This window comes from Streptomyces aureocirculatus (assembly GCF_000720475.1).
Taxonomy (GTDB): domain Bacteria; phylum Actinomycetota; class Actinomycetes; order Streptomycetales; family Streptomycetaceae; genus Streptomyces; species Streptomyces aureocirculatus.
The window spans coordinates 1-50585 of record NZ_JOAP01000054.1; the positions used below are offsets into that span (position 1 = coordinate 1).

Annotated in this window: 42 protein-coding genes; 18 read left to right on the forward strand and 24 right to left on the reverse strand. The window is 72.7% G+C overall.

What is annotated here, in order from left to right; all coding sequences use genetic code 11:
- Nucleotides 1-90 precede the first annotated feature (90 nt).
- The gene (gene proP, locus IG78_RS0134960) at nucleotides 91-1449 is read right to left on the reverse strand and encodes a glycine betaine/L-proline transporter ProP (RefSeq protein WP_051853225.1); all 1359 of its coding nucleotides are present in this window, start codon (nucleotides 1447-1449) and stop codon (nucleotides 91-93) included.
- Between the two features lie 631 nt (nucleotides 1450-2080).
- Here proP and IG78_RS0134965 point away from each other — a divergent pair.
- Complete coding sequence (locus tag IG78_RS0134965; RefSeq protein WP_225882427.1) at nucleotides 2081-4261, forward strand: bifunctional glycosyltransferase 87/phosphatase PAP2 family protein; 2181 nt, start codon at nucleotides 2081-2083, stop codon at nucleotides 4259-4261.
- On the opposite strand, the gene IG78_RS0134970 is transcribed toward IG78_RS0134965, so the two are convergent.
- Both IG78_RS0134970 and IG78_RS0134975 read right to left on the reverse strand, forming a co-directional pair.
- Nucleotides 4218-5846, reverse strand: coding sequence for a hypothetical protein (locus IG78_RS0134970; RefSeq protein WP_030571537.1), 1629 nt, complete (start codon nucleotides 5844-5846; stop codon nucleotides 4218-4220). The genes IG78_RS0134965 and IG78_RS0134970 overlap by 44 nt on opposite strands.
- A 117-nt stretch (nucleotides 5847-5963) precedes the next feature.
- On the reverse strand, nucleotides 5964-7208 hold the full coding sequence (locus IG78_RS0134975; RefSeq protein ID WP_030571540.1) for a cytochrome P450: 1245 nt from the start codon (nucleotides 7206-7208) through the stop codon (nucleotides 5964-5966).
- Nucleotides 7209-7467: 259 nt separating this feature from the next.
- On the opposite strand from IG78_RS0134975, the gene IG78_RS0134980 reads away from it, so the two are divergent.
- Entirely contained in the window at nucleotides 7468-8637 is a 1170-nt protein-coding gene (locus tag IG78_RS0134980) for a steroid 3-ketoacyl-CoA thiolase (RefSeq protein ID WP_030571543.1), read from the forward strand.
- Between the two features lie 279 nt (nucleotides 8638-8916).
- Here IG78_RS0134980 and IG78_RS0134985 read toward each other — a convergent pair whose 3' ends face one another.
- From IG78_RS0134985 to IG78_RS0135015, 7 genes are all read right to left on the reverse strand, one after another.
- On the reverse strand, nucleotides 8917-9336 hold the full coding sequence (locus tag IG78_RS0134985) for an aggregation-promoting factor C-terminal-like domain-containing protein (RefSeq protein WP_030571546.1): 420 nt from the start codon (nucleotides 9334-9336) through the stop codon (nucleotides 8917-8919).
- A 346-nt stretch (nucleotides 9337-9682) separates the two neighbouring features.
- Complete coding sequence (locus IG78_RS0134990) at nucleotides 9683-10519, reverse strand: ECF transporter S component (RefSeq protein ID WP_037687313.1); 837 nt, start codon at nucleotides 10517-10519, stop codon at nucleotides 9683-9685.
- Between the two features lie 335 nt (nucleotides 10520-10854).
- Nucleotides 10855-12525, reverse strand: a complete 1671-nt coding sequence (locus IG78_RS0134995; RefSeq protein ID WP_030571552.1) for an ABC transporter ATP-binding protein — start codon at nucleotides 12523-12525, stop codon at nucleotides 10855-10857.
- Between the two features lie 2 nt (nucleotides 12526-12527).
- Nucleotides 12528-13775: an energy-coupling factor transporter transmembrane component T gene (locus IG78_RS0135000; protein ID WP_030571554.1), complete on the reverse strand. Its 1248-nt coding sequence runs from the start codon at nucleotides 13773-13775 to the stop codon at nucleotides 12528-12530.
- Complete coding sequence (locus IG78_RS0135005; protein WP_051853228.1) at nucleotides 13768-14478, reverse strand: SCO2322 family protein; 711 nt, start codon at nucleotides 14476-14478, stop codon at nucleotides 13768-13770. The genes IG78_RS0135000 and IG78_RS0135005 overlap by 8 nt, the downstream gene beginning before the upstream one ends.
- Nucleotides 14475-15728 carry an SCO2321 family membrane protein gene (locus IG78_RS0135010; RefSeq protein ID WP_030571560.1) on the reverse strand — a complete coding sequence of 418 codons (1254 nt, stop codon included), beginning with the start codon at nucleotides 15726-15728 and terminating at the stop codon, nucleotides 14475-14477. The genes IG78_RS0135005 and IG78_RS0135010 overlap by 4 nt, the downstream gene beginning before the upstream one ends.
- A gap of 322 nt (nucleotides 15729-16050) precedes the next feature.
- Nucleotides 16051-17109: a Strvi_7410 family MBL fold metallo-hydrolase gene (locus tag IG78_RS0135015; protein ID WP_030571563.1), complete on the reverse strand. Its 1059-nt coding sequence runs from the start codon at nucleotides 17107-17109 to the stop codon at nucleotides 16051-16053.
- Between the two features lie 133 nt (nucleotides 17110-17242).
- Between IG78_RS0135015 and IG78_RS0135020 the strand changes: the two genes are divergently transcribed.
- Together IG78_RS0135020 and IG78_RS0135025 are read left to right on the forward strand one after the other, a co-directional pair.
- Complete coding sequence (locus IG78_RS0135020; RefSeq protein WP_030571566.1) at nucleotides 17243-18709, forward strand: aldehyde dehydrogenase; 1467 nt, start codon at nucleotides 17243-17245, stop codon at nucleotides 18707-18709.
- Complete coding sequence (locus tag IG78_RS0135025) at nucleotides 18709-18942, forward strand: ferredoxin (RefSeq protein WP_030571569.1); 234 nt, start codon at nucleotides 18709-18711, stop codon at nucleotides 18940-18942. Before IG78_RS0135020 ends, IG78_RS0135025 begins: the two co-directional genes overlap by 1 nt.
- A gap of 194 nt (nucleotides 18943-19136) precedes the next feature.
- Here the strand turns inward: IG78_RS0135025 and IG78_RS0135030 are convergent, their stop codons facing one another.
- Nucleotides 19137-19772, reverse strand: coding sequence for a TetR family transcriptional regulator (locus IG78_RS0135030; RefSeq protein WP_030571570.1), 636 nt, complete (start codon nucleotides 19770-19772; stop codon nucleotides 19137-19139).
- Nucleotides 19773-20091: 319 nt separating this feature from the next.
- Between IG78_RS0135030 and IG78_RS0135035 the strand changes: the two genes are divergently transcribed.
- The 3 genes from IG78_RS0135035 to IG78_RS0135045 are packed head-to-tail and all read left to right on the forward strand — an operon-like array spanning nucleotide 20092 to nucleotide 23431.
- Nucleotides 20092-21612: a glycosyltransferase family 4 protein gene (locus IG78_RS0135035; RefSeq protein ID WP_030571573.1), complete on the forward strand. Its 1521-nt coding sequence runs from the start codon at nucleotides 20092-20094 to the stop codon at nucleotides 21610-21612.
- Nucleotides 21606-22361 carry a class I SAM-dependent methyltransferase gene (locus IG78_RS0135040; protein ID WP_030571574.1) on the forward strand — a complete coding sequence of 252 codons (756 nt, stop codon included), beginning with the start codon at nucleotides 21606-21608 and terminating at the stop codon, nucleotides 22359-22361. The genes IG78_RS0135035 and IG78_RS0135040 overlap by 7 nt, the downstream gene beginning before the upstream one ends.
- On the forward strand, nucleotides 22358-23431 hold the full coding sequence (locus IG78_RS0135045) for a prenyltransferase/squalene oxidase repeat-containing protein (RefSeq protein ID WP_030571577.1): 1074 nt from the start codon (nucleotides 22358-22360) through the stop codon (nucleotides 23429-23431). The genes IG78_RS0135040 and IG78_RS0135045 overlap by 4 nt, the downstream gene beginning before the upstream one ends.
- 28 nt (nucleotides 23432-23459) lie before the next feature.
- On the opposite strand, the gene IG78_RS43155 is transcribed toward IG78_RS0135045, so the two are convergent.
- Nucleotides 23460-23774, reverse strand: a complete 315-nt coding sequence (locus tag IG78_RS43155) for a hypothetical protein (protein WP_030571579.1) — start codon at nucleotides 23772-23774, stop codon at nucleotides 23460-23462.
- Between the two features lie 296 nt (nucleotides 23775-24070).
- Here IG78_RS43155 and IG78_RS0135055 point away from each other — a divergent pair, with 296 nt between their 5' ends.
- From IG78_RS0135055 to IG78_RS0135065, 3 genes are read left to right on the forward strand one after another with little or no spacing between them, the layout of a single operon-like run.
- Entirely contained in the window at nucleotides 24071-25327 is a 1257-nt protein-coding gene (locus IG78_RS0135055) for a hypothetical protein (protein WP_030571582.1), read from the forward strand.
- Nucleotides 25324-26892, forward strand: a complete 1569-nt coding sequence (locus tag IG78_RS0135060) for a vWA domain-containing protein (protein ID WP_030571586.1) — start codon at nucleotides 25324-25326, stop codon at nucleotides 26890-26892. Before IG78_RS0135055 ends, IG78_RS0135060 begins: the two co-directional genes overlap by 4 nt.
- Nucleotides 26879-27670 (forward strand): hypothetical protein, encoded by a 792-nt coding sequence (locus tag IG78_RS0135065; protein ID WP_030571589.1) that lies wholly within the window; start codon nucleotides 26879-26881, stop codon nucleotides 27668-27670. The genes IG78_RS0135060 and IG78_RS0135065 overlap by 14 nt, the downstream gene beginning before the upstream one ends.
- Nucleotides 27671-27761: 91 nt before the next feature.
- Here IG78_RS0135065 and IG78_RS0135070 read toward each other — a convergent pair whose 3' ends face one another.
- The 5 genes from IG78_RS0135070 to IG78_RS0135090 form a co-directional block, all read right to left on the reverse strand.
- Complete coding sequence (locus IG78_RS0135070; protein ID WP_030571592.1) at nucleotides 27762-28775, reverse strand: LLM class F420-dependent oxidoreductase; 1014 nt, start codon at nucleotides 28773-28775, stop codon at nucleotides 27762-27764.
- Nucleotides 28776-28898: 123 nt separating this feature from the next.
- The gene (locus IG78_RS0135075; RefSeq protein ID WP_030571595.1) at nucleotides 28899-29780 is read right to left on the reverse strand and encodes a membrane protein; all 882 of its coding nucleotides are present in this window, start codon (nucleotides 29778-29780) and stop codon (nucleotides 28899-28901) included.
- Between the two features lie 263 nt (nucleotides 29781-30043).
- Nucleotides 30044-31090 (reverse strand): N-acetylmuramoyl-L-alanine amidase, encoded by a 1047-nt coding sequence (locus IG78_RS0135080; RefSeq protein WP_030571598.1) that lies wholly within the window; start codon nucleotides 31088-31090, stop codon nucleotides 30044-30046.
- A 9-nt stretch (nucleotides 31091-31099) separates the two neighbouring features.
- Nucleotides 31100-31765 (reverse strand): class I SAM-dependent methyltransferase, encoded by a 666-nt coding sequence (locus tag IG78_RS0135085; RefSeq protein WP_030571601.1) that lies wholly within the window; start codon nucleotides 31763-31765, stop codon nucleotides 31100-31102.
- 413 nt (nucleotides 31766-32178) lie between these two features.
- Nucleotides 32179-33957 (reverse strand): MFS transporter, encoded by a 1779-nt coding sequence (locus IG78_RS0135090; protein WP_030571604.1) that lies wholly within the window; start codon nucleotides 33955-33957, stop codon nucleotides 32179-32181.
- A gap of 291 nt (nucleotides 33958-34248) precedes the next feature.
- Between IG78_RS0135090 and IG78_RS0135095 the strand changes: the two genes are divergently transcribed.
- Nucleotides 34249-35478, forward strand: coding sequence for a thiolase C-terminal domain-containing protein (locus tag IG78_RS0135095; protein ID WP_051853230.1), 1230 nt, complete (start codon nucleotides 34249-34251; stop codon nucleotides 35476-35478).
- Nucleotides 35479-35549: 71 nt separating this feature from the next.
- Nucleotides 35550-36995, forward strand: a complete 1446-nt coding sequence (locus tag IG78_RS0135100) for an MFS transporter (protein WP_037687307.1) — start codon at nucleotides 35550-35552, stop codon at nucleotides 36993-36995.
- Between the two features lie 121 nt (nucleotides 36996-37116).
- Here IG78_RS0135100 and IG78_RS0135105 read toward each other — a convergent pair whose 3' ends face one another.
- Together IG78_RS0135105 and IG78_RS0135110 are read right to left on the reverse strand one after the other, a co-directional pair.
- On the reverse strand, nucleotides 37117-37722 hold the full coding sequence (locus IG78_RS0135105) for a response regulator transcription factor (protein ID WP_030571612.1): 606 nt from the start codon (nucleotides 37720-37722) through the stop codon (nucleotides 37117-37119).
- Nucleotides 37719-39020, reverse strand: coding sequence for a sensor histidine kinase (locus tag IG78_RS0135110; protein WP_078965856.1), 1302 nt, complete (start codon nucleotides 39018-39020; stop codon nucleotides 37719-37721). Before IG78_RS0135110 ends, IG78_RS0135105 begins: the two co-directional genes overlap by 4 nt.
- Nucleotides 39021-39465: 445 nt before the next feature.
- On the opposite strand from IG78_RS0135110, the gene IG78_RS0135115 reads away from it, so the two are divergent.
- From IG78_RS0135115 to IG78_RS0135125, 3 genes are all read left to right on the forward strand, one after another.
- Entirely contained in the window at nucleotides 39466-40338 is an 873-nt protein-coding gene (locus tag IG78_RS0135115; RefSeq protein WP_030571618.1) for a MaoC/PaaZ C-terminal domain-containing protein, read from the forward strand.
- A 21-nt stretch (nucleotides 40339-40359) separates the two neighbouring features.
- Entirely contained in the window at nucleotides 40360-41442 is a 1083-nt protein-coding gene (locus IG78_RS0135120) for a Zn-dependent alcohol dehydrogenase (protein WP_030571622.1), read from the forward strand.
- Between the two features lie 64 nt (nucleotides 41443-41506).
- Nucleotides 41507-42466 carry a 3-oxoacyl-ACP reductase gene (locus tag IG78_RS0135125; protein ID WP_030571624.1) on the forward strand — a complete coding sequence of 320 codons (960 nt, stop codon included), beginning with the start codon at nucleotides 41507-41509 and terminating at the stop codon, nucleotides 42464-42466.
- Nucleotides 42467-42551: 85 nt separating this feature from the next.
- On the opposite strand, the gene IG78_RS43160 is transcribed toward IG78_RS0135125, so the two are convergent.
- The 4 genes from IG78_RS43160 to IG78_RS0135145 form a co-directional block, all read right to left on the reverse strand.
- Nucleotides 42552-44270, reverse strand: a complete 1719-nt coding sequence (locus IG78_RS43160; protein WP_037687310.1) for a caspase, EACC1-associated type — start codon at nucleotides 44268-44270, stop codon at nucleotides 42552-42554.
- A complete protein-coding gene (locus IG78_RS43165) occupies nucleotides 44267-44653 on the reverse strand; it encodes an effector-associated constant component EACC1 (protein WP_157855987.1) in 387 nt (128 codons plus the stop codon). Before IG78_RS43165 ends, IG78_RS43160 begins: the two co-directional genes overlap by 4 nt.
- Nucleotides 44654-44784: 131 nt before the next feature.
- The gene (locus IG78_RS0135140; RefSeq protein ID WP_030571629.1) at nucleotides 44785-44964 is read right to left on the reverse strand and encodes a hypothetical protein; all 180 of its coding nucleotides are present in this window, start codon (nucleotides 44962-44964) and stop codon (nucleotides 44785-44787) included.
- A 47-nt stretch (nucleotides 44965-45011) separates the two neighbouring features.
- Nucleotides 45012-46286, reverse strand: coding sequence for a hypothetical protein (locus IG78_RS0135145; protein ID WP_030571631.1), 1275 nt, complete (start codon nucleotides 46284-46286; stop codon nucleotides 45012-45014).
- 327 nt (nucleotides 46287-46613) lie between these two features.
- On the opposite strand from IG78_RS0135145, the gene IG78_RS0135150 reads away from it, so the two are divergent.
- The 3 genes from IG78_RS0135150 to IG78_RS0135160 are packed head-to-tail and all read left to right on the forward strand — an operon-like array spanning nucleotide 46614 to nucleotide 49822.
- Complete coding sequence (locus IG78_RS0135150; protein ID WP_030571633.1) at nucleotides 46614-47519, forward strand: Nif3-like dinuclear metal center hexameric protein; 906 nt, start codon at nucleotides 46614-46616, stop codon at nucleotides 47517-47519.
- Complete coding sequence (locus IG78_RS0135155; RefSeq protein WP_030571635.1) at nucleotides 47516-48259, forward strand: zinc ribbon domain-containing protein; 744 nt, start codon at nucleotides 47516-47518, stop codon at nucleotides 48257-48259. Before IG78_RS0135150 ends, IG78_RS0135155 begins: the two co-directional genes overlap by 4 nt.
- Nucleotides 48260-48271: 12 nt before the next feature.
- Nucleotides 48272-49822 (forward strand): bifunctional RNase H/acid phosphatase, encoded by a 1551-nt coding sequence (locus IG78_RS0135160; RefSeq protein WP_030571637.1) that lies wholly within the window; start codon nucleotides 48272-48274, stop codon nucleotides 49820-49822.
- Here IG78_RS0135160 and eda read toward each other — a convergent pair.
- Nucleotides 49797-50450 (reverse strand): bifunctional 4-hydroxy-2-oxoglutarate aldolase/2-dehydro-3-deoxy-phosphogluconate aldolase, encoded by a 654-nt coding sequence (gene eda / locus IG78_RS0135165; RefSeq protein ID WP_030571639.1) that lies wholly within the window; start codon nucleotides 50448-50450, stop codon nucleotides 49797-49799. The genes IG78_RS0135160 and eda overlap by 26 nt on opposite strands.
- Nucleotides 50451-50585: the final 135 nt, after the last annotated feature.

The window sequence follows — 50585 nt, forward strand, 5'->3', positions numbered from 1 at the left end:
GGGATGAGCGCGTCAGTGTGGTGGAAGGGCGGGCGGGTGGGGGAAAAGAGCCCGTCCGGCGGTGAGGACGGGCCAGGCCGCAGGCCGCGATCAGGGACGGCCAGAAGAGAGCGCGCGGGCCTCGGCCCGAGTCTCCACCGCCGGCGCAGACCCAGGCAACGGCCGCCCCGCCGACTCCGTCATGTACCAGACGGCGACCCCGCCGACGACCGCCGCCGCCATCATGTAATAGGCGGGCATCATCACATCCCCGGTGACCCCGATCAACGCGGTGACCACCAGCGGAGTCGTCCCGCCGAAGATCGAGACGGAGATGTTGAAGCCGATGGAGAGGGAGCCGTAGCGCACGGGAGTGGGGAAGAGGGCGGGCAGCGCGGAGGGCATGGACGCCGTGAAGCAGACCAGGAGGAGGCCGAGCGCGGCCATGCCGAGGCCGATGGCCCACAGCGCCCCGTCGCGGATCAGGAGCAGGGCGGGGACGGACAGGAGCAGGAAGCCCGCGCAGCCCGCGGCGATGACGGGGCGGCGGCCGACGCGGTCGGTGAGGGCGCCCACGAACGGCTGGACGCACATCATCAGGGCCATCACGACGAGCACCACGAGCAGTCCGTGCGTCTCGTCGTACTTCAGCTCGCTGGTGAGATAGCTCGGCATGTACGACAGGAGCATGTAGTCCGTGACGTTGAAGACCAGGACGAGGCCCATGCACAGGAGCAGGGCGCGCCACTGGCCCGTCACCATGTCCCGCACCCGCACCTTGGGCCGGGTCTGCTCGTCCTTGTGCGCCTTGTCCAGCTCGGCTGCGAACGCGGGGGTCTCCTCCAGGCGCATCCGCAAGTAGAGGCCGATCAGGCCCATCGGGCCCGCGATCAGGAACGGGATGCGCCAGCCCCAGGACTCCAGGTCGGAAGCGGACAGCAGGGCCGTCATCAGCGTCACGAGGCCCGCGCCGCCGATGTACCCGGCCAGCGTGCCGAACTCCAGCCAGCTTCCGAGGAAGCCGCGCTTCTTGTCGGGCGCGTACTCGGCGATGAACGTCGAGGCGCCCGCGTACTCGCCGCCGGTGGAGAAGCCCTGCACCAGGCGGGCGAGGAGGAGCAGGACCGGGGCCCAGACGCCGATCGAGGCGTACGACGGGATCAGGCCGATCGCGAAGGTGCCGGCCGCCATCATGATCATGGTGAGGGCGAGCACCTTCTGGCGGCCCACGCGGTCGCCGAGCGGTCCGAAGACCATGCCGCCGAGCGGGCGGATCAGAAAGGCGGCGGCGAAGGCTCCGAACGTGGAGAGGAGCTGCGCCGTGGGATTGCCGGAGGGGAAGAAGACCTTGCCGAGGGTCACCGCGATGTAGCTGTAGACGCCGAAGTCGAACCACTCCATCGCGTTGCCGAGCGCGGCCGCCTTCACGGCCCGCCTGACGAGCACGGGGTCGGTGACGGTGACTTCCATGGCGGCCGGTCCTCCGGGGGGCGGACCCGCCGAAGCGTTCTCGGCCGAGGCCGAGGCCGAGGCTGACACGGGGGTCGAGGCGGAGGCGAGAGCCGGGCCGGTGGGGGAGGAGGCCCCGGAGGTGCGGGATCCGACGTGTTGCGCGGTCGGCAAGAGCTCGCTCGCCTGCCTTTCGTGGACGACTTGGACCCCGCGACTTTAGGTGCAGCAAGCATCATTACGGGGGGTCGCGGGTTGATCGCACACAGTGGGCAATAGCGCTGTATTCAGGCTAAACAGGATCACTTCCGGCAGTGGCGGCATGAGCCTCATGTGATCTATGTCGCCTCCGGGCGGTGCAGTCGCACAGGGGGACAGCCGCAGTCCTCGCACGAATGAGCCTCGTACGAGCCTCGTACGAGCGCCGAAGGGGGCCGTGCAGGCGCCGTCGCGGCTCGCGTCCGCCGGGGTCCGGTTGGGCACCGGACCCGAAAAGCCGGTAAAAAGCGGTGTGGCTGCCAGGTGACGTGGGGGTTGCGCGCGTCTCTCCCAAAGGCATGCGAGCCTTTTTGGGTGAGATCAGGGATCTCCTGGCACTGTGAACAGAGAATTTGAACAAGGGTGACGGATGGGGCGGGAGGGCCGACAGGGCGTGGCGAATGTTGAGCACAGGCGACCGGGGGATGCCTTGGGTACGGGGGCATCCGGGACGCCCGATCCAAGGATCGGGGCCGTCCGCGTCGCCCTCTGGCTGATCGCCGCCGTCCTCGCCGTACGGCAGGTGGCCGTCGTCCTGCGCACCCCCAAGGGCGAACGCCTGACCGACCTGGAGACCTGGATCGGGCCGAACGGCGTGCTGCACGTGGCCGGCTCGCTCTACGACGCGGACAAGTTCACCGGCACCCCCTTCGCGGGCCTCGCCCTCAAGCCGTTCGCCAACTCCGCGGAGAACGCCCTCGGCTGGGCCTGGACCTTCGGCACCCTCGGGCTCGTCGTGGTCCTCGGTCTCGTCGCCGCCCGCGCGCTGCCGCAGCCCGTCTCGCGCCGCGTCTCGCTGCTCGCGGCCCCCGTCGCGATCTGCCTCCTCATGCTGTCCCTGCCGGTGCGCAACACCCTGCACCTGGGCCAGACCAGCATCATCCCCGTGCTCCTCGTGCTGTTCGGCTGCTTCGCCGTGCGCGGGGAGCGGGCCTGCGGTGTCCTCATCGGCTTCGCCGCGGCCCTACAGCCCACCGTCCTGCTTTTCGCGCCGCTGCTGTGGTTCACCGGCCGCAAGAAGGCCGCCGGGACCGCGGGCGCCACCTTCGCCGCCGCCACCGCCGTCGCCTGGGCGGCCATGCCGCACGACTCGACGACGTACTGGGTGCACCACCTGGCGGGCGCGGGGCTCGGCGCCAACCCGGACGCCAACGCCAACCAGTCGCTGCACGGCGCCCTGCTCCGCCTCGGCATCGAGGGGCCGCTAGAGATAGGGCTCTTCCTGGCCCTCGGCGCCGCCGTCGCCGTCATCGGGCTGCGCCGCGCGGTGACGTACGCACGCGACGGCCAGTTGCTGCTCGCCGTCGCGCTCACCGGCTGTGTGGCCATCGCGGTGTCCCCGACGAGCTGGCAGCACCAGCTCCTGTGGCTGCTGCTCGCCGTGGTCGGCCGCGTCGGCAGGCGCGCGTCCGACCGGTACGTGTGGCCCATCGCCATCGTCCTGGTGATGACGCTGCCGTCGAAGATGATGCTGCCGAACATGTCGGTCCTCGATCCGCTGCGCGACAACGTCGTCCTGCTCGCCGCGCTCGCCTCGGCCCTGATCGTGCCGTTCCTGTCCCGCACGGCCCCCGAGTACCAGAAGCCGATTCCCACCTCGTACGCCGATCCCGTACCGGCACGCTGGAAGTGGGTGCCGCTGTTCCCGTTCTGGCGGCGCGTCCTGACCCGCCCGAACCTGCTGCTCGAACTGCTTCTGATCCGCGTCGGCTACTCCGCGTACCAGCAGACCCGGCTGGCGGCGACCGGCGGCACCATCTCCGGCGGCCGGGAGCGGGCCGAGACGCACGGCGAGCAGATCCACTCCATCGAGCAGTTCCTGCACATCGACATCGAGCACTGGTTCAACCATCTGACGGCGCGCACCCCCTGGATGGAGAGCTTCTTCAACTTCTACTACACGTCGTTCCACTTCGTGGTGCCGCTGAGCGTCCTCGCGATCCTCTATCTGCGCCGCCCCGCCCAGTACCGCTGGGCGCGCTCCGCCCTCGGCTTCGCCACGGTCCTCGCGCTCGTCGGCTTCTGGGGCTACCCGCTGGCGCCGCCGCGGCTGATGGAGAACCTCAACTTCATCGACACCATCCACGGCCCGCAGGACTTCTCGCAGCCGGACTACGGCACGCTGACGAAGCTCACCAACCAGTACGCGGCGATGCCCTCGCTGCACTTCGGCTGGTCCCTGTGGTGCGGTCTGACCATCGCGATCCTCGCGCCCAAGTGGTGGATGAAGGCCCTCGGCCTGCTGCACCCGTTCTTCACGGTGTGCGCCATCGTCGGCACCGGCAACCACTGGATCCTCGACGCGGTGGGCGGCGCGGCCGTCGTCGGCGCCGGGTTCGGCCTGACGTACCTGCTCCAGGGACCGCGCGTGAAGGAGGTCATCCGGATCGGTACGGGGAAGCAGCCCGCGGTGGCCGGGGCGGTACCGGAGGAGGCGCCCCCCGCCCCGTCGCCGGGGAAGGCGGCGCCGAACAAGGCCAGGGACCCGGCGGCGGAGGTGCCGGACGCGCCGGACGCGCCGGACGCGCCCCTCAGCAAGCCGCAGGGCGCGGCGGGCGACCGTACCCCGAGCTGATCCGGTAGGTGCCGGGCGTCCGGACCGTGAGCCGGGTGAACTCGCCGTGCCGCTCGATGCACGCGCCCCCGGCCCTGAGCCACGGCGAGTACGCGATCCGCACGGTCACCGCGCCCCGCTCCGGCACCCGTACGACCACGTCCGTGCTGGTGGAGCGGACCACGGAGGCGGGCGCCGACACCATCGGCACCGCGTTGCGCACCCGGAGGATCCGCCAGTGCTCGTCCTGCCACACCGGCTCCAGCCACTTCGGCCCGCTGCGCACCAGGGCGGCCTCGGCGAGCGCGGGCCCGTCCGGGCGTCCGGAGGGCAGGACGACGAAGCCGACGGCCCAGCGGTCGAGCCAGGCCCGGTACGTCGCCGCCGAGAACGAACCGTCGTAGAAGAGGCGGCCACGCTCGATGTCGAGCTGGCGGTTCCAGCCGCGCGCCATGTTCACGTACGGCGCGAGCGCGGTGGCCTCGCGGTGGTTGCGGGCGGGCACCACCTCGACCCGGCCCCGGTCGGCGCCGAGCCGCTTCAGCTCCGTCAGGACGCCATGGGTCTCCGTGGCCCAGGCGGGGACGGCCGTGGACACCTGAAGGTCGTCGACGGTCTTCTGCGCCACCCACACCGTCGACAGGACGAGCGCGGTCACGAGCGCGAGGCGGCGGAGCACGGACAGCGCGGGGGTGAGCAGGGCGGCGAGCAGCAGCGCGGGCGCGACGAGTTCGGCGAGGCGCTCGACGTTGGTGCCGATCGGGGAGGGGATCAGATACGTCAGGACGGTCCCCGCCGCGTACACGCCCGCGCCCCAGCGAAGCACCCGCCACTCCCGCGGCCCCGCCACCACGAGGACCAGGCTGAAGAGGGCGGGCGGGTAGATCCGGTGTGCCCACATCAGGTGCTCGCCCTTGAAGGGGAAGAGCAGCGTCGTGAGGCCGACGACCACGACGGGCGGCACGAGCAGGGCCAGGGCGCGCCCCCAGTCCCGTACGAAGAAGTAGCCCGCCCCCGCCACCAGGAGGAACAGGCCCGCCACCGGTGATGCCATGGTGGCGAGCACCGAGCAGACCACCGCGACCGTCAGGCGCTTCTCGCGCAGCAGGGCGAGCACGGCGCCGAGGCCGAAGGCGAGTCCCAGTGCGAACGTGGTGCGTCCGGAGGCGACGTTGCACCACACGGCGAGGGAGGCGAGGACCGCGGGCCACAGCGGGTGGCGCACGCCGGAGCGCTCGATGAGGACGGCGACGAGCCAGGCCCCCGCGACGCCGGAGAGTACCGTGACGGTCTTCACGCCGATCGCCGCCATCAGGTACGGGGATATCAGGCTGTAGTTGGCGGTGTGCATGCCGCCGTACCAGAAGAGGCCGTACGCGGCGGAGCCGTGGTCGTCCGCGAACCTGGCCCAGGCCTCCTGTGCGGCGAGGTCACCGCCGCCGGTGGCGAGGAACGCCGCCCACAGCGCGTACAGGGGCAGGGTGGGCGCGGTCGCGAGGACGGCGACGCGGTGGCGCCGGTAGAAGGAGCGGGCCGCGCGGAAGGGGCTCTTCCGTTCTGTGGGCGAACTGCCGGTCGGGACGATCGAGAGGTCGGCAGAGGCCACGGCCACCGTTTCCGTTCGAAGTCTTGGAGGGGCAAGGGTCACCCCACTAGACGCTCGATGCATCGAAAACGTTGGCGATTGCCGCCGAGTACATGAACATTTGGCGGATTCACCCGCTCAACTGACGCTGACCTGGAGTTCTTTGACCCCGTTGAGCCAGGCCGAGCGCAGTCGGCGGGGTGCGCCGGTCAGGCGCAGGTCGGGCATGGCCTCGGCGAGGGCGTGGAAGATGAGGTCGATCTCGAGCACGGCGAGGGACTTGCCGAGGCAGAAGTGCGGGCCTCCGCCGCCGAAGCCGAGGTGCGGATTCGGGTCGCGGGTGATGTCGAACTCGTCGGGGCGGTCGAAGACCTCGGGGTCGTGATTGGCGGAGGAGTAGAAGATTCCGACCCGGTCCCCCTTCTTGATCCGCGCGTCGCCGAGTGCGGTGTCCTGGGTCGCGGTGCGCTGGAAGGACACCACGGGCGTGGCCCAGCGCACGATCTCCTCGGCGGTCGTCGCCGGGCGCTCACGCTTGTACAGGTCCCACTGGCCGGGGTGGGTGAGGAAGGCGTGCATGCCGTGGGTGATGGCGTTGCGGGTGGTCTCGTTGCCCGCGACGGCGAGGAGGATGACGAAGAACCCGAACTCGTCGGAGTTGAGGTTCCCCTCGTCCTCGGCCGCGACGAGCCGGCTGACGATGTCCTTGGCCGGGCACTCCTTGCGGGCGGCGGCCAGGTTCATCGCATAGCTCACGATCTCCATCGCGGCCTCGGCGCCGACCTCCTCGGTGATCGCGTACTCCGGGTCGTCGTACGCCGCCATCTTGTTGGACCAGTCGAAGATCTTGGTGCGGTCCCCCTGGGGTACGCCGATCAGCTCGGCGATGGCCTGGAGGGGGAGTTCGACGGCGACCTGGGTCACGAAGTCGAAGGAGCCGTCGGCGGCGGCGTTCGCGAGGGCGGCCTCGGTGATCCGGCGGGCGCGGTCGCGCAGGGCGTCCTCCAGGGACCGGATGGCGCGCGGGGTGAACCCGCGCTGCACGATCTGGCGGACCCGGGTGTGCTCGGGCGGGTCCATGTTGAGCATGATCATTCTCTGGACGTCTATCTTGTCGCGGCTGATCGACTCGTTGAAGCGGATGACCGCGGTGTTCAGCGATGAGGAGAACAACTCCGGGTGGGTGGACACGTACTTGACGTCGGCGTGCCGGGTCACCGCCCAGTAGCCCGCGTCGTCGAAGCCGGCGATGCCGGGCCGCTGGGCGATCCAGCGCACCGGCTCCGACTGCCGCAGCCGAGCGAACTCCGGGAAGGGCACGCGGTCGTGCAGGACGTCGGGGTCGGTGAAGTCGAAGCCGTCGGGCAGGGCGGGACAGGACATCGCAGCCAGCTCCAGACGTTCATCTGACGGGCCATCAGGAGGTGGGTACGCAACGTAATAACGGGTTCTACAAGTCGCAAGGCCCATGACGTGATCGATGCGGCCGCTTCGAGTGCGGAGTTGTGCGGGCGTTGCGTGCACGACCCTTGCGGGAGCGGGGTCGGGCTCAGCAGACTGCTGAACAGAACTAGAACGCGTACTAGTTCTCACGCGCGGGCTGCCGGGACGCCCCGCGGGCCGTGGAGGAGAGGACGATCCTGTGGTTGCTGAACCTGTCATCGTCGAAGCCGTACGCACTCCGATCGGCAGGCGCGGGGGCGCGCTCGCCAATCTCCATCCCGCCTATCTCCTGGGCGAGACCTACCGCGAACTCCTCGGCCGCACCGGCATCCACGCCGACTGCGTGGAGCAGATCGTTGGCGGCGCGGTGACCCAGGCCGGCGAGCAGTCCGCCAATCCGGCGCGCACCGCGTGGCTCGCGATGGGGCTGCCGTACGAGACCGCGGCGACCACGGTCAACTGCCAGTGCGGCTCGTCCCAGCAGGCCGCGCACATGGTCGCCGCCATGGTGGCGGCGGGCGTCATCGACGTCGGGATCAGCTCCGGGGTCGAGTCGATGTCACGGGTGCCGCTCGGGTCCGCCTCCAAGCACGGGCCCGGCAAGCCGTTCCCCGACGAGTGGAACGTCGACCTGCCCAACCAGTTCGAGGCGGCCGAGCGGATCGCCCGCAAGCGGGGGCTCACCCGCGAGGACGTGGACTCCCTCGGGCTGATCTCGCAGGAGCGGGCGCGGGTCGCCTGGGGCGAGGAGCGCTTCAAGCGCGAGACGTTCGCCGTGCAGGTGCCCACGAACGAGGCGGAGCAGGCCGCGGGGCAGGGCATGTGGCGGCTCGTGGACCGCGACGAGGGGCTGCGCGACACGTCCATGGAGGCTTTGGGCGGTCTCAAGCCCGTCATGCCCACGGCCGTGCACACCGCGGGCAACTCCTCCCAGATCTCCGACGGGGCCGCCGCGCTCCTGTGGACCTCCAAGCGGACGGCCCGCGCCCTGCGGCTGCGGCCGCGCGCCCGGATCGTCGCCCAGGCCCTTGTCGGGGCCGACCCGCACTTCCACCTCGACGGGCCGATCGACGCGACACGGGCCGTGCTCGGCAAGGCGGGCATGTCCCTGCGGGACATCGATCTGGTCGAGATCAACGAGGCGTTCGCGTCGGTCGTACTGAGCTGGGCCCAGGTCTTCGAGCAGGACCTGGAGAAGGTGAACGTCAACGGCGGCGCGATCGCCCTCGGGCATCCCGTGGGCGCGACCGGGGCGCGGTTGCTCACCACCGCCCTCCATGAGCTGGAGCGGGCGGACAAGGAGTTCGCGCTGGTGTGCATGTGCGCGGGGGGTGCGGTCGCTACCGCGACGCTTCTTCAGCGGCTCTAGCCCTCCCGGGCCGGGGGTGGGTGCGTGTGCGCGGGGCGCGGGGGCTGGGGCCTATCGGCGCTCCGCGCCTCGTCCTCAATCGCCGGACGGGCTTGATCTTGCCGGGGTCGGCTGTCTCTCATCGGTTCGCGGTCGGCAGCGAGGGCGCGGTGGGCGATGAGGGTGGGTGGGTGGGGGACAGCCCGTCCGGCGATTGAGGACGAGCGCGCAGCGCGAAAAGGGCGGCACCCCCGAACCGGGGGTACCGCCCACGCGCTGCTCAAGGCCCAGGGGCCAGGCTCAGTAGTGACCGTTGGCCTGCCAGAAGCTCCACGCGTCGCAGGGGCTGCCGTAGCGGTCCTTCATGTACTTGACGCCCCACTCGATCTGGGTCTCGGGGTTGGTCTGCCAGTCGGCACCCGCGGAGGCCATCTTCGAGCCGGGCAGGGCCTGGACCAGGCCGTACGCGCCGGAGGAGGCGTTCTTGGCGTTGACGTCCCAGCCGCTCTCGTGGGCGACGATGCGGTCGAAGCACTTGAACTGCGCGTCGTCCGAGATCATCCGCTGAGCCACGGCCTTGGCCGAGTCGGACGTCGCGGCCGCCGGAGCGGCCTGGGCGGGGGCCGCAGCGAAGACCATGCCGGTGGCGGCCGCAGCGACGGCGCCGGTGGCGAGAGCCTTCTTCGGGGAAGCGATGCGGCGGAGGAGCGAGACGGACACAGAGGACCTTCCGGTGGGGGACTGGATCGTCGCGGGCATGCCGTGGTCACGCGGACCGTGGGGGGAATGCCTCGGCGCCGAGGCCCTCAGGGGCACGTCGGCGCCGTGCGACTCATCCAGAGAAACAGGGCTGACGCGGCGTGGCAATGCCCCCTCTTACTAGTGGCACTCGCACGAAGACCGGAGGTCCCCCGTGTGATCTGGCTCTCAATGGCCAGGTCAGACCGCCTTTTGGTGCGTACGCGTCAATGGGGCGTGGCTACGGGCCCGGGTAGTAGAGGACCAAAGGCCTGTGGGCCGCTTCACGGACGAGCCGCCCTTTTCCTCACGGAGCGCGCAAACCCGCTCACCGTTCGGACGGCTCGAATGTGACCGGCGTCTCGAACGCGGCCCGCCGGGTGGCCCGGCGCAGTGCCTTCAGGACGGCGGGGCCGAGCGTCAGACTCAGAACCACCGTGACGACGGCGCGCGGCAGGTCCCAGCCGAGCGAGGTGGCCAGGCAGTACGCGAGGAAGCGGCCCAGGTTCTCGCCGACCGGGTCGCCCGGCACGAAGGAGACGCCCGTGGCGAGTCCGCCGATGTAGGGCCAGCCCTGGAGGTTCATCACGACGCCGTAGAGCACGGACGAGACCGCCCCGTACGCCCCGAGGAGGTACAGCTCGGGGCGGCCACGGAGGGGGCCCGCGCCGTTCGGGCGGAGCCGGGAGCGCGAGACGGTGTCGGCGCCCGGCAGCAGGCCCGCCCCCATGCACACCCATCCCATGGCCAGCATCTGGAACGGCATCCAGGGCCCCACCCCGCCCGTCAGCAGCGCGGACGCGAACATTGACACCGCGCCGAGCACGAACCCGAAGCCCGGCCCGAGCACCCGCCCGCTCAGCACCATCAGGAAGAACATCGGCTCGATCCCGGCCGTCCCCGCGCCCAGCGGCCGCAGCGCCGCGCCCGCGGCGGCGAGCACCCCCAGCATCGCGATGGCCTTCGCGTCCAGGCCGACGTCGGAGATGGTCGCCACCACGACCCCGAGCAGCAGCGGAAGCAGCGCCGCGAACAGCCACGGAGCGTCCTGCGCGTGCGCGCTGAGCGACGAGTCGCTGCCCGCGAACAGGGGCCACCCGAAGGCGACCACCCCGACCGCGCTGACGAGCCCCAGGGCGGCCACGGACCGGGGCCCGAGCCGCACGGGGCGGACCTGCCGGTGGGAGTGGTCGCCTTCGGGTGGCGTGCCGGGCGTGCCGGGCGTGCCGGGCGTGGGGGACGGGGACGACGGGGACGACGGGGACCGCGGGGGCTTCGGGGCGTCCGGGGCGTCCGGGGCGTTCGGGGCCTCCGGGGACTTCGGGGCGTCCGGGGACTTCGGGGCGTCCGGGGACTTCGGGGCGTCCGGGGACTTCGGGGACTTCGGGGACTTCGGGGACCTCGGCGGCTTCGGCGGCTTCGGGGCATCTGGGGCATCCGGAGCCTCCGGGGGCTTCGAGGGCTCCGGGGACTCCGGGGACCTCGGGGGCTTCGGGCCGGTCACGGTGTTTCTCCCTCCGCCGCCCGCAGGGCACCCCGCACCTGGGTCGCCGTCAGCCACGGCTGCGGTGCGAGCACCTTGGTCACCTGTGGGGCGAACGACGGTGAGGCCACCACGACGTCCGCCGTCGGGCCGTCCGCCACCACCTCGCCGTCGGCGAGGATCACCACCCGGTGGGCGAGCTCCGCCGCCAGTTCCACGTCGTGCGTGGCCAGGACGATGGCGTGCCCCCGCGCGGCGAGCCCGCGCAGGACCGTGACCAGGCGGGCCTTGGCCCCGTAGTCCAGGCCGCGGGTCGGCTCGTCGAGCAGGAGCAGCGGCGGGCGCGCGGTGAGCACGATCGCGAGGGCGAGGGCGAGGCGCTGGCCCTCGGACAGGTCGCGGGGGTGGGTGTCGTCCGCGATGCCGGGGAGCAGCTCGGCGACCAGCGCCCGGCAACTGCCGGGCGCGGCGTCCGCGTCCCCGTCGGCCGCCGCGCACTCCGCTGCGACCGTGTCCGCGTACAGCAGATCGCGCGGCTCCTGCGGTACGAGGCCGACGTGCCGGATCAGCTCACGCGGCGGCATGCGGTGCGGCACCGCGCTCCCGACCCGCGCCGACCCGGAGGCGGGCGCGAGCAGCCCGACCAGGGTGGAGAGAAGAGTGGACTTGCCCGCGCCGTTGCGCCCCATCAGGGCGACGGTCTCACCGGGGGCGACGGTAAGGTCGACGTGCCGCAGCGCCTCGACACGCCCCCGCCGCACAGCGAGCCGCTCGACCCGCACGGCCGGACCCGCGCCGTCGGCACCGGCTGGCGCGCCCGCGCCCACCCCGCCGCTCCCCGGGGGCACTCCTGCCCCCGCGGGCACCTCCACCCTCGCAAGCCGCTCCCGGAGCCCCGCCGTCCTGCGCCGTGCGTCCCGCACCGTCAGCGGCAGCGGGTCCGCGCCCGCCAGGCGGCCGAGGTCCACGACCGGGGGGTAGACCGGGGAGACGGCCATGAGGGCGGCGGGGTCGCCGAGGACGGGGGGTTCGCCGGGGGCGGCGATGAGCAGGACCTGGTCGGCGTACTGCACGACGCGTTCCAGGCGGTGCTCGGCCATGAGGACGGTGGTGCCGAGGTCGTGGACCAGGCGCTGGAGGACGGCGAGCACCTCCTCCGCGGCGGCCGGGTCGAGGGCCGACGTCGGCTCGTCGAGGACCAGGACGCGGGGGTGCGGGGTGAGGACGGAGCCGATGGCCACGCGCTGCTGCTGGCCGCCGGACAGTGTGCTGATGGGGCGGTCCCGCAGGTCGGCGAGGCCGAGCAGGTCAAGGGTCTCCTCGACGCGGCGGCGCATCACGTCCGGCGCGAGGCCGAGCGACTCCATGCCGTACGCCAGCTCGTCCTCGACGGTGTCGGTCACGAAGTGGGCGAGCGGGTCCTGGCCCACCGTGCCCACCACGTCGGCCAGCTCGCGCGGCTTGTGGGTACGGGTGTCGCGCCCCGCGACGGTCACGCGGCCGCGCAGGGTGCCGCCCGTGAAGTGCGGGACGAGCCCGCTGACCGTACCGAGCAGCGTCGATTTGCCGACCCCGGACGGGCCGACGAGCAGCACCAGCTCCCCCTCGGGGACGCTGAGGTCGACGCCCCGCACGGTGGGCCCCGCGGTCCCCTCGTACCGCACGGAGACGTCCTCGAACCGGATCATGGTCATGAGGGGTTCTCCTCGGTACGGGATGTGCGGGACGTACGGGATGTGCGGGACGTACGCGGTACGCGGGGTGTGCATGGCGTACGGGGTGTGCGGGGACGGTGGCGTTCGCGCACCGGCGCCTCCGCGGGCGGCGGTACCGGTGCCACGAACGCAGGAAGCAGCCCGATCAGGACCGCGGCGGCGGGCAGCAGCGGCAGCTCGGGGGCGATCAGCGGGACGACCCCGGGGTGCAGGGCCCCCGCGTCGCCCGAGTTCGCCGCGATCATCAGGGCGGCCACGGCGGCGCCCGACCCGGCGACGAGCCAGGCGCGCCACCCCCACCGGTCCGGCCGGTAGCGGGTGCGCACCGAGCGGCGGCCGCCGAGCCACAGGCCGCCGAGCGCGGCGGCGGTGCCGATGCCGAGCACCGGCAGGCCGTACGTCGTGCCGTCCGCGGTGAGCAGTCCGTACGTCCCCGCACAGACCCCCATCAGGCCGCCGAGCGTCAGTACCGCCGTCGTCCTGCGCACCCGGGCGGGCACCGCGGCGGTGCGGCCGAAGCCGCGCGCGTCCATCGCGGCGGCCAGCGCGACGGAGCGCTCCAGGGCGCCCTCCAGGACGGGCAGGCCCACCTGGAGCAGCCCCCGCACCCCGCGGTCGGGGCGCCCGCGAAGGCGCCGGGCGGACCGCAGCCGCTGCACGTCGGCGATCAGGTTCGGCGCGAACGTCATCGCCACGACGACGGCGACCCCGACCTCGTACAGCGCACCCGGCAGCGACTTGAGCAGCCGGGCCGGGCTGGCCAGGGCGTTGGCGGCGCCGAGGCAGATCAGCAGGCCCGCCAGGCGCACCCCGTCGTACAGCGCGAACACCACGCCCTCCGCGGTCACCCGGCCGCCGATGCGCACCCCCTGCGCCCAGTCCGGCAGCGGTACCTCCGGCAGCGTGACGATGAGGTGCGTACCGGGGATCGGCGAGCCGAGGACGATCGCGAAGACCAGGCGGATGCCGATGACGACGAGGGCGAGCTTCACGAACGCGCCGTAGGAGCGGGCCCACGGCGCGGACGTGCGGCGGGCGGCGACGACATAGCCGGCAACGCCGATGAGCAGCCCGATCAGGAGCGGATTGGTGGTGCGGGACGCGGCCGTGGCGAGGCCGAGCGCCCACAGCCACCAGGCTCCCGGGTGCAGGGCGTTCGACCGGTGCGCCTGCGGGGCGACGCGGCGCCGCCGGACGCGCGGGAGGGGGGCCGCGTCAGCCACGGCGGCGGCGGGCCTGCCAGACGGCGGCGGCACCGAGCACGACGACGGCCGCGATCCCGGCGAGCAGGCCGACGGAGGGCCCGCCGTCGCCCTCGGAGCTGTCCGCCGCGGAGCTGCCCGCCGCGGTGCTGTCCCGCTCGCCCGCGGACTCCTCGCCCGCCGACTCCTTGCCGGAGACCTGCTCGCCGCAGCCTTTCCTCGGGTAGCCGGAGATGGCGCACAGCAGCGCGTCGCTGTTGTAGCGCAGCGGCTTGGCGACGGCGGCGAGGGCGTCGGCGGTGGTGCCGTCGGAGCCGATCCGCGCGCACGCCGTACGCGTCTTCGGGGGCGTCTCGCCCCCGGGCGCGTCGCCCGGCGTGCCGAAGTCGACGACGACCGCGATCCGCTTGCGGCCGTCGCGATCGGCCGTGTCCGCGCAGATCGCGTCGAAGTCGGCGGCGCCGCGCGGCTTCATGGCGCTGCCCGAGTCGGCTGACACCGCGAACCGGAAGCCCTCCACGTCGCCGTCGTCGGGCCGCGCGACGGAGGGACCCTGCGTGGCGTACACCCACGCGCCGCCCTTGTCCTGCTGCCAGAACGACCAGTAGCGGTAGTCGGCGGCCTGCGCGGGGCTCGCGGCCAGGAGGGCGACGAGCACCGTCAGGAAAGTGGCGAGCGCGGCGGCCGCCGTGCGCGGGCCGCGCCCGGGGCGGCGCGGGCTCACAGCGTGTTCTTCTTCTTGCGGCCGCTGAACAGGATGCCGATGCCGATGCCCGCGACCAGACCGATGCCGACGATCCACCAGACGTTGACGCCGGAGGAGTCGTCCTTCTCGTCCTTGTTCCCCGCCTCGTCACCCGCGTCCACGGCCTGGGGCTTCGGGCCCTGCGCGGTGAGCTGCTCGACGAGGTTCGCGCCGCCGAAGTCGCGGGCGTCCATGCCCGCGGCACGGGCGGCGAAGATGAGCTGCGCGTACGCGGCGGGGCCGCTGTCCTTGGCCCACGCGGCGGAGTTCTCCGCCAGCCACTCGGCCGACTTCTTCGCCTGGTCCTGCTGACCGGCGGCGGCGAGCGCTACGACGGCGTCCGCGGTGTTGCCCACGTCCGGCTTGTCGTCGGCGCCGGGCAGCGAGGAGGTGAGGTGGCCGGACTCGGCGAGGGTCTTGAGGAGGTACCCGGTGCCGTTCCGCGCGGCCTGCGCCGCGTCGTCCGGCTTCGCGCACTTGGGCGCGGCGTCCGCCTTCTCGTCCGCCTTCTCGCCGGCCTTCTTGTCGAGGAGCAGGCCCTTGCCGAGGCCGCCGAGCACACCGGCCGCGGTGGCGTCGGCGTTCGGGGTGAGCTTGCCGGACTTGGCGTCGGCGAGGCCGAAGGCACCGCCGTCCTTGCCGCAGTCCATGGCGAGCTTCGCGAGGGCGTCCAGGGGCGACTTGCCCTTCTGGGACTTCACGGCGGCCGGCTTCTCACCGGCGGCGGCGAAGGCGCCGACGACGATGCCGGTGGAGTTGGCGTCGCTGGGCAGACCCGGGTTGTAGCCCCAGCCGCCGTCCTGGTTCTGCACGGACTTCAGCCAGCCGATGCTCTTCTTCACGGTCTGCGCGGACTTGCCCTGGTCGCCGAGCGCGGCGAGGGCCTGCACGGCGGCGGCGGTGGAGTTCGAGTCGACCTGCGTCTTGGAGCCGCACGGCTCGCTCGCGTCGGCGCGGTACGCGGCGAAGCCGCCGCTCGCGCACTGCTGGCCGGTGAGCCAGTCGACGGCCTTCGCCGCCGGGGTGACGCCCGTGGTCTTCTGCGCGAGGAGGGCGTACGACTGCCGGAACACGCCGTCGAACTGCGGGTCCTTCTTGCCGTAGAGGCCGGACGGCAGCGGGCCCGCGGGCGACGGTGAGGCGTCGTCGGCGAGAGCGGCCGGGGCGGCGGCGGTGCCGAGGGCGGCGACGGCCACGGCCAGGGCGACTGCGCTGCGGCGAACGTTCATGATGCGGCGGGTGCCTCTCCCTGCGGGGAGCCGGGCGGCACGGCACGGGTGGGCACCGGGCGGCTCCGGCTCCGTATACCTCGACGGTGCCGGCCATCGGCGGTCCCGATGACACGAGCCGGTCATGCGGCGGACGAGGCATTCCGGCTTCCCGTGCCGGGCGCCTCTCGGCTCCCGTGCCGGGACACGGCTGCGGGTCAGCGCCGGATTCGCACCGGCTTTCCCTCGTTCACGCATGATGACGACCCGCCCACTCTACCGGCCCGTACGCGGCCACCCCGGGCCCGGCACAGGGCCCGCGCTCGCGCCGGCGGCGGCCCGGCTACTCCGTCGCCGTGTACGCGACGGGCCCGGGGCCGAGCACGGCCTCCGCCCGGCCGAGCTTCACCAGGCGCCGGACATGGGCCTCGGCCTCCGACACGGCGATGTTGCGCGACGCGTACGGGATGTCGGCCCAGGGCCTGTTCCACTCCATGCGCTCGGCGAGCTGCCACGGCGTGCGGGGTTCGGTGAGCAGGGCGCACAGGCCGTCGAGGCGCTGCTCGTGGTGGGTGAGGAGTTCCCGTACGCGGGCACGGGCGCCGGGGAACGCGTACTGATGGGCGGGCAGCACCTCCGCCACACCGAGCCGCCCCAGTTGTTCGAGCGAGTCGAGGTAGTCGCCGAGGGGATCGGTGACGGTGGTGACGGTGGTGTCGTCGGGGTCCTCGTACAGGCCGATGTGCGGGGTGATGCCGGGGAGCACATGGTCGCCGGAGAAGAGCCGCCCGCTGCCCCGGAGCCCGGCCGGGTGGTCCTCTTCCAGGTGCAGGCAGACGTGGCCCGGTGTGTGGCCGGGCGTCCAGATGGCACGCAGCCTGCGTCCTGGCAGGTCGAGGAGTTCACCGGGGGTGATCGTGCGGTCAGGCAGGGCGAGGGAGGGAAGATTCGGGGTGCGGCCCGCGTCCCGCGCGGCGAGCAGGGGGGCGACGTGCGCCGCGGGGGCGCCGGCGGCGGTGAGCTTGTCCGCCATGTAGTCGTACCAGCGCGCGGGCGGATACTCCCGGGTCCGCCTGACCACGTGCGCGTCCGCCTCGTGCAGGGCGATCCAGGCCCCGGAGGCGTCCCGGACCCGCGCGGAGAGGCCGTGGTGGTCCGGGTGGTGGTGCGTGATCAGGACACCCCGCACGTCCGCGACGGCGGCACCGCACTCGGCGAGGCCCGCGACCAGGGTGTCCCAGGACGCCGGGTCGTCCCAGCCGGTGTCGACCAGGACGGGCCCGCTGTCGGTGTCGAGCAGATACACGAGGGTGTGGCCGAGCGGGTTGTCCGGGATGGGCACGCGAATGCTCCACACCCCGCCCCCGTGCGCACTCACCAGCGCGCCGATCGCCTGCGCCATCCGCTTCCCCGCTTTCCTGGTCGGCTCAACTGGGTGCTGCGGCAAGGCCATTGCCCACTATAACTAGAACTGATATCAGTTCTGAAACAACGTCAGAAAGTGCGGCGGGCGTCCCACAGGAGGGCAGTCGGTCATGACCGAGCTCGTGGAACACGGACAGTTGTTCATCGGCGGGAAGTTGACGGACCCGCTCGGCAAGGACGTCATCGAGGTGGTCTCGCCGCACACCGGTGAGGTGTTCGCGCGGGTGCCGCACGCCGCGGCGGCGGACGTCGACCGGGCCGTCGCCGCCGCGCGCCGGGCCTTCGACGAGGGGCCCTGGCCGCGTATGACGCTCGACGAGCGGATCGAGGTCGTGGCGAAGATCAAGGACGGGCTCGCGGTGCGGCACGAGGAGGTCGCCCGCGTCATCAGCTCCCAGAACGGCACCCCGTTCACCTCGTCCGTGATGGTGCAGGCCCTGTCCGCGATGATGGTGTGGGACGCGGCGATCACGACGGCACGCGGGTTCGTGTACGAGGAGGCGCGGGCCGGGGTGCTCGGGCCGATCCTCGTGCGGCGTGAGCCCGTCGGCGTCGTCGCGGCCGTGGTCCCGTGGAACGTCCCGCAGTTCACCGCCGCGGCCAAGCTGGCGCCCGCCCTCCTCGCCGGCTGCCCGGTGGTCCTGAAGACCTCGCCGGAGGCGCCGCTCGACGCCTACATCCTCGCCGAGATCGTCGCGGCGGCGGGGCTGCCGGAGGGGGTGCTCTCGATCGTCTGCGCCGACCGGGAGGTCAGTGAGTACCTGGTCGGGCACCCGGGTGTCGACAAGGTCTCCTTCACCGGTTCCGTCGCCGCGGGCAAGCGCGTCATGGAGGTCTGCGCCCGCAACCTCACCCGCGTCACCCTGGAGCTCGGCGGCAAGTCGGCCGCGGTGATCCTGCCGGACGCCGACGCCGCGGGTGCCGTGGCCGGGATCGTGCCCTTCGCGTGGATGATCAACGGGCAGGCGTGCGTGGCCCAGACCCGCATCCTCGTCCCGCGCACCCGCTACGACGAGTTCGCCGAGGGCTTCGCAGCCGCCGCGAACGCCCTGAAGGTCGGCGACCCCCTGGACCCCGCCACCGAACTCGGGCCCCTCGTCGCCGAGCGGCAGCAGCGCCGCTCCCTCGACTACATCCGGATCGGACAGGAGGAGGGCGCCAAGATCCTGGCCGGGGGCGGGCGTCCGGCCGGGTTCGACCGGGGCTGGTACGTGGAGCCGACGCTGTTCGGCGGCGTCGACAACTCCATGCGCGTCGCCCGCGAGGAGATCTTCGGGCCCGTCATCTGTCTGCTCCCGTACGGCGACGAGGACGAGGCCGTGCGGATCGCGAACGACTCGGACTACGGGCTCAGCGGCAGCGTGTGGACCGCCGACGTCGAGCGCGGCATCGACGTGGCCCGCCGGGTGCGGACCGGCACGTACTCCGTGAACACCTTCAGCCTCGACATGCTGGGGCCCTTCGGCGGCTACAAGAACTCCGGCCTCGGGCGGGAGTTCGGGCCCGAGGGGTACGGCGAGTACTTCGAGCACAAGATGATCCATCTGCCCGCCGGGTACGAGCCGGGCGGTGCCTGATGGGCGACCGCTGGCACGTCGAGGTCGACCGGTCGGTGTGCATCGGCTCCGGGATGTGCGTGAGCACCGCACCGGCCGGCTTCACCCTCGACTCCGCCCGCCAGTCGCACCCCGCGCGGCCCGAGGCCGACGCCGCCGAGGAGATCCTGGAGGCGGCCGAGGGGTGCCCGGTGGAGGCCATCACCATCTCGCTGGTCGGCAGCGGGGAAGTGGTGTTCCCGCCGGAGGAGTGAGGCCCTCCGGGGGGTGCCTTGGCCCCGCCAGGGGCGCGGGGAACTGCGCGAGCAAGCAGCGATAAGTCGCAGGCGCGTCTGCTGGGTCAGTGGGCAGATGCGTCTGCGGCTTTTCTTGGGCTGGGCGCGCAGTTCCTCGCGCCCCTTTCGGGGCGCCCGGGGGCGGGTCTTTTGAGGGGCCCGGGCCCGGCCTGCTACGGCGTCTCGGGCGCCGTCAGGTCGATCAGCCTGCACACCGTCTCGATGTCGATCTTGACCTGGGCGATCGAGGCGCGCCCGGACAGCCAGGTGATCAGGGCGGAGTGCCAGGTGTGCTCGATGACCCGCACGGCGGAGAGTTGCGCGGGCGTCGGCTGCCCTGCCAGGCCCATGGCGTCCAGGATGATCGTGGTGGTGAGCCGCGAGACGGTGTCCACCTCGGGGCTCACCGACCGGTCGGCGAACGTCAGGGCGCGCACCATCGCGTCCGCGAGGTGCGGCTCGCGCTGCAGCGCCCGGAAGGCCCGCATCAGCGTCTCCGCCACCCGCTCGGCGGGGCGCTCACCGGCCGGGGGGCGCTTGCGCAGGGTGGTGTGCATGTGCTGCAACTGGTCCTGCATCGTCGCGACGAGCAGATGCACCTTCGACGGGAAGTAGCGGTAGAGCGTGCCGAGGGCGACGCCCGCGGCCTCGGCGACCTCCCGCATCTGGACGGCGTCGAAGCCGCCGCGGCTGGCCAGTTGGGCGCTCGCGTGCAGGATGCGGCGGCGCCGGGCCTCCTGGCGTTCGGTGAGGGGCGGCGAGGCCGGATCTGTCGCGCTCGCTCCGGCCGTTCTCGCGTCAGCAGTCATAGTTCCGTCGCCCCGTCGGTCCCGTTCGCCCCGTCAGTCCTGTCGCCCCGCAGGGCCGCCCGCATGCTCCGCCCCGCAGGGCCCGCCCCGCAGGGCCCGCCCACCGTACGGGCCCGCCCGCGGGACCGCACAGCATGGCAGCACGGCCGCCGTGGCGCGAATCACCTGTTCCGGGGCCTTCCCGCCCGGCTACCTGCCGGTAGATTCGAGCGGGTCCGGCGATCAAGGGCGATCATGAACAGGAACAAGTCTGAAACTTGTTCTACATTACCGTCCCGGCGTAATCTCGCGGACAACTGAAGGCAGAAGGGGGCCGAGAGTGACCGCTGAGGCCATGGAGGCGGGTCCCCTTCCGGGGGCGGTGCCGGGCACGTCGCCGCGGGTACCGGCCGGAACGGCCGCCGACGGCGGGACCGCGCTGCGCATCGCGCTCCTCACGTACAAGGGGAACCCGTTCTGCGGCGGCCAGGGCGTCTACGTACGGCACCTCTCGCGCGAGCTCGTCCGGCTCGGCCACCGCGTCGAGGTCATCGGCGCACAGCCCTACCCCGTGCTCGACGAGGGCGAGGACCTCGCCGGACTCGGCCTCACCGAGCTGCCGAGCCTGGACCTCTACCGCTCACCTGACCCCTTCCGCACCCCCAAGCGCGATGAGTACCGCGACTGGATCGACGCCCTCGAAGTGGCGACGATGTGGACCGGCGGCTTCCCCGAGCCCGTCACCTTCAGCCTGCGGGCCCGCCGCCATCTGCGCGCCCGGCGCGGTGAGTTCGACGTCGTGCACGACAACCAGACGCTCGGGTACGGCCTCCTCGGCGACCTGGGCGCCCCGCTGGTGACGACCATCCACCACCCCATCACCGTCGACCGCCGCCTGGACCTCGACGCCGCCCCCGACTGGAAGCGCCGCGTCTCCGTGCGCCGGTGGTACGCGTTCACACGGATGCAGAAGCGGGTCGCGCGCAGACTGTCCTCGGTCCTCACGGTCTCCGGTACGTCACGTCAGGAGATCGTCGACCACCTCGGCGTACGGCCCGACCGGATCGACGTCGTGCACATCGGCGCCGACACCGACCTCTTCTCGCCGGACCCCTCGGTCGCCGAGGTGCCGGGGCGGATCGTGACGACGTCGAGCGCCGACGTCCCGCTGAAGGGCCTCGTCCACCTCGTCGAGGCCCTCGCGAAGGTCCGTACCGAGAACCCGGCCGCGCACCTCGTCGTCGTCGGCAAGCGCGCCGAGGACGGCCCCGTCGCCGCCGCCATCGACCGCTACGGCCTCGGTGACGCCGTCGACTTCGTCAAGGGCATCACCGACGAGGAACTCGTCGACCTGGTCCGCTCCGCGCAGATCGCCTGTGTGCCTTCCCTGTACGAGGGGTTCTCGCTGCCCGCCGCGGAGGCGATGGCGACGGGCACGCCGCTGCTCGCCACGACCGGCGGCGCCATCCCCGAGGTGGCGGGCACCGACGGCGAGACCTGCGTAGCCGTGCCCCCCGGCGACGCGGAGGCCCTGGCCGCGGGCCTGAACCGCCTCCTCGGCGACCCCGCGCTGCGGGCCCGCCTCGGCGCGGCGGGCCGGGAGCGGGTCCTCAGGAAGTTCACCTGGGCCCGGGCCGCACAGGGCACGGTGGAACGCTACCGCGAGGCGATCGCCCGCGAAGCGGCAACCGCCCGCGCGGCGGGCAGCGGCCCGGCCCGTCCGACGGGCACCGGCCCCGCCCGCCCCGCAGGCGCCGCGGCCACGGAAGACCCCGGCCCCGCGCCCGGCGGCCCCGGGCACCCCACCTCCAAGTCCCCCGCCCTGGCGCCCACGCCCGAAGGAAGCAGGACCCCGTGCTGACCGTCGACTTCACCCGCTTCCCGCTGGCACCGGGGGACCGGGTCCTGGATCTGGGGTGCGGGGCAGGGCGGCACGCCTTCGAGTGCTACCGGCGCGGCGCCCGGGTCGTCGCGCTCGACCAGAACGGCGAGGAGATCCGCGAGGTCGCCAAGTGGTTCGCGGCGATGAAGGAGGCCGGTGAGGCGCCGGCGGGCGCGACGGCCACCGCGATGGAGGGCGACGCGCTGAACCTGCCCTTCCCCGACGAGTCCTTCGACGTCGTGATCATCTCCGAGGTGATGGAGCACATCCCCGACGACAAGGGCGTGCTCGTGGAGATGGTGCGGGTGCTCAAGCCGGGTGGCCGGATAGCGGTCACCGTGCCGCGCTACGGCCCGGAGAAGGTGTGCTGGGCGCTCAGCGACGCCTACCACGAGGTCGAGGGCGGCCACATCCGGATCTACAAGGCGGACGAACTCCTCACCAGGATGCGGGAGTCGGGCCTCAAGCCGTACGGCACCCACCACGCGCACGCGCTGCACTCACCGTACTGGTGGCTCAAGTGCGCCTTCGGCGTCGACAACGACAAAGCGCTGCCGGTGCGGGCGTACCACAAGCTGCTCGTCTGGGACATCATGAAGAAGCCGCTGGCGACGAAGGTCGCCGAGCAGGCCCTGAACCCGCTGATCGGCAAGAGCTTCGTGGCGTACGCGACGAAGCCGCACCTGCCCAGTGGGGCGGCGCCCGCCGACGCGAAGGCCGGGGCGTGACGAGTCCCGAGCGCACCGAACACCTGGTCCTGCCGGGCGTTCTGACGGCCGATCAGGCGATGGCGACGGTCCGCGGCATCCTCGCCGTGCAGCGCGAGGACGGCGCCATCCCCTGGTTCCGCGGCCACCACCTCGACCCCTGGGACCACACCGAGGCCGCCATGGCCCTGGACGCGGCCGGCGAGCACGCGGCGGCCGCCCGCGCCTACGAGTGGCTTGCCCGGCACCAGAACACGGACGGCTCCTGGTACGCGGCGTACGCCGACGGCGAAGCGGACGCCGTCACCGACCACGGCCGCGAGACCAACTTCTGCGCGTACGTGGCCGTCGGCGTCTGGCACCACTACCTGAGCACCGGCGACGAGGCGTTCGTCGACCGCATGTGGCCGGTGGTCGTGGCGGCCGTGGAGTTCGTCCTCGCGCTCCAGCAGCCCGGCGGCCAGATCGGCTGGAAGCGTGAACCCGACGGCACCGCCGTCACGGACGCGCTCCTCACCGGCTCCTCGTCCGTGTACCAGGCGCTGCGCTGCGCCCTCGCCCTCGCGGAGCTGCGCGACGACCCGCAGTTGGACTGGGAACTGGCCACGGGCGCCCTCGCCCACGCCGTCCGCAGGCACCCCGAGCGCTTCCTCGACAAGGACCGCTACTCGATGGACTGGTACTACCCGGTCCTCGGCGGCGCCCTCACCGGCGCCGAGGCCAAGTCCCGCATCGAGGAGGGCTGGGACCGCTTCGTGGTGCCAGGACTCGGCGTGCGCTGCGTGCACCCCAACCCGTGGGTGACCGGCGGCGAGAGCGCCGAACTCGCCATCGCCCTGTGGGTCCTCGGCGAGTCCGACCGGGCCCTGGACATCCTCAAGTCCATCCAGCACCTGCGGGACGCGGAGTCCGGTCTGTACTGGACGGGCTACGTCTTCGAGGACGCGGCGATCTGGCCGGTCGAACTCACCACGTGGACGGCGGGTTCACTGCTGCTCGCGGTGGCCGCGCTCGGCGGCGACGACGCCACCTGCGCGGTGTTCTCGGGCGAGGAGCTGCCCGCCGGACTGGACCCGGACTGCTGCGCCTAGCCGCCGGGCGCGGCGCCCGGCGCCCGGCTCAGTACCGGCGCAGCTTGCCCGCGACGGCGTGCCCCACGACGGCGTACACCACCGCCGCCAGGCCGTACCCGCACACGACCCGAGCCCATCGCTCGTCGAAGGTGAACAGGTCGTGCGACCAGCCCGCCAGCCAGCGGGCCACGTCGTGCACGAACTGCACCAGGTCGTTGCCGCGGTTCGCGTCCAGGAGGTCCATCAGGATCCACAGGACGAGGATGGCGGCCATCACGTCGGCGACGAGGACGATGATCCGCGCCGCTCCGTCGCTGCCGTTGGTCGAACGCCGGGTGGTGCCTCGTGTCAGGGGAGACATGGGTACCGGGTACCTGGCCCGGCGCCGTTGAAACCCGGACGGGGGCGCCCGGCCGGCGGGGTGGCGGGCCCCGGGCGAGGCTGCTGCGGGGAAAGCCGTCCCCGTCCCCTCCGGGAGGTCTCCGTGTTCTCCTCCGCACCGGCCGCCGCGGCCCGCCAAGGGCTGACTCCCGAAGCGGCCAGACCCGGCTGACGGCCTGTCATTTCACTTGTGTTCACCCGGAGTTGGTGATTCCTGGGGAGAGAAGTCGCCGTCGTCGCCGATGATCCTGCCCTCGTCACAGGCAGGAGAGCCCGGTGTCCGACGACCCGCGACCGCCCACCGAAGAGCCCCGCCTGACCACACGCCTGCCCACCCGGCGCCGCCCCCGCTACCCGCTGCACGTCGTCGCCGCGATGCCCCTCGCCCTCGCGGGCCTGATCGCCCTGCTGGTCTCGGGCAACACCCTGCGCCCCTTCGACCGCATCACCACCGTCGACGGCAAGATGGCCTCCAAGTCCGACTACTTCAAGGACCCCGAGGTCCGGCGGCTGCTCCTGAAGCACGGGATACGCGTCGACATCCACCGTCTCGGCTCGCGCGGCATCGCCACCCAGTCGCTGCGCGGCATGGACGTGGTGTTCCCCTCAGGACAGCCCGCCGCGAGGCTGATCAGGCAGCGGCAGCAGCGGTCGGTGAAGGCGGCCCGGCCGTTCGTCACCCCGCTGGTGCTCGGTACGTTCAGGGACTACGCGCGCACGCTGGTCGCGGCGGGCGTGGCGCGCCCGCAGCGGCCCCCGGGCGGCGGCGAGACGCTGTACTACGACCTCGACATGCGGGGGTTCATGCGGCTGATCGAGGACGAGGAGACCTGGAACGGCATCGACTTCACCGCCCACTCCCGGCGCAGCAACGACGGCCGCGTCCTCGTCCGCACCTCCAGCGTCTGCGAGTCCAACGCCGCGGGAACGTATCTGAGCATCCTCGCCTTCGTGAAGAACGACAACCAGGCGCCCGGCACGGAGCGCCGCAACCGGCCCGCACGGCGGACCGCGGGCGACCCGGTCCTCGATGTCGCCGCCCAGGTCAAGCCGTTGATCAACCTTCAGGGCATGGCCGCGGACGAGCAGGCCGACAGCTACTTCTCCGACGAGGGCGAGGCCATCGCGCCGGTCTCGCTCATCTATGAGCACCAGTTCCTGAAGCACCAGGTGGACCACCAGAAGAAGCACGGCGAGCAGGACCGCAGGCGCGTCCTGCTCTACCCGTCCCCGCACGCCCTCACCGAGCCCGAGCTGATCTCCCTCAACGACGACGGCGACCGGCTCACCACCCTGATGGAGACCGACGCGGACCTGCGCCGCCGCGCCATCGAACTCGGCTTCCGGGTCCGCTTCTCCGGCGAGGACGGCACCAGCGAGCAGCTCAACGCGTATCTGCGCGAGCACGAGGTGCAGGTGCCGACGCCCAACCCGGACCAGACGAAGGTGGACGCCCCGGACCTGGCCGCCCTGGAGCGGATCATCAACCACGTGGGCAACTGCCCGCCGCCCGGCCAGGACGGGCCGAGGTGACCGCGCGCCTGCGGCAGCCGGCGCTCGCCCTCGCCCTGCTGCTGCTCGCCGCGCTGCTCAGCGGCTGCACGAAGGACTCCGAGCCGCACACCCTGCGGGTCCTCGCCAGCCCCGAACTCGTCGACATGGAGCCACTCCTCGACGAGTTGAAGGACGACACCGGCGTCGAACTGAAGCTGGACTACAAGGCCACCCCCGATCTGTCCGGGCCGCTCGACGGCTACGACCTCGCCTGGCCCGCCACCGACCGCTCGTATCTGCTGCGGCTCGGCGCGTCCGGCGAGCCTGCGGCCAGGCCCGAGTCCACGGCGGTCATGCGGTCCCCGGTGGTCGTCGGCCTGACCCGGGACACCGCGGACCGGCTGCGCCGGGGCGTGCCCGGCGGGCGGCTCACCTGGGCGGACATCGCGGACGCCGCCGCCGAGGGGTCTCTGCGCTTCGGCATGGCCGACCCGCGGCGCAGCGACACCGGGCGGGCCGCGCTCGTGGGCGTCGCCACGGCCGCCGCGGGCACCGGCCGGGCGCTGCGCACCCAGGACGTGTCCTGTGACCAACTGCGCGGCTTCCGCTCCGGCCAGACACTCACCGGCGCAAGCTCCCGCGAACTGATCGACACCTACGTACGCCGCCCGGACGCCGCCGACGCGCTCATCGCGCACGAGTCGGAGCTGCTCACCCTGAACGCGGCCGGGAAGCTGGCGCGGCCCCTGGAGATCGTCCACCCCGAGGACGGCATGGTCCTGTCCGACTTCCCGCTGCTGCTCCTGAACGCCGGTGAGCACCGGGCCTACCGCGAGGTCGTCGACTGGCTGCGCCGCGACGACGTGCAGCGCGACCTCGTGCGGCGGACCTGGCGGCGGCCCGTGGGCCAGGACGTGCCGCGCCCCGCCGCGCTGCGCGGGGACATCGGCAACGCCCTTTCGTACCCGGACCGGCCGGAGGTCGTCCGGCGCCTCATGGACTACTACGGCACCCCGGGACGCGACACCGGTGACCACGTAGTGTTCCTGCTCGACTTCTCGACGTCGATGCGCGGGCCCCGGATGGCCGCGCTGCGTGCCGCGTTCGCCGACCTCAGTGGCGCGGACCCGTCCGCGGCGGGGAAGTTCGCCCGCTTCTACCGGGGCGAGCGGCTCACCGTGGTGCGGTTCGCGGGCCGCGTCCTGGGCGAGCGCACGGTGACCGTACGCGGCGACAAGGACCTGCGGGCGCTCAAGTCCTTCGTCGCCGGGGGAAAGTTCGGCGACGACACGGCCGTCTGGTCGGCGCTCGCGCACGGCTACAGGAACGCGTCCGACGCGCTGCGCGAGCACCCCGGCCGCCCCCTGTCGATCGTCCTGATGACGGACGGCGAGAGCAACGCGGGTCTTTCGTACGCGGAGTTCACCCGTCGGCACGCCCGGCTCGCGCCCGCCGCGCGGTCGGTACCGACCTTCCCCGTCCACTTCGGCGAGGCCGACGCGAAGGCGCTGCGCCGCGCCGCCGACGCGACCGGCGGACGCATGGTGGACGCCAACTCCTCTTCTCTCTCCCAGGCGTTCAAGGAGATACGTGGCTGTCGTTGACGGCAAGTGGTGGGACGTGTGGTGGCCGTGGCTGACGGTCTGGCTGGCGACCGCGGTGTGCGTGGCGGTCCTCGTGCGGTACGCCGTGGCGCGCTGGGCCTTCGGGCGGACGGGGCGGCGGCGTGCCGCGCGGCGCCGCCGCACCTTCCACGGCATGTGCTTCTACCTGCACGAACAGCGCGTCATGGACCTCTACCAGACCGGAGGCTTCTCGGCCGCCCTGGAACAGGAGGTGGCCGATCGCACCAATGTGACGTCCGGGTACGGCCTGTGGGCGAAGGTCACCGGGGCGGCGGGTGCGAAGGCACGCCGTGACGTGACGAAGGAACGCTTCACCACCTACGTCCAGCAGAACACCCCCATCACCGTCATCGGGCTGCTCCTGGACACGATGCGGCGCGAGGACGCCGTCGTGCACGCCGACCTCACCACCGGCCGTCTCGTGCCCAACCGGTCCCTCGCCGACACGCTGCGCCACAGCGGTGACGACGAGCGGGTACCGCTGAGCGCCGTCATGTCGGAGTTCGTCTCCGTGACCGGTCGCTTCACGGCCCGCCGCGTCGGCGGTGACGCGGTCGTGCTGCGGGCGCGCTACGGCGACGGCGATCCGCCCGCGCACGTGCGCATAAGCTGCGCCGCGGACGGCATCCGCGCGGAGTTCCTGCACGAGGACGACTACTTCAGCGGGGAGTTCCAGGCCCGCTGCCTGGGCAAGGTGCGCACCTGGAACCGGGCGGCGGGGGAGCTGACCCTGGACGCGGTGGCGATCTTCCGCTGAGCGGTGGGGGCTGGGTGCTGAGCGGTGGGTGCTTGGTGTTGGGTACTGGGTCCTGAGCCGGGGCGTACGGCAGCTACGCGTCCGACTCGCGCTACGCGTTCAGCTCGGCCAGCACCCGCAGCGTCCCCGGGTCCCGCGCGAGGACCAGCAGATCCGTGACCGGACCCTTGCGCCACGCGTCGAGCCGTTCGGCGATGCGCTCGCGCGGCCCCACGAGGGAGATGTCGTCCGCGAACGCGTCCGGCACGGCGAGCACGGCCTCCTCGCGCCGCCCGGCCAGAAACAGCTCCTGAATGTGCCGAGCTTCCTCCTCGTACCCCATCCGTCCCATCAGATCGGCGTGGAAGTTGCGCGCGGAGTGTCCCATGCCGCCGATGTAGAAGCCGAGCATGGCCTTGACCGGAAGGAGCCCCTCGGCCACGTCGACGCAGAGCGTGGCGCGCACGAGCGGCGCGACCATGAACCCCGGCCGCAGTCCCGCGCCGAGCGCCGCCTCGTACACGTCCGTGCGGGTCGGCGACCAGTACAGGGGCAGCCAGCCGTCCGCGATCCGGGCGGTCTGGGCGATGTTCCTGGGGCCCTCGGCGCCGAGCAGGACGGGCACCCGGGTGCGCAGCGGATGCGTGATGGACTTCAGCGGCTTGCCGAGCCCGGTGCCGTCGTCACCCCCGTACGGCAACGGGTGGAACCGTCCGTCGAGGGCCACGGGCCCCTGCCGCGCGATGACCTGCCGTACGACGTCCACGTACTCGCGCGTCGCGGTGAGCGGCGACTTCGGGAACGGCCTGCCGTACCAGCCCTCCACCACCTGCGGCCCCGAGAGCCCGAGCCCGAGGAGCACCCGGCCACCGGAGAGGTGGTCGAGGGTGAGGGCGTGCATCGCGGTGGTGGTGGGGGAGCGGGACGCCATCTGCGCGACGGCCGTGCCGAGCCGGATGCGCGAGGTGTGCGCGGCGATCCAGGTCAGTGGCGTGAAGGCATCCGACCCCCAGGCCTCGGCCGTCCACACCGAGTCGTACCCGAGCCGCTCGGCCTCCCGCACGAGCGCCAACTGCCCGGGGTCGGGGCCGCGCCCCCAGTAGCCGAGCGCGAGACCGAGCCGCATACGCCCTCCCCGGTACGAGAACTGACGTGCCGTCAGATCCAGTGTCGCCGCCGCGGGCCCGTACGGCAACGGCCCCCCGCCCGGAAGGGCGGGGGGCCGTTGCCGCGTGCGGGGTGCGTGGGCTCAGCCGCGCTGGATCCCCGTGGTGTCCTGAAGGACGCCACGACGGCCGTCCTGCGTCTGCGCCACCAGGCTCTGGCCGCGCTGCTCCACGGCCAGGTACCAGGTACCGGGCGCCAGTTCCGCGATCGGGGTCGGCGAGCCGTCCTCCGGGTACAGCGGACGCGGGACCGGAACGGCGAACCAGAACGGCGAGAAGTCGCCCGCCGGAGCGGCCGCCTGCTGCGCCTGCGCGGGCGGCGGCGTCTGGCCACCACCCTGCGGCTGGCCGCCGTACGGCTGCGCGGCCGCGGGCGGCTGAGCGCCGTAGGGCTGACCGGGCTGGCCGCCCTGCGCGCCCGGGTAGCCGTAGCCACCGGAGGGCTGGCCGCCGTAGGGCTGCGCGGGGGCGGCGGGGCCGCCTGCGCCCATGAGGGGGGCCTTGAGGGCGGGGACGAGCTGCGTGGCGATCGCGGCGGCCACCAGGATCAGGGCGCCGATCAGTCCGAGGATGAGGCCGACACCGGCGTCGGGGCTGTCGGCGCCGCCGCCGCCACCGCCACCGAACCTGCTGTTGAGGAGTTCGATGAACTTGTCGTAGGACTGACCGGTGTCGAAGATCGCACCGAGCGAGCTCCAGGCGGCGGCGAAGGCGAGACCGATGCCGAAGGTGCTGAGGTCAAGACCTGCGACCTTGCGCTGCGAGCCCATGGCGCGGCCGACGACGATGAGTACGGCGCCGATGATGCCGGCGAGGTACACGCTCATCAGCAGGTTGCCGTTGTCCCAGGCGGTCGGCGCTTCGTCGCCACCGCCGTCAAAGGTGTCGAGGAACGAGGCGATGAAGAGCAACACCGCTGCTCCGATCACCACGCCGTCGCCTCGAGTGAGGGAGCGGAAATTCACTTCAGGTCCTTCGTCAGTCGTCTCGTTGTTGGAGGCGTCGCTGTCGCCGTAGTCGCGGTCGTGTCGCGGTGCGCGAAGCGCGGGGGTGGCCCCTCATCGTAGGGAGGACACTATCGTTCGGTCAGCCCGGATGTCTGCTCGGGATAAAGATCGTCACTCAGTGAAGATCTCGCGGTTGCCGTCCCGTGACGAGACGGCGTCGAACAGGTCACGACATGGGGTGATAGCCCGCGAAGTGCCCGGAGGGCGGTTGGCGACAGGCCCTAGGCGCGCAGGAAGTCCGAGATGCCGTTCGCGATGCCGAGGGATGCCTTCTGGCGCCAGCGGCCGCTCGTGAGGAGTGCCTCGTCCTTCGGGTCGCGCATGTTGCCGCACTCGATGAAGACCTTCGGGACCTTGGACAGGTTGAGGCCGCCGAGGTCGCCGCGGGTGTCCAGGCCGGTGCCGCCGCCGACGTAGTTGGAGGGGGCGCTCCCGGTGGCGCTCAGGAACCTGCCCGCGACGCGCTCGCCGAGGTCCCGGGACGGCGCGACGATGGCCGTGGTGTCCGCGGCGCCGCCCCGTACCGTCGCGGGCAGGATGACGTGGAAGCCGCGGTTGCCGACGGCGGAGCCGTCCGCGTGCAGGGAGACCACCGCGTCGGCGCGGGCGCTGTTGCCGATGCGGGCGCGCTCGTCCACGCAGGGGCCCCAGGGCCGGTCGGCGTCGTGCGTGAGGCGTACGGTCGCGCCCTCGCGGTGCAGTTGGTCGCGCAGGCGGTGGGCCAGGTCCAGGGTGAACCGGGCTTCCGTGTAACCCCTGTTGGTGGAGGTGCCCGTGGTGTCGCACTCCTTGGAGTTCGTCCCGATGTTCACCTGGCGGTTGATCTCGGCGGTGTGCCGGAAGTTGCCCGGGTTGTGGCCCGGGTCGATCACGACGACCTTGCCCTTGAGGGGGCCGGACGCGGCGGGACGGCCCGCGTCGGGGCGGCCGGACGGCTTCGCGTCGCCGCCGCCGGGCTTCCCGCTGTCGTCCGGTTCCGAGTCCTCGGTCGGCTTCGGGGCCGCGGTCGGCTGACCGGACCCGGCCGGTTTGCCGGACCCGTCCGGGTCCGCTCCGCCCGGCTTCGACGGGGAACCCTGCTCGGAGCGGCCGGCGGACGGCAGCGATCCGGCCGGCTTGCCGCCGTCCGGGTCACCGGCGGAGTCCCAGAGGAGATAGCCCGCGAGGGAGCCCGGCACCAGGACGGCGAGGGCTAGCACGAGCGGGCGGCCGCCGGGGAAGCGGCGGGGCGGGCGTGGGGGCTGACTGTCCGGGCCTACGTACGACACGGAGCGAGCCTATCCGCGCCGCCCGGCGGCCACACCGGTTCGGCGCAGGACGCGCAGCGAGTCCGTGGCCGAGATCTCCGTGAATGTGCCGGATTCCAGGGCACGGAGGTAGATCCGGTACGGGGCCTGCCCGGTCCACTCGTCCACCGGGTCGGGGAACACGTCGTGGATGACGAGCAGCCCGCCGTCGGCGACGTGCGGCGCCCACCCCTCGTAGTCCGCGCCCGCGTGCTCGTCCGTGTGCCCGCCGTCGATGAAGACCAGGCCGAGTGGGGTGTTCCACAGGGCGGCGACCTGCGGGGACCGGCCGACGACCGCGATGACGTGGTCTTCGAGGCCGGCGCGGTGCAGGGTCCTGCGGAACGTCGGCAGGGTGTCCATCCGGCCGATCTCCGGGTCCACCGTCCCCGGGTCGTGGTAGTCCCAGCCGGGCTGCTGCTCCTCGCTGCCCCGGTGGTGGTCGACCGTGATCACGCTCACTCCCGCCGCGCGCGCCGCGTCCGCGAGCAGGATCGTGGAGCGGCCGCAGTACGTGCCGACCTCCAGGAGCGGCAGCCCGAGCGCCGCGGCCTCGGCCGCCGCCGCGTACAGGGCGAGCCCTTCCTTGACGGGCATGAAGCCCTTGGCGGCCTCGAAGGCGTCGAGAACGTCAGGACCGGGCTCGGCGACGGCCATGGGCTCCTCCTCGGGGCGGGCGGGCGCCCGCGGATGCGTGTTGCGCGGGCGCCCCATGGTGCACCACACCCCCCGTCATGGTGGCCCCGGGGGGTGCGGTGGTCTTCGGCCCTCACCCCCCGGGGGCCCCGTTAGGGGCGCGGGGAACGGCGCGCGCAACCGGTGAAAGGCCGCAGACGCGTGTGCCGAGGGTTCCGCAGATGTGTCTGCGGTTGTTTCGTGGCTGGTCGCGCAGTTCCCCGCGCCCCTTCGGGGCCCCGTGAGGGGCGCGGGGAACGGCGCGCGCAACCGGTGAAAGGCCGCAGACGCCTCTGCCGAGGGTTCCGCAGATGCGTCTGCGGCTGTTTCGTGGCTGGCCGCGCAGTTCCCCGCGCCCCCTACGGGGGGCACCCGGCGCGCGGCGGTTGAGGGCCTCAGGCCAGTACTTCGCTGGGGCCCGGCAGGGACAGGTCGACCTCCACCGGAGATCCCTCGCCCCGGTGCGTCGCCGATGCCGCGTGCGGCGCGTGCCCCGCGGCCGTCGCGGCCAGGACGTAGGCGCCGCCCGCGGGGACCGCGAGGGCGTACCGTCCCTCGCCGTCGGTGAGCGCGGCGCCCGCCTGGCGCCCGCGGTGGTCGATGAGCGTGACCTTGGCCCGCTCGACCGGCGTCCCCGAAGGACCGAGCACCCGCCCCCGGAAGCCGCCGAGGGCCCGCTCGGCCGCCTCCAGGTGGGCGTCCTCCTCGCTGCTTGCCCGCAGTTGCGGCTTCTGCTCCGCCACGGCCCGGCTGCGGCCCGGCAGGAACAGGGCGAGCAGCAGGCCGAGCGCGACCGCGCCGGTGGCGATGAGGAAGGAGATGCGGAAGCCCGACATCGTCGGTACGTCGACGCTCCCCACATGGTCCGCCGTGTTGGCGAGCACCATGCCGATCACGGCGCTCGACACCGACGTACCGATGGACCGCATCAGCGTGTTCAGGCCGTTGGCCGCGCCCGTCTCGGAGGCGTCGACGGCGCCGATGATCAGGGCGGGCAGCGAGGAGTAGGCGAGGCCGATGCCCGCGCCCACGATCACCGAGATGACGATGGTCTGCCAGGGGGCGCTCATCAGGCCGAGGCCCGCCCCGTAGCCGATCATGATGATCAGCAGGCCCAGGATCAGGGTGCTCTTCGGCCCGTACGTCGCCGAGAGGCGCGCGTACACCGGCGCCGTGAACATCATCGTCAGGCCGAGCGGCGCCACGCACAGCCCCGCGACGACCATGGACTGGCCGAGGCCGTAGCCGGTGGACGCGGGCAGTTGGAGAAGCTGCGGCAGGACCAGCGAGATGGCGTACAAGGCGACCCCGACCATGATCGAGGCCAGGTTGGTGAGGAGCACCTCGCGGCGCGCGGTGGTGCGCAGGTCCACGAGCGGCGCCGTCAGGCGCAGTTCCATCACGCCCCACAGGACCAGGACCACGGCCGCCGCGGCGAAGAGCCCGAGGGTCAGCCCCGACCCCCAGCCCCAGTCGCTGCCCTTGGTGATGGGCAGCAGGAACAGGACGAGTCCCGCGGACAGACCGAGGGCCCCGAGCACGTCGAAGGTGCCCTGGGCGCGCAGCGGGCTCTCCGGTACGAAGAAGACGATGAGCGCCATGGCGAGTACGCCGAGGCCCGCCGCCCCGAAGAACAGCGCGTGCCAGTCGGTGTGCTGGGCGACGAGCGCGGCGGCCGGAAGGGCGAGACCGCCGCCGACGCCGATGGACGAGCTCATCAGGGCCATCGCGGAGCCGAGCTTCTCGCGCGGCAGCTCGTCCCGCATCAGACCGATGCCGAGAGGTATCGCACCCATCGCGAAGCCCTGGAGCGCGCGACCCACGATCATCACGAGCAGATCGTCGGTGAACGCGCACACCAGGGAGCCGACGACCATCACGGCGAGGCTGGTGAGCAGCATCCTCCGCTTGCCGAAGAGATCACCGAGACGGCCCATGATCGGGGTGGACACGGCGCCCGCGAGCAGCGTCGACGTCATGACCCAGGTGGCGTTGGAGGGCTCGGTGCCGAGCAGGGCGGGCAGGTCCTTGATGACGGGGACGAGCAGCGTCTGCATGACGGCGACGACGATGCCCGCGAAGGCGAGGACGGGGACGACGCCGCGGGTGCCGCGCGCTGCGCGGGCCGCGGCGTCCGCGGCGTCCTCAGGGGAATGGGTCGTCGCTCGGGACATGGGCGTGCGGCCTCCGGGGCGAAGGTGTGGCGCGGGGCCGCGGGCGCGCGGCGGGCGGGGCCCCGCAGGTACATGCAGCATGAACCTGTCTCCCCGGGCGACTATTCCTACGCATGTCGAACCAGAGGAACTCTTGACTCTCCATTGACTCGGCCGTTGACTCGTCCGCCATGCCCCTGACCTTCCGTCAGATTGGAACGTGTTCTAGTCTGGCGCCCGCCCCGGCAGCGGCTACGGCACCTCGGCCCGCCGAGGGACTGAGATCCCCCGCACCCCCCAAGGAGCCCAGCGGTGAAGAGCTACCTCGTCGGTGTCGGCATGACGAAGTTCGAGAAGCCCGAGAGCCGGGACTGGCAGTACTGGGACATGGCCAAGGAGGCGGGCACCGCAGCCCTCGCCGACGCCGGGGTGCCGTACGCGCGGGTGCGGCAGGTCGTGGCGGGCTACTGCTTCCAGGCCTCGACGGCGGGGCAGCGGGCGGCATACGAACTGGGCCTGACCGGGGTGCCGGTCTACAACGTCAACAACAACTGCGCCACCGGTTCGACGGCCCTGATGCTGGCGCGGCAGTTGGCCGAGGGCGGCACGAGCGACTGCGTACTCGCCCTGGGCTTCGAGAAGATGCGCCGCGGCGCACTCGGCGCGGGGGGCGGGGACGGCGACTTCGCGACGTCCCCCGTGGCCCGGCACTACGGCGTCATGGCCGCCCGCCACGGCTTCGAGGCCGCACCGCCCACGGCCCAGATCTTCGGCAACGCGGCCCGCGAGCACATGGAGCGGTACGGCACCACGCCCGCGCAGCTCGCGGCGGTGGCGGCGAAGAACCACCGCCACTCCACGCACAATCCGCTCGCCCAGTTCCAGGACGCGTACACCGTCGACGACATCCTCGCCGCCAAGCCGATCCACGCCCCCCTCACCAAGCTCCAGTGCTCCCCGACGTCGGACGGCGCGGCGGCGGCCCTGGTCGCCTCCGAGGCGTTCGTGGAGCGGCACGGCCTCGCGGAGCGCGCCGTCGAGATCACCGCGCAGGCCATGACGACGGACACCGAGGAGTCCTTCGCGTCGGGCAGTTGCGTCGACGCCGTGGGCCGCCCCATGTCCAGGGCGGCGGCACGCCAGGCCTACGACGCGGCGGGCCTCGGTATCGACGACGTCGACGTCATCGAGCTGCACGACTGCTTCTCCGTCAACGAACTCCTCACCTACGAGGCGCTGGGCCTGTGCGAGGAGGGCGATTCGGGCAAGCTCGTCGAGTCCGGCGCGACGACGTACGGCGGCCGCTGGGTGGTGAACCCCTCCGGCGGCCTCATCTCCAAGGGCCACCCCCTGGGCGCCACCGGCCTCGCCCAGGCCGCCGAACTCACCTGGCAGTTGCGGGGCGAGGCGGGACCGCGCCAGGTCCAGGGCGCACGCGTGGGCCTCGCCCACAACATCGGCCTCGGCGGCGCGGCGGTGGTGACGTTGCTCACGCGGCCGGGGGCGCAGGCCGACAGGAGGGGCCAGGCCGACAGGACCTAGGTCCCGCGCCCCAGGACCCTGCCGCTTTTTTCCGATGTACGGGACATGTTTGCGCTGCCACCATGGGGCGCATGCTGCAGACCCCCGCCGACACCCCGACCTCCCGGATATCCGGCCGTTCCGCCCCGCCGACGTGGCTCGTCGTGGCCGTGGCCTGCGCCGGCCAGTTCCTCGTCGTCCTCGACGTCTCCGTCGTGAACGTGGCCCTGCCGTCGATGCGGACCGATCTCGGGCTGAGCGCCACGGGGCTGCAGTGGGTCGTCAACGCGTACTCCATCGCCTTCGCGGGATTCATGCTGCTCGGCGGCAGAGCGGGAGACCTGTTCGGCCGGAAGCGGATGTTCCTGGTGGGCCTCGGCCTGTTCACGCTGGCCTCGCTCGCCGGCGGGCTCGCGCAGGAGGGCTGGCAACTCCTCCTGGCCCGGGCGGTGCAGGGCCTCGGGGCGGCCGTGCTCGCGCCGTCGACCCTGACGATCCTCACGTCCGCCGTGCCGGAGGGCGCCGCCCGGGTGCGGGCCATCGCCACCTGGTCCGCGGTCGGAGCGGGCGGCGGCGCCGCGGGCGGCCTCGTCGGCGGCCTGCTCACCGACGGCCTCAACTGGCGCTGGGTGCTGCTCGTCAACGTCCCCGTCGGCGTCCTCGTCCTCGGCGCCGCGCTGCGCTGGATCGCCGAGAGCCGCGCGTCGGCGGCGCGCCGCCTCGACCTGCCCGGTGCCGTCCTCGTGACCGGCGGCATCGCCACCCTCGCGTACGGCATCGTGCAGACGGAGTCGGCAGGCTGGACGGCCGTCGGGACACTGGTGCCGCTGGCCGCCGGACTCGCCCTGATCGCCGCCTTCCTCGCCGTCGAGGCCCGCGCCAAGGCACCGCTGATGCCGCTCGGCCTGTTCCGCGTGCGGTCGGTGTCCGCGGCCAACGCCACCATGTTCGTCTGCGGCATGGGCATGTTCGCCATGTGGTTCTTCATGACCCTGTACGCGCAGAACGTCCTCGGCTACAGCCCCCTGGAGGCCGGACTCGCCCTGATCCCGAGCTCCGTCAGCGTGGTCGTCGGCTCCAAGGTCGCACCCCGCCTCATGCGGATCATGGGGGCGCGCAGCGTCACGGTCATCGGCGTCCTCGTCGCCGCCGTCGGGTTCGTGTGGCAGTGGCAGGTCCTCGACGCGGGCGGCGCGTACGTCACCTCGATCATGCTGCCCGGCATCCTGATGATGCTCGGCGCCGGACTCGCGGGCACCCCCCTCGCCTCCCTCGCCACCAGCGGCGCGGCCCCCGGCGACGCGGGCCTGGTCGCCGGCCTCATCAACACCTCCCGCACCATGGGCGGTTCCCTCGGCCTCGCCGTCCTGTCCACGATCGCCGCGGCGCGCACGGGCACCCGCGAAACCGCCCACGCCCTCGCGGAGGGCTACGCGCAGGCGTTCCTGTGGGGCGCGGTGTTCCTCACGGGGGCGGTGGCGGTGGTGCTCGTCGCGATGCCGCGCGCCGAACGGGCTGAAAGCCCGTCCGGCACTTGAGGCCGAGCCGGGGTGGTGGTTCTCAGCCCGTCCGGCGTTTGAGGACGAGCCGTTCAGGCGATGGCGGGGGTCCGGGGGCGGCAGCCCCCGGGCGGCACCCCGGCGCCGGGCACGGCACGGACTACAGCCACCCCTGGTGACGTGCCTCCCGCACGGCCTCCATGCGGTTCCGCGTCCCCGTCTTCCCGATGGCAGCGGAAAGATAGTTCCGCACAGTCGACTCCGAAAGATGGAGCGCCGAGGCGATATCGGCGACCGTCGCCCCGTCGACGGCCGCCGCAAGCACATCGGCCTCCCGCCCCGTGAGCGGATTGGGCCCCGCCCCGAGCGCCGCCGCGGCAAGCGCGGGATCGACCACCGTCTCCCCGCGCAGCACGGCACGGATCGCCTCGGCGAGCTCCTCCACGGGCCCGTCCTTGACGAGGAACCCCGCCGCCCCGGCCTCCATCGCGCGCCGCAGATAACCGGGCCTGCCGAAGGTGGTGAGGATGAGGACCCGGCACTCGGGACACTCCGCACGCAGGTCGGCCGCCGCCTCCAGGCCGCTGCGGCCGGGCAGCTCGATGTCGAGCAGCGCCACGTCGGGCCGCGCGGTCAGCGCGGTGGGCACGATCTCGTCGCCCGTCCCGACCTGAGCGACGACCTCGATGTCCGTCTCCATGCCGAGCAGCAGCGCGAGCGCGCCGCGCATCATGCCCTGGTCCTCGGCGAGCAGGACTCTGATCATGGACTGTGCTCCTCCTGGGCGCCCGCCCGCACGGGTGCGGCGGTTCCGTCCTCCGCCCGCACGGGCCGGGGCTCGGTGTTGTCGGTGACCGGCAGCACGGCCGTGACCCGGAAGCCACCGCGCGGCCCCGGCCCCGACGTGAGCGAGCCGCCCGCCGCCGCGAGGCGCTCGGCGAGGCCCTTGAGCCCGCTGCCGGGCGTGGTCGAGCCTACGCCGCGTCCGTCGTCCGTGATCAGCAGACGGGTCTGTTCGGAGGTGCCGACGACCTCGATCTCGCACCGGGCGGCCCGCGCGTGCCGTACGACATTGGTGGCCGCCTCCCGCACCACCCAGTTGAGCAGCGCCTCCGACTGCGGGTCGAGCGGCGGCCCCGACTGCCGGACGGCCACCTCCACCCCGGCGGCGTCGAGCAGGTCCCCGACGCGGTCGAGCTCGGTGGCGAGCGTCCCGTCGCGGTAGCCCGTGACGGCCTCGCGGATCTCGGTGAGCGCCTGCCGGCCGACGGACTCGATGTCCGAGATCTGGGTCAGTGCCGCGTCCATGTTCCGCGGCGCGAGCCGCCGCGCCGCCTCCGACTTCACGACGATCAGCGAAAGGGTGTGGCCGAGCAGGTCGTGCAGGTCCCGGGAGAAGCGCAGCCGCTCCTCGGCCACCGCGCGCCGGGCCAGCTCCTCGCGGGCGGCGCGCAGATCCCGTACCGCCTCCGAGAGGGACAGGATCGCGGCCGTGACCATCGTGGACAGGAAGGTGCCGTACGCGATGTTGATGCCGTCCCAGCCCGCCCTGAACCCGGCGACCGCGCCCGCGAGGGTGCTCAGACCGAGACTCACAGGGCCCAGACGGCGCCCCCGGACGACCGCGCCCACGGCAAGGCCGAACAGCGGGAAGTACATCAGCCAGCCGCCGCCGTACCCGGCCCCGAGGCCGACGGTGAGCACGCCCATCGCGACCAGCGCGGCCATCGTCGCGCGCGACTCCCGCGCCTGCTTGTCGAAGGCGCGGAAGGCCACGGCGACGTAGAGGGAGTTGAAGGCGAACAGGCCGATGCCGCCGATCCACGGGTTCGGCGTCCTGCCCTGGAGCAGGTGCGAGAGCGCGCCGAGGCCCATGAGCAGCCAGGGCAGCAGCGCGAAGCCGTTGGGCGGCCCCGACTGCGTGAGGGCGTCCGCCTCGCCCGTGCGTTTCAGCTCCCGCCATTCGGCCTTCTGCTTCCGCCAGGCGTTCCGCTGCTCCCGCCAGGCGGCGCGGTGGGCGCGCAGGCCGTGCAACCAGCAGCTCACCCCGGTCTTCCAGGACATGTCTCGTTCTCCGTTCCGGTGGGCCCGCGTCCCCCGCGGTCCCGTGCGGGCGCCCCGCGCGTCACGCGGTTTCCGCCTGCCCTGCCGACGGTACGGAGGCACGCCGCCGCGCGACACGTCGGTCCGTACCGAGTCGGCCGGTACAAATGTCACCGCGGGGCCCGCGGGGCGGCCGGACCCGACCGTATCTGACGAGACGTCAGCGCTCTTCCCAAGCATGGGGCGCTGGGCTATACATGGGCCATCGGCCTAGAACGCGTTCTAGAACGTACGAGAGAGGTGCCGGAACGGACGCCGGGCCGCCGCAGACGACCTCGGTGCGGCCGACGGTGCGGACGGACGCACCGAGGTCTTCCCCCCGCACCCACACCCCGCACCTCGCACCCCGCAGTCCGCACCCCGCACCCGCACCCGATGTCCGCAGCCCGCGAGGAGCCGCCTCCCCATGCCCATCGATGCCGCGAAGGCCCTGGCCGCCGAACCCCGCAGCGCCGGGATCACCTGGGACCACAAGGACGTCCAGCTCTACCACCTGGGCCTCGGCGCCGGTGCCAACCCCGATCTGCCGAACCCCGCCACCGACCCCGACGAACTGCGCTACACGCTGGAGTCCCGGCTGCACGTCCTGCCCAGCTTCGCCACCGTCGCGGGCGCCGGAATGGGCATGATGGGCGGCCTCTCCGCACCCGGCATCGACGTGAACCTCGCGGCCGTCCTGCACGGCGGTCAGCGCGTCGAGCTGCACCGCCCGATCCCCGCCGAGGGCCGCGCCGCCACCACGTCGAAGGTCGCGGCCGTGTACGACAAGGGCAAGGCCGCCGTCATCGTGCTGCGCTCCGAGGCGGCCGACGACGAAGGACCGCTGTGGACGAGCGACGCCCAGATCTTCGTGCGCGGCGAGGGCGGCTTCGGCGGCGAGCGCGGTCCCTCCGCCCGCCTCGATGTGCCGCAACGCCCCTTCGACCGGACCGTGGAGCGCCCCGTACGGGCGGACCAGGCCCTGCTGTACCGCCTCTCCGGCGACTGGAACCCGCTGCACGCCGACCCCGAGTTCGCGAAGCTCGGCGGCTTCGACCGGCCGATCCTGCACGGCCTGTGCACGTACGGCATGACGCTCAAGGCCGTCGTCGACACCGTCCTCGGCGGCGACGTGACCCGGGTGCGCGCCTACACCACGCGGTTCACCGGCGTCGTCTTCCCCGGCGAGACGCTGCGCATCGGCATGTGGGAGTCGCAAGGGCGGGTCCAGGTGGTGGTCACGGCCGTCGAGCGCGGCGACGCGCCCGTCCTCGCGGACACGGCCGTGGAACTCGACTGACGACGAGAGGAGTCGCACGCCATGCGCGCAGCCCTACTGCACGAGACAGGCCAGGACAAGCTCGACGTGCTCGACGACGTGGAAGCGGTGGGCTTCGGCCCCGGCAAGGCCAGGATCCGGGTACGGGCCACCGGCCTGTGCCACTCCGACGTGTCCGCGATGAACGGCGTCCTTCCGCAGCCCGCGCCGTTCGTGCCGGGCCACGAGGGCGCGGGCGAGATCCTCGACGTCGGCGACGGCGTCACCCACGTCGAGCAGGGCGACCGGGTCCTGGTGTGCTGGCTCCCGGCGTGCGGGCGGTGCCCGGCGTGCCGGCGCGGTCAGACCCAGTTGTGCCTGGCCGGTTTCATGACCGCGGGCACGCCAAACTTCCGGCGCACGGGCGACGGTTCGGAGGTCTTCGGGTTCGCGGGCACCGGCACCTTCACGGAGGAGGTCGTCGTCGACGCGTCCTGCGCGGTGCCGATACCGGACGACGTGCCGTTCGACATAGCGGCGCTGATCGGCTGCGGCGTGACGACCGGACTCGGCGCCGCGATCAACACGGCGGACGTCGCCGCGGGTTCGTCGGTCGCCGTCATCGGCTGTGGTGGCGTCGGTGTCTCGGCGATCCAGGGCGCGCGGGTCAAGGGCGCCGCGGAGATCGTCGCCGTCGACCCGGTCGCCTCCCGGCGCGAGGCCGCCCTCAAGTTCGGCGCCACCCGGGCCGTCGCCCCCGAGGACCTGGCCGACGCCCGCCGCGGCGTGACGGCGGACGAGGGCTTCGACTACGTCTTCGAGGTCGTCGGCAAGTCGTCGACCGCGCGTACGGCGTACGAGACGACGCGGCGCGGCGGCACGCTGTGCGTGGTCGGGGCGGGCGCCATGGACGACCAGGTGCAGTTCAACATGTTCGAGCTGTTCTTCGACGAGAAGCGCATCCTGCCGTCGCTGTACGGGGGCGGGGACGTGCTCCGGTCGTACGAGCGGGCCATCGCGCTGTGGCGGGCGGGCCGGATCGACCTGGAGGGCATGATCACCCACCGGGTGCGGCTCACCGAGATCAACGAGGCCCTCGAACAGATGCGGTCCGGTGTCGCCCTGCGCACCTGCATCGAACTCTGAACCGCACGGTCCCCTCGGGACCTCTCACCCCCCGGGCCCCTTCGGGAGAGGAGCACGCCCCCGTATGTCACTGCCACACGAAGTGTCTCTGCCGCTCGAAGGTCTGGCGGCCGTCGTCACCGGAGCGGGCCGCGGGCTCGGCAGGGCCGAGGCCATCGAACTCGCGCGGCTCGGCGCGGGCGTCGTCGTCAACGACTTCGGACAGTTGGGCCGCGACGGCTCCGGCGACTCATCGGCGGGCCCCGCCGAGGAGGTCGCCGCCGAGATCCGCGAGGCGGGCGGCAAGGCCGTCGCGCACACCGGCGACGTGGCCGACCACCAACAGGCGCGCGATCTCGTCCAACTGGCCGTCGAGACATACGGAAAGCTCGACGTCCTGGTCAACAACGCGGGCATCCTGCGGGATCGCATGGTCTTCTCGATGTCGGAGGACGAGTGGGACTCGGTCGTACGGGTCCACCTCAAGGGCCACTTCAACACCATCCGCTTCGCGTCCGCCCACTGGCGCGAACGCTCCAAGGAAGCGGGCGGCCCGGTGTACGGGAGGATCGTGAACACCTCGTCCGAGGCGTTCATCGCCGGGTCGGCCGGGCAGCCCAACTACGCCGCGGCCAAGGGCGGGATCGTGGGCCTCACCACGTCCACCGCCCTGGCGCTCGCCAAGTACGGCGTCACGGCCAACGCGATCTGCCCGCGGGCCAGGACCCGGATGACCTCGGACGTGTTCGCCGGATTCGCCGAGCCCGCCGAGGGGGAGCTGGACCCGCTGGCTCCGGAGCACGTGGCGCCCCTGGTCGGCTATCTGGCCTCGCCCGCGGCGCGGCGGGTCAACGGGCAGGTGCTCGTGGTGCACGGCGGGATGGTGGCGGTGGTGGAGCGGCCGCGGGTGGCGGTCAAGTTCGACTCCGCGGCCGGGGTCTTCGACTTCCGAGAGCTGGACGAGGCGATGTCGCCGTACTTCGCGGGGCGGCCGGAGGGGGAGACGTTCGCGGCGCCGGAGGTACTTGGCCTGCGGCGCGGTTGAGCGGGGTTGCCTCGCGGGGCGTTCCGTGCGGGTCGGACTCCCGGTGGCGGACCCGAACGCCTGGCAGGACTGCGGCTGTCCCGTCTCACAGAGTTCGGCGGCAGGACAGCGCCTTGATTTTTTGCGCTGTGGGGCGGGTCTCGTCCATGCCGCGCTCGTATGCGGTGGGGAGGCGATTCTGGAACTTGCGTAGCCAGGTATCGCTGCTCACGTACTTCACCATGGCGTCACGGAGGCGTTCGCAGTCCTTGGAGTGGCCCTTGGGCAGGGCGACGCCATAGTCGACGGGCGCACCGAAACTGATGTCCGGGACGACAACGAGCTGATCTCCGTGCTCCTCCGCCAACGCGGAGAGCGCCAGACTGTCTGCGGCGAGCGCATGGACCTCCATATTCCGCACGCTGTCGATGCAGGAACTGAAGTCCGGCTCCACTCGCAGTGCGATCTCCCTGTAAGCGCTCTTCTTCAGAGCGTCTGCCGATGTCGAACCCCTCTGGACGCAGACGTGCTTGCCGTTGAGGTCGCCGATCTTCTGGATGCTCTGCATGTTCGTGGCCCGGACCAGGACACCTTGAGCACTGGATGCGAAGGGCCCCACGAAGTCGACCTCCCGCATACGGCTCGGCGTGATGGTGAGCGCGGCGTCCAGGTCCACCGCACGTTTCGCCAACTCGGATATCTGGCGGTCCCACGGGACATTGACGTAGATCGGTTCCGATTTGATCCGCGCCTCTTTGAGCAGATCCAAGAGCACATCCACGCTGTAGGCAGAGAATCCGCCCTCAGGGGGCCGGTAGTGACCGGTCTCGAGCCTGTCGACCCTCATTCCGACCTGCACCGTGTCGTCGTCGAAAAGACTTGAACCCCTCCCTGACGAATCACCACGTGAGCCCGCATCCGAGTCGCTCGTCAGCGGATTCCCCCACAGTGAGGAGAGCAGCGCCACGGCGGACAACGCGATGGCGGCCAGAACGGTTCGTGACCTCCTGCGGCGGGGCGTGGCTGGAGCTGTCGCCGAGCCGGTATCCGCGTCCGGCGGTGCCTGCGTGCCCGCTGCGGACGGCGTCTCCGTATCTCTGACCGGCCCCCGGACCAGGGAGAGTTCGCCGACCGCGCCGACGGAACGCCGCTGCGGACGAGGGAGACCGAGCCCGGCCAGCTCTCTGTCGATGTGGAGGTGCACCTCGTCCAGGGTGAGTGGACCGGGAACGGTCAGCGCGTGCAGCATCGCTCCGGTGAACGCCGTATGGGCGGCGCCGGGCGGGGCATGGGAGGGAGCGGTGGCCGTGGTGGACGTCAGGGTGTAGGTACCCGTCAGATTCAACTGTCCCAGGGCAAGCCCGCTCGGTCCGGCCATGGCGGAGACCGCCTGGCCGGAGAAACAGCAATCCAGCACGAGCACCCGGGCCTTGGCGCGGGCCCCGCCGACCATCCGCTTCACCAAGTCGAGGTGGACAGCGGAGAAACCGACGTTCTCGGTGTCGGTTCCGGTGAGGGCGAAGTGCAGCAGCCCGGCGTCGTCGAGCAGGCCGTGCCCGCAGTAATAGACCAGCAGCAGGTCCTCGGACTCACGGACCGCTCGGGACAGCGCCGCGCCGACGGAGTTCTGGTCCTTGGGGTCGTCCACCACCACGCAGTGCTCGGGCGCGAGCACACCATGAACCGGGTGGGTGAGGGTCCGCCGTAACGCGTCCAGGTTCGCCTGCACGGCAGGGATATCCGGCAACGCGGGATCGTGGAACGTACCTGTCCCGATCAGCACCGCCCAACTGGCCGCACCCTCCGGGAAGCGTGTGCCACTCATCCGGACCGCTCATCTGGTGCCGGAAACCGCTCTGCCACCTCCCGCAGGAGCGCCTGAGGATCGGCTGCGCGCCGTACGTCCAGCTCGATCCGCCGCCCGTCCTCCGTACTGACCGTGATCTTGATGTCGGTGCCGCGGGAGGTGAGCCAGGTGCACACCGACTGGATGAGCACTGCCAGGACGCCGCCCGAGCCGAGAGCCACCGTCAGCAGCTCCACGGTGGAGCCCATGTGTCCCGCAAGGGGAGGCTGCCGTCGGAGCCGCACCCGGCCGCGCAGGGCATCCTCGGAGACCAGCCAGTCGCGCAGCGCGATCATGTGCGCCTCGGCCTCCGGCGTCCCCGGGTCCTCGACGGCCACCCTCAGTTCCGTTCCGGCGTACATCCCCCGCACAACACCCCCATGGCGCAACGGACTTGATCTCATCATCATGGCACGGCTGCATCTCCCCGGTACGAAAAGTCCCCGCCCGCCCGCCCCGGGAAAGGGGCGGGCGGGCGGGGAATGAAGGAGGCTCAGGCCTGGGCCGGTTCGCGGCGGTGGCGGCCCCGGGGAGCCGTCTCCTCGTCGTGCTCCGCCACCGGACCCCGGTGCCGCCCACCCCCGGCGCGGTCCGCACTCCCGGCGAAGGCGTGGCCCTCCCGGGGGTCCCTCACACCCGGTTCGCGCGGCTCGGCAGCCACATTCTCGATCATCAAGAAACTCACCCCGTAGCAAAGATCGTTCGTACAGCCGGGCGAGTCTAACCGGCCGTACCACGTCCGCCGAGGGGTGCCTGCTGCAACGGCACGGGGCGCCTCGCCCGTACCGCGCTCGCTGCCGCCGCCACCTCGGCGGATGGATCCGGCGCGCCCCCCGCGTCCGGCGTGTCGCGCTCCGCGCCCGCGGGGCCGGCACCCCGCCCCGGAGCGGGCACCTCGACCCTGGCCATCCCGCAGGGCACGCTCCCGGTGACGTACGGCAACTCCAGGACCCCCTCCGGCGTGCAGCGCCCGGCACCGGGGAACCACCCCTCGGGGGCGCGCAGTTGATGGAGCCTGCGCTCGGTGGGCCGCCAGCCGTAGAGCCAGGGGGCGAAGGCGCCCGACCCGTCGTCCACGCGCAGAGCGACCGCGCAGCTCTCCGGCAGCAGCGCCTGCCCGGGCTGGATCGCGAACGGTGTCACCGCGCGCCCCGGAAGATGCAGACATTCGGGGAAGCGCACGGGCCGGGTGCTGCCCAACACACCCCAGCCGAGGCGGGTTTCGCCGGGGGCGTCGGAGCGGACGACGACGAGGCCGCTGTCGGCGTCGGCGAGCAGCAGCCGGTCGTCGCTGTCGGCGGTGATCTGGAGCAGCGGCGTCACCTCGCCGCCCCGCTCCAGATCCACCGCCACCGTCTTGGTGCGGCCGTCGAGAGCGCGGTCGAGCGCCAGTATGCGGTTGGCGCGGTCCAGCCAGACGCCGCCGGTACAGCGCCCGGGGATCTCCGCGAGATGCTCGGGCCCGAACGAGCCGCCCGCCACCAGCCACACGGCCGTCGAACGCGCCCCCGCCGCGAGGGCGTAGGCGTAGGCGCCGTGCGGAGCGGGCGGCAGCAAGGTCAGCTCGGCCCCCGCGTCCTCGGCGAACTCCACCCCGCCGAGCGGTACTTCGCCGGTGCCGGGGTCGGTCGGGTAGAGCAGCGAGAACAGGTGCCGTCCCGCGGCCCGGCGGTGCACGAGCACCCGGCCGTCGGCCATCGGCAGGACCCGGGTACCGGGCTCCTCCGGCTGGTGCGCGGGCAGCGGCACCGCGTACGGCTCGGCGGAGTCCAGGGTCCAGCGCTCGGGGAACCAGCAGCCGCCGCGCTGCGCGAGCCGGGCCGCGTAGGTGCCGTCGGCGGTGATGGCCGGGGGAGCCGCGGGTGCGGTACCGGTACCGGGGCCGGGCCTGGCGGCCGCCTTGACGCGGGTGCGGATCCAGGCCGAGGGGGCGCCTCCCGGCAGGGAAGTGGGCGGGGGTGCGGGGGGCGAGGGCGCGGCCACAGGGGCTGTCATCTGGGGTCACCTCCGTCGGCGACGTTAGTTTTCCGCCGTGGCCGGGGGGCTCTCGGGGCGTGCCCTTCACGCGTATGTGTGGCGGAGTGACGATTCGCCTGAGGGGTGGGGGGTGGGTGTGCTGGGTGGGGGCGAGCGCCGCTCACGCGGTGCTGGATTTTCCAGCCCGTCCGGCGTTTGAGGACGAGGCGCGGAGCGCCGATGAGCGGGGGGGCAGGGCCCCGAACCTCGGCCGAGGTCGCGGAACAGGCATAGCCGCTCGTCAGCGGGCCGTCGCTGTCCGTTACCCAGGAGCCCGGCGGGACGGCGGGAAGGTAGCCTTTCCCCGTGCCCCGTCTGTCTGAAGTCATCACCGCCCTCGACGCCCTGTGGCCCCCGGAGCGGGCCGAGCAGTGGGACGCCGTCGGCACGGTGTGCGGCGACCCCGAGGCCGAGGTCTCACGGGTCCTGTTCGCCGTCGACCCCGTCCAGGAGATCGTCGACGAGGCGGTGCGGATCGGCGCGGACCTGCTGGTCACGCACCACCCGCTCTATCTGCGCGGGACGACGACGGTCGCCGCGTCGACCTTCAAGGGCCGGGTCGTACACGACCTGATCAAGAACGACATCGCCCTGCATGTCGCACACACCAACGCCGACACCGCGGACCCGGGGGTCAGCGACGCCCTCGCGGGCGCCCTCGACGTCCGCGTCGTACGCCCCCTCGTACCCGATCCGACGGACGACCGCGGCCGCCGCGGCCTCGGCCGGATCTGCGAGCTCGAACACCCGCTGACCCTCGCCGAGTTCGCCGAGCGCGCCGCGGAGCGACTGCCCGCCACCGCGCAGGGCGTCCGTGTCGCGGGCGACCCGGGGCAGACGATCAGGACCGTCGCCGTCAGCGGCGGCTCCGGCGACAGCCTGTTCGACGCCGTGCGCGCCGCGGGCGTCGACGCCTTCCTCACCGCGGACCTGCGCCACCACCCGGTGTCGGAGGCCCGCGCGCAGGCATCGCTCGCGCTGCTCGACGCCGCGCACTGGGCCACCGAGTGGCCCTGGTGCGAGCTGGCGGCCGCCCAGCTCGACGAGATCTCCGACCGGCACGGATGGGGTCTTCGCGTGCACGTCTCGAAGACGGTCACCGACCCCTGGACCGCACACGCGGTGTCGTCATCCGCGCACCCGTCTGCCGCCGCCACCCTCGCAGCGAGCGCCTCCTCCGCCCCTACTGATTCCCTTGGAGCCCCCAACTGAACGCCGCGCCCGCCGACCAGATCCGTCTCCTCGACCTCCAGGACCTTGACCTCCGCCTCGCGCAGCTCGCGCACAAGAGCACGTCGCTGCCCGAGCACGCCGAGATCGAGTCGCTCACCAAGGACCTCACGCAGTTGCGCGACCTGCTCGTGGCCGCGCAGACCGAGGAGAGCGACTGCGCCCGCGAGCAGACCAAGGCCGAGCAGGACGTGGACCAGGTGCGCCAGCGCGCCGCCCGCGACCAGAAGCGTCTGGACTCCGGTGCGATCAGCTCCCCCAAGGACCTGGAGAACCTCCAGAAGGAGATCGTCTCCCTCGCCAAGCGCCAGGGCGACCTGGAGGACGTCGTCCTTGAGGTCATGGAGCGCCGCGAGTCCGCGCAGGAGCGCGTGAGCGAGCTCACCGAGCGCGTCGGCTCCGTCCAGTCGAAGATCGACGACGCGACGGGCCGCCGTGACGCCGCCACGACGGACCTCGACCGCGAGGCCGGGACCGCCACCAAGGAGCGCGAGCTCGTCGCCGGGTCCCTCCCCGCCGACCTGCTCAAGCTGTACGACAAGCTGCGTCAGCAGCAGGGCGGCGTCGGCGCGGCCAAGCTCTACCAGCGGCGCTGCGAGGGCTGCCGCCTGGAGCTGAACATCACCGAGGTGAACGAGGTCAAGGCCGCGTCCCCCGACACGGTGCTGCGCTGTGAGAACTGCCGCCGTATCCTGGTGCGCACCTCCGAGTCCGGCCTGTAAGGGGCGGCAGCGGTGCGGGAGTTCATCGTCGAGGCCGACGGCGGCTCCCGGGGCAACCCGGGCCCCGCCGGCTACGGCGCCGTCGTCATCGACCCCGTGACCGGGGAGACCCTGGCGGAGGCCGCCGAGTACATCGGCGTGGCCACCAACAACGTCGCCGAGTACAAGGGCCTCGTCGCGGGCCTAGGTGCCGCCCACGGGCTCGACCCGACGGCGCGCGTGCACGTGCGCATGGACTCCAAGCTGGTCGTCGAGCAGATGTCGGGCCGCTGGAAGATCAAGCACCCCGACATGAAGCCGCTCGCCGCGGCGGCCGCGCGGGTCTTCCCGCCCGGCCGGGTGACGTACGAGTGGATCCCCCGCGACCGGAACAAGCACGCGGACCGCCTCGCCAACGAGGCGATGGACGCGGGCAAGCGGGGCGAACAGTGGTCGCCCTCGACGTCCACAGCCGACCTCGACCGCCCTGCCCGCACCGGCGCGTCCGCGTCCCCCGGTACGTCCGGTGCCCTTGGCATCGCGCCGGGAGGGCCACCCGGGGACGCCGCGGCGGGTGCGGCGCGGGCGCGGGCTGCGCTCGCGGGGGCTGGAGCGGGGGCTGCGACGGCGTACGTGACCGATGCCGAGGCCCGCGGTGCGGCGGCGGACGCTGCCGACGCGCGGGCGGCGCGGTCGGTGGCGGCGGCGGGCGTGGAGCCGGTGGGCGGCAGCGGCGTGGCTGCCGACGCGGGGGGCGGGGCGGCTACCGGCATGGTGGGCGGCCCGGCTACCGGCGCGGTGGGCGGTCCGGTCACCGGCGCGGTGGGTGAGCCGGTCACCGGCGTCGACTCCGCCATCGACTTCGGTGCCGGAGCCGGGACCGGGACCGGCACCGGAGTCGATGCCGGAGTCGACGCCGTGGCCGCGGTGCCGCCCGTGGGGTGGGCCGCCCCCGCTGACCTCGGTGCGCCCGCCACCTTCGTGCTGCTGCGGCACGGCGAGACCCCCCTCACCCCGCAGAAGCGCTTCTCCGGCAGCGGCGGAAGCAATCCGTCCCTCTCCGACGTCGGCAGGGAGCAGGCCGTCCGCGTGGCGGCCGCGCTGGCCGCGCGCGGCACCGTGCGGGCCGTGGTGTCCTCACCGCTGCTGCGCTGCCAGGAGACCGCCCGTACCGTCGCCGCCCGGCTCGGCCTCGGCGTACAGATCGAAGAAGGGCTGCGGGAGACGGACTTCGGCGCCTGGGAGGGGCTGACGTTCGCGGAGGTGCGTGAGCGGCAGCCCGACGAGCTGAACGCCTGGCTGGCGTCACCGGAGGTGGCACCGCCGGGCGGCGAGTCCTTCGCCGAGGTCACCACGCGGGTGGCGGCGGCCCGGGACAAGCTCCTGACCGCCCACGCGGGCCGCACGGTGCTGCTCGTCACGCACGTCACGCCCATCAAGACCTTCGTCAGGCTCGCCCTCGGCGCGCCCCCCGAGGCGCTGTTCCGCATGGAACTGGCGGCGGCGTCGCTGTCGGCGGTGGCGTACTACGCGGACGGCAACGCGAGCGTGCGCCTCCTCAACGAGACGGCGCACCTGCGCTGAGCGCAGCCGCCTCCCGGGCCAGGGACTCCACCCGCGCCCAGTCCTTCGCGGCGACCGCGTCGCCCGGAAGCATCCAGCTACCGCCGACGCAGCCGACGTTGCGGAGGGCCAGGTAGGCCGGGGCGGAGGCGGCGGAGATGCCGCCGGTGGGGCAGAAACGGGCCTGCGGGAGCGGACCCGCGAGGGACTTCAGATACGCGGTGCCCCCGGCGGCCTCCGCCGGGAAGAACTTCATCTCGTCGACGCCCTGTTCGAGGAGCGCCACGACCTCCGAGGTGGTGGAGACCCCCGGCAGGAACGGCACCCCGGACGCCTTCATCGCGTCGAGCAGAGCGGGTGTCCAGCCCGGGCTGACGAGGAAACGGGCGCCCGCGTCGACCGCGTCCCCGACATGCGCCGCCGAGATCACCGTTCCGGCGCCGACGACCGCGTCCGGCACGCCGTCGGCGATGGCCCGGATCGCCTCCAGGGCGACGGGTGTCCGCAGCGTCACCTCGATCGCCGGCAGGCCGCCCGCGACCAGGGCGCGCGCCAGCGGCAGCGCGTTCGCCGGGTCGTCGATGACGACGACGGGGACGACCGGGGCGAGATCCAGCACGGAGGCCTTGGCGGCGGCAGCGGGGTTCATGCGGTCATCGTGCCCCGGGGTGCGCACGCCGCGCAAAGCCCGTTGCGTACGTTGCAACGGGCGTACGTGACCCGCGACCGCCTCACCCTCACCGCCGGACGGGCTCTTTCCCCCGCCCACCCGCCCTTCCACCAC

What these genes read in the sequence shown, in the direction of transcription:
- IG78_RS0135010 (WP_030571560.1), bottom strand. Translation starts at nt 15,728, where the DNA reads ATGAACGTTCGCCGCAGCGCAGTCGCCCTGGCCGTGGCCGTCGCCGCC.
- IG78_RS0135145 (WP_030571631.1), bottom strand. Translation starts at nt 46,286, where the DNA reads ATGACAGCCCCTGTGGCCGCGCCCTCGCCCCCCGCACCCCCGCCCACT.
- IG78_RS43165 (WP_157855987.1), bottom strand. Translation starts at nt 44,653, where the DNA reads ATGTACGCCGGAACGGAACTGAGGGTGGCCGTCGAGGACCCGGGGACG.
- IG78_RS0134975 (WP_030571540.1), bottom strand. Translation starts at nt 7,208, where the DNA reads ATGTCCTGTCCCGCCCTGCCCGACGGCTTCGACTTCACCGACCCCGAC.
- IG78_RS0134995 (WP_030571552.1), bottom strand. Translation starts at nt 12,525, where the DNA reads ATGATCCGGTTCGAGGACGTCTCCGTGCGGTACGAGGGGACCGCGGGG.
- IG78_RS0135110 (WP_078965856.1), bottom strand. Translation starts at nt 39,020, where the DNA reads ATGTCCTGGAAGACCGGGGTGAGCTGCTGGTTGCACGGCCTGCGCGCC.
- IG78_RS0135140 (WP_030571629.1), bottom strand. Translation starts at nt 44,964, where the DNA reads ATGATCGAGAATGTGGCTGCCGAGCCGCGCGAACCGGGTGTGAGGGAC.
- IG78_RS0135125 (WP_030571624.1), top strand. Translation starts at nt 41,507, where the DNA reads ATGTCACTGCCACACGAAGTGTCTCTGCCGCTCGAAGGTCTGGCGGCC.
- proP (WP_051853225.1), bottom strand. Translation starts at nt 1,449, where the DNA reads ATGGAAGTCACCGTCACCGACCCCGTGCTCGTCAGGCGGGCCGTGAAG.
- IG78_RS0135120 (WP_030571622.1), top strand. Translation starts at nt 40,360, where the DNA reads ATGCGCGCAGCCCTACTGCACGAGACAGGCCAGGACAAGCTCGACGTG.
- IG78_RS0135100 (WP_037687307.1), top strand. Translation starts at nt 35,550, where the DNA reads ATGCTGCAGACCCCCGCCGACACCCCGACCTCCCGGATATCCGGCCGT.
- IG78_RS0135115 (WP_030571618.1), top strand. Translation starts at nt 39,466, where the DNA reads ATGCCCATCGATGCCGCGAAGGCCCTGGCCGCCGAACCCCGCAGCGCC.
- IG78_RS0135085 (WP_030571601.1), bottom strand. Translation starts at nt 31,765, where the DNA reads ATGGCCGTCGCCGAGCCCGGTCCTGACGTTCTCGACGCCTTCGAGGCC.
- IG78_RS0135090 (WP_030571604.1), bottom strand. Translation starts at nt 33,957, where the DNA reads ATGTCCCGAGCGACGACCCATTCCCCTGAGGACGCCGCGGACGCCGCG.
- IG78_RS0135015 (WP_030571563.1), bottom strand. Translation starts at nt 17,109, where the DNA reads ATGGCGCAGGCGATCGGCGCGCTGGTGAGTGCGCACGGGGGCGGGGTG.
- IG78_RS0135030 (WP_030571570.1), bottom strand. Translation starts at nt 19,772, where the DNA reads ATGACTGCTGACGCGAGAACGGCCGGAGCGAGCGCGACAGATCCGGCC.
- IG78_RS43155 (WP_030571579.1), bottom strand. Translation starts at nt 23,774, where the DNA reads ATGTCTCCCCTGACACGAGGCACCACCCGGCGTTCGACCAACGGCAGC.
- IG78_RS0135105 (WP_030571612.1), bottom strand. Translation starts at nt 37,722, where the DNA reads ATGATCAGAGTCCTGCTCGCCGAGGACCAGGGCATGATGCGCGGCGCG.
- eda (WP_030571639.1), bottom strand. Translation starts at nt 50,450, where the DNA reads ATGAACCCCGCTGCCGCCGCCAAGGCCTCCGTGCTGGATCTCGCCCCG.
- IG78_RS0135025 (WP_030571569.1), top strand. Translation starts at nt 18,709, where the DNA reads ATGGGCGACCGCTGGCACGTCGAGGTCGACCGGTCGGTGTGCATCGGC.
- IG78_RS43160 (WP_037687310.1), bottom strand. Translation starts at nt 44,270, where the DNA reads ATGAGTGGCACACGCTTCCCGGAGGGTGCGGCCAGTTGGGCGGTGCTG.
- IG78_RS0135020 (WP_030571566.1), top strand. Translation starts at nt 17,243, where the DNA reads ATGACCGAGCTCGTGGAACACGGACAGTTGTTCATCGGCGGGAAGTTG.
- IG78_RS0135070 (WP_030571592.1), bottom strand. Translation starts at nt 28,775, where the DNA reads ATGCGGCTCGGTCTCGCGCTCGGCTACTGGGGGCGCGGCCCCGACCCC.